The 57,671-nt window shown below is 56.1% G+C and carries 44 protein-coding genes (1 of these 44 running past the window's edge); 10 read left to right on the top strand and 34 right to left on the bottom strand.

All coding sequences use genetic code 11. The annotated features are described in order from the left end of the window. Positions 1 to 698: the 5' portion of a patatin-like phospholipase family protein gene (locus tag ABD919_RS16985; RefSeq protein ID WP_345237238.1), read on the bottom strand. Its footprint begins 598 nt before the window's first position; the window shows 698 of its 1,296 coding nt (coding positions 1–698); its start codon is at positions 696 to 698; its stop codon lies beyond the left edge, outside the window. Between the two features lie 226 nt (positions 699 to 924). Here ABD919_RS16985 and ABD919_RS16980 point away from each other — a divergent pair, with 226 nt between their 5' ends. Next, positions 925 to 3,072 (top strand): SBBP repeat-containing protein, encoded by a 2,148-nt coding sequence (locus ABD919_RS16980; RefSeq protein WP_345237237.1) that lies wholly within the window; start codon positions 925 to 927, stop codon positions 3,070 to 3,072. 30 nt (positions 3,073 to 3,102) lie between these two features. Here the strand turns inward: ABD919_RS16980 and ABD919_RS16975 are convergent, their stop codons facing one another. The 8 genes from ABD919_RS16975 to ABD919_RS16940 all read right to left on the bottom strand — a co-directional run bounded on the left by ABD919_RS16975 (position 3,103) and on the right by ABD919_RS16940 (position 23,572). Next, positions 3,103 to 5,292, bottom strand: coding sequence for a hypothetical protein (locus ABD919_RS16975; protein WP_345237236.1), 2,190 nt, complete (start codon positions 5,290 to 5,292; stop codon positions 3,103 to 3,105). A gap of 18 nt (positions 5,293 to 5,310) precedes the next feature. Further along, positions 5,311 to 10,254, bottom strand: a complete 4,944-nt coding sequence (locus tag ABD919_RS16970; RefSeq protein ID WP_345237235.1) for a hypothetical protein — start codon at positions 10,252 to 10,254, stop codon at positions 5,311 to 5,313. 37 nt (positions 10,255 to 10,291) lie between these two features. Beyond that, positions 10,292 to 13,447 carry a hypothetical protein gene (locus ABD919_RS16965; RefSeq protein WP_345237234.1) on the bottom strand — a complete coding sequence of 1,052 codons (3,156 nt, stop codon included), beginning with the start codon at positions 13,445 to 13,447 and terminating at the stop codon, positions 10,292 to 10,294. Continuing rightward, positions 13,444 to 17,049, bottom strand: a complete 3,606-nt coding sequence (locus ABD919_RS16960) for a DUF6603 domain-containing protein (protein WP_345237233.1) — start codon at positions 17,047 to 17,049, stop codon at positions 13,444 to 13,446. Before ABD919_RS16960 ends, ABD919_RS16965 begins: the two co-directional genes overlap by 4 nt. Positions 17,050 to 17,399: 350 nt before the next feature. Continuing rightward, positions 17,400 to 19,853 carry a metallophosphoesterase family protein gene (locus ABD919_RS16955; protein WP_345237232.1) on the bottom strand — a complete coding sequence of 818 codons (2,454 nt, stop codon included), beginning with the start codon at positions 19,851 to 19,853 and terminating at the stop codon, positions 17,400 to 17,402. Between the two features lie 137 nt (positions 19,854 to 19,990). After that, on the bottom strand, positions 19,991 to 21,271 hold the full coding sequence (locus ABD919_RS16950) for a patatin-like phospholipase family protein (RefSeq protein ID WP_345237231.1): 1,281 nt from the start codon (positions 21,269 to 21,271) through the stop codon (positions 19,991 to 19,993). Between the two features lie 905 nt (positions 21,272 to 22,176). Further along, on the bottom strand, positions 22,177 to 22,479 hold the full coding sequence (locus ABD919_RS16945; protein WP_345237230.1) for a hypothetical protein: 303 nt from the start codon (positions 22,477 to 22,479) through the stop codon (positions 22,177 to 22,179). Positions 22,480 to 22,591: 112 nt separating this feature from the next. Continuing rightward, a complete protein-coding gene (locus ABD919_RS16940; protein ID WP_345237229.1) occupies positions 22,592 to 23,572 on the bottom strand; it encodes a tyrosine-type recombinase/integrase in 981 nt (326 codons plus the stop codon). 141 nt (positions 23,573 to 23,713) lie between these two features. Here ABD919_RS16940 and ABD919_RS16935 point away from each other — a divergent pair, with 141 nt between their 5' ends. Beyond that, on the top strand, positions 23,714 to 24,127 hold the full coding sequence (locus tag ABD919_RS16935) for an HNH endonuclease family protein (protein ID WP_345237228.1): 414 nt from the start codon (positions 23,714 to 23,716) through the stop codon (positions 24,125 to 24,127). A gap of 191 nt (positions 24,128 to 24,318) precedes the next feature. Here ABD919_RS16935 and ABD919_RS16930 read toward each other — a convergent pair whose 3' ends face one another. After that, positions 24,319 to 25,200, bottom strand: coding sequence for a nucleotidyltransferase (locus ABD919_RS16930; protein ID WP_345237227.1), 882 nt, complete (start codon positions 25,198 to 25,200; stop codon positions 24,319 to 24,321). A gap of 199 nt (positions 25,201 to 25,399) precedes the next feature. Here ABD919_RS16930 and ABD919_RS16925 point away from each other — a divergent pair, with 199 nt between their 5' ends. Genes ABD919_RS16925 through ABD919_RS16915 form a run of 3 tightly spaced genes read left to right on the top strand, consistent with a single transcriptional unit; the run spans position 25,400 to position 27,623 of the window. After that, positions 25,400 to 26,362 (top strand): SMODS domain-containing nucleotidyltransferase, encoded by a 963-nt coding sequence (locus ABD919_RS16925; RefSeq protein ID WP_345237226.1) that lies wholly within the window; start codon positions 25,400 to 25,402, stop codon positions 26,360 to 26,362. A 25-nt stretch (positions 26,363 to 26,387) separates the two neighbouring features. Continuing rightward, on the top strand, positions 26,388 to 26,783 hold the full coding sequence (locus ABD919_RS16920) for a type II CBASS E2 protein (RefSeq protein ID WP_345237225.1): 396 nt from the start codon (positions 26,388 to 26,390) through the stop codon (positions 26,781 to 26,783). 6 nt (positions 26,784 to 26,789) lie between these two features. Further along, positions 26,790 to 27,623: a hypothetical protein gene (locus tag ABD919_RS16915; protein ID WP_345237224.1), complete on the top strand. Its 834-nt coding sequence runs from the start codon at positions 26,790 to 26,792 to the stop codon at positions 27,621 to 27,623. Between the two features lie 323 nt (positions 27,624 to 27,946). Here ABD919_RS16915 and ABD919_RS16910 read toward each other — a convergent pair whose 3' ends face one another. The 8 genes from ABD919_RS16910 to ABD919_RS16875 form a co-directional block, all read right to left on the bottom strand. Further along, positions 27,947 to 28,774 carry an ATP-binding protein gene (locus ABD919_RS16910; protein ID WP_345237223.1) on the bottom strand — a complete coding sequence of 276 codons (828 nt, stop codon included), beginning with the start codon at positions 28,772 to 28,774 and terminating at the stop codon, positions 27,947 to 27,949. A 381-nt stretch (positions 28,775 to 29,155) separates the two neighbouring features. Then, a complete protein-coding gene (locus tag ABD919_RS16905) occupies positions 29,156 to 29,566 on the bottom strand; it encodes a hypothetical protein (RefSeq protein WP_345237222.1) in 411 nt (136 codons plus the stop codon). A gap of 169 nt (positions 29,567 to 29,735) precedes the next feature. Continuing rightward, a complete protein-coding gene (locus ABD919_RS16900) occupies positions 29,736 to 30,353 on the bottom strand; it encodes a papain-like cysteine protease family protein (protein ID WP_345237221.1) in 618 nt (205 codons plus the stop codon). A 31-nt stretch (positions 30,354 to 30,384) separates the two neighbouring features. Then, positions 30,385 to 31,737, bottom strand: coding sequence for a hypothetical protein (locus tag ABD919_RS16895; protein WP_345237220.1), 1,353 nt, complete (start codon positions 31,735 to 31,737; stop codon positions 30,385 to 30,387). A gap of 667 nt (positions 31,738 to 32,404) precedes the next feature. Further along, entirely contained in the window at positions 32,405 to 32,758 is a 354-nt protein-coding gene (locus ABD919_RS16890) for a response regulator transcription factor (RefSeq protein ID WP_345237219.1), read from the bottom strand. A gap of 49 nt (positions 32,759 to 32,807) precedes the next feature. After that, positions 32,808 to 33,689 carry an IS3 family transposase gene (locus tag ABD919_RS16885; RefSeq protein WP_345237218.1) on the bottom strand — a complete coding sequence of 294 codons (882 nt, stop codon included), beginning with the start codon at positions 33,687 to 33,689 and terminating at the stop codon, positions 32,808 to 32,810. Continuing rightward, complete coding sequence (locus ABD919_RS16880) at positions 33,686 to 33,988, bottom strand: transposase (protein ID WP_345237217.1); 303 nt, start codon at positions 33,986 to 33,988, stop codon at positions 33,686 to 33,688. Before ABD919_RS16880 ends, ABD919_RS16885 begins: the two co-directional genes overlap by 4 nt. Before the next feature lie 128 nt (positions 33,989 to 34,116). Further along, positions 34,117 to 35,271 carry an MBL fold metallo-hydrolase gene (locus tag ABD919_RS16875; protein ID WP_345237216.1) on the bottom strand — a complete coding sequence of 385 codons (1,155 nt, stop codon included), beginning with the start codon at positions 35,269 to 35,271 and terminating at the stop codon, positions 34,117 to 34,119. A 154-nt stretch (positions 35,272 to 35,425) separates the two neighbouring features. On the opposite strand from ABD919_RS16875, the gene ABD919_RS16870 reads away from it, so the two are divergent. Next, on the top strand, positions 35,426 to 35,866 hold the full coding sequence (locus ABD919_RS16870) for a recombinase family protein (RefSeq protein ID WP_345237215.1): 441 nt from the start codon (positions 35,426 to 35,428) through the stop codon (positions 35,864 to 35,866). Positions 35,867 to 36,180: 314 nt separating this feature from the next. On the opposite strand, the gene ABD919_RS16865 is transcribed toward ABD919_RS16870, so the two are convergent. The 4 genes from ABD919_RS16865 to ABD919_RS16850 form a co-directional block, all read right to left on the bottom strand. Then, positions 36,181 to 38,139, bottom strand: coding sequence for a LamG domain-containing protein (locus tag ABD919_RS16865; protein WP_345237214.1), 1,959 nt, complete (start codon positions 38,137 to 38,139; stop codon positions 36,181 to 36,183). Positions 38,140 to 38,177: 38 nt separating this feature from the next. Next, positions 38,178 to 39,209, bottom strand: coding sequence for a ferredoxin reductase domain-containing protein (locus tag ABD919_RS16860; protein WP_345237213.1), 1,032 nt, complete (start codon positions 39,207 to 39,209; stop codon positions 38,178 to 38,180). 266 nt (positions 39,210 to 39,475) lie between these two features. After that, on the bottom strand, positions 39,476 to 39,850 hold the full coding sequence (locus tag ABD919_RS16855; RefSeq protein ID WP_345237212.1) for a hypothetical protein: 375 nt from the start codon (positions 39,848 to 39,850) through the stop codon (positions 39,476 to 39,478). Positions 39,851 to 39,977: 127 nt separating this feature from the next. Further along, entirely contained in the window at positions 39,978 to 40,430 is a 453-nt protein-coding gene (locus ABD919_RS16850) for a hypothetical protein (RefSeq protein WP_345237211.1), read from the bottom strand. 1,183 nt (positions 40,431 to 41,613) lie between these two features. Between ABD919_RS16850 and ABD919_RS16845 the strand changes: the two genes are divergently transcribed. Next, the gene (locus tag ABD919_RS16845; protein WP_345237210.1) at positions 41,614 to 42,543 is read left to right on the top strand and encodes a replication initiation protein; all 930 of its coding nucleotides are present in this window, start codon (positions 41,614 to 41,616) and stop codon (positions 42,541 to 42,543) included. Positions 42,544 to 42,662: 119 nt separating this feature from the next. After that, complete coding sequence (locus tag ABD919_RS16840; RefSeq protein WP_345237209.1) at positions 42,663 to 43,475, top strand: hypothetical protein; 813 nt, start codon at positions 42,663 to 42,665, stop codon at positions 43,473 to 43,475. 87 nt (positions 43,476 to 43,562) lie between these two features. Here ABD919_RS16840 and ABD919_RS24010 read toward each other — a convergent pair whose 3' ends face one another. The 8 genes from ABD919_RS24010 to ABD919_RS16800 form a co-directional block, all read right to left on the bottom strand. Beyond that, on the bottom strand, positions 43,563 to 43,718 hold the full coding sequence (locus ABD919_RS24010) for a GDCCVxC domain-containing (seleno)protein (RefSeq protein ID WP_425556418.1): 156 nt from the start codon (positions 43,716 to 43,718) through the stop codon (positions 43,563 to 43,565). Positions 43,719 to 43,840: 122 nt separating this feature from the next. Further along, positions 43,841 to 44,683: a GNAT family N-acetyltransferase gene (locus ABD919_RS16830; protein WP_345237208.1), complete on the bottom strand. Its 843-nt coding sequence runs from the start codon at positions 44,681 to 44,683 to the stop codon at positions 43,841 to 43,843. 260 nt (positions 44,684 to 44,943) lie between these two features. Then, positions 44,944 to 46,071 carry a hypothetical protein gene (locus ABD919_RS16825; RefSeq protein WP_345237207.1) on the bottom strand — a complete coding sequence of 376 codons (1,128 nt, stop codon included), beginning with the start codon at positions 46,069 to 46,071 and terminating at the stop codon, positions 44,944 to 44,946. Between the two features lie 102 nt (positions 46,072 to 46,173). Then, entirely contained in the window at positions 46,174 to 47,517 is a 1,344-nt protein-coding gene (locus ABD919_RS16820) for a Fic/DOC family protein (protein ID WP_345237206.1), read from the bottom strand. Positions 47,518 to 47,612: 95 nt separating this feature from the next. Then, on the bottom strand, positions 47,613 to 47,870 hold the full coding sequence (locus tag ABD919_RS16815; protein ID WP_345237205.1) for a hypothetical protein: 258 nt from the start codon (positions 47,868 to 47,870) through the stop codon (positions 47,613 to 47,615). A gap of 76 nt (positions 47,871 to 47,946) precedes the next feature. Next, entirely contained in the window at positions 47,947 to 50,094 is a 2,148-nt protein-coding gene (locus tag ABD919_RS16810) for a TraM recognition domain-containing protein (RefSeq protein WP_345237204.1), read from the bottom strand. Between the two features lie 34 nt (positions 50,095 to 50,128). Next, positions 50,129 to 51,160 carry a DUF5712 family protein gene (locus ABD919_RS16805; protein ID WP_345237203.1) on the bottom strand — a complete coding sequence of 344 codons (1,032 nt, stop codon included), beginning with the start codon at positions 51,158 to 51,160 and terminating at the stop codon, positions 50,129 to 50,131. Positions 51,161 to 51,176: 16 nt separating this feature from the next. Then, positions 51,177 to 51,653 (bottom strand): hypothetical protein, encoded by a 477-nt coding sequence (locus ABD919_RS16800; protein ID WP_345237202.1) that lies wholly within the window; start codon positions 51,651 to 51,653, stop codon positions 51,177 to 51,179. A gap of 703 nt (positions 51,654 to 52,356) precedes the next feature. On the opposite strand from ABD919_RS16800, the gene ABD919_RS16795 reads away from it, so the two are divergent. Next, positions 52,357 to 53,085 (top strand): ParA family protein, encoded by a 729-nt coding sequence (locus ABD919_RS16795; protein WP_345237201.1) that lies wholly within the window; start codon positions 52,357 to 52,359, stop codon positions 53,083 to 53,085. 462 nt (positions 53,086 to 53,547) lie between these two features. After that, positions 53,548 to 54,657 carry a phage exclusion protein Lit family protein gene (locus tag ABD919_RS16790; protein ID WP_345237200.1) on the top strand — a complete coding sequence of 370 codons (1,110 nt, stop codon included), beginning with the start codon at positions 53,548 to 53,550 and terminating at the stop codon, positions 54,655 to 54,657. A 6-nt stretch (positions 54,658 to 54,663) separates the two neighbouring features. Here the strand turns inward: ABD919_RS16790 and ABD919_RS16785 are convergent, their stop codons facing one another. The 4 genes from ABD919_RS16785 to ABD919_RS16770 form a co-directional block, all read right to left on the bottom strand. Continuing rightward, positions 54,664 to 54,807, bottom strand: coding sequence for a hypothetical protein (locus ABD919_RS16785; RefSeq protein WP_345237199.1), 144 nt, complete (start codon positions 54,805 to 54,807; stop codon positions 54,664 to 54,666). 139 nt (positions 54,808 to 54,946) lie between these two features. Then, positions 54,947 to 56,416: a Fic family protein gene (locus tag ABD919_RS16780; RefSeq protein WP_345237198.1), complete on the bottom strand. Its 1,470-nt coding sequence runs from the start codon at positions 56,414 to 56,416 to the stop codon at positions 54,947 to 54,949. 187 nt (positions 56,417 to 56,603) lie between these two features. Continuing rightward, the gene (locus ABD919_RS16775; RefSeq protein ID WP_345237197.1) at positions 56,604 to 57,329 is read right to left on the bottom strand and encodes a DUF6088 family protein; all 726 of its coding nucleotides are present in this window, start codon (positions 57,327 to 57,329) and stop codon (positions 56,604 to 56,606) included. Between the two features lie 69 nt (positions 57,330 to 57,398). Beyond that, positions 57,399 to 57,671 (bottom strand): hypothetical protein (locus tag ABD919_RS16770; RefSeq protein WP_345237196.1); only part of this gene is annotated, 273 nt, incomplete at its 5' end.

The following is a 57,671-nucleotide window of genomic DNA, read 5'->3' as shown; positions in this document are numbered from 1 at the left end:
TACAAGTGCGCCATCTCGGGAAACACCACCTTGGACTCCGTGGTCACATCGGCCGCAACCACAGCTACCCGCACGGGCTGTGCTGGCGCGTAGGCCGTCCCGTCGCGCAAGCGCAAGCCGTCGGCCCGTGTGAGTGTACGTATCCGGTTCAGGTCGGCCACACTGCTCACGCCGCGCTCGTCGAGCAGCCCACGCATCCACGTGTAAAACACACGCCCCGGGTTGAGCCCGAAATCCTTGGTGAAATTGTCCACCACCTGGGCGCCTTTCCAAACGTATTGGAGCAGCCGGCCATTCTCCAGCACCGTGTCCACAAAGTCGCGGGCGTCGCCGTCGCCGTCGACAAACGTGTACAAGTCCTGCGCGGAAAGCTGAGTGAGCAGCCATTCCGAGCGCTTTTGTGGCACTGGACCTGCCGCCGCCATTAGCATGGCGTTGATAGAGCCAGCCGAGGTACCGCCCAGCTGCAGGAAGCGCACGCCCAGCTCTTCTAGCACATAGACGTAGCCAACCAAGGCAATGCCCAGAACCCCGCCACCTTCCATCACCAAGTCAACGTACTGGTGACCTTTCAGGTCTACAATATCGCTAATGTGCCACCCCGAGGCATGACGGGCCACCGCATCTTCGGCTTGTTGCAGAGCAGATGCAGCAGCGGCGTAATAATCCGCCGGCAGTAAAGGTTGTGTTCTTTGCATGGGGGATGGATCTGTGTAAGCACTGCGACGAATGACAACCAGGCCCCGGTAATGAATCGGAGCAAGTATCGTGGTACGTTAGGGACCATTATAAATACTCCGATTACTTGTTCAGAAGGAGGCAACATTGTTTTCAAACGTTTGAACCCCGGATTGTTGCGTGGGCGAGGTATATTTGATAAGGCTTTCTTCCACTCCGCACTTCCCGGCCCTACCCTGACGTTTTATGAACGACAAATTTCGCCTTCGTTTCTACCTGTTTACTGCTCTGTGGTTGGTGTTGCTGGGAGCTGCTCTCATTCCCTGGGAAGCAGCAGCGCAAGCTGGCTCCAGCCCCTGGGCCCGGCACATCAGCGCCACGGGCGCCGACGTCGACGGATACCACGTGGCTACGGATCCGGCGGGCAATGTGTACGTGGCGGGCAACTTCACCACTACGCTCTCCTTGGGCTCCACCACCTTCACCGGGAACGGCCCGGATGGGTTTCTGGCCAAGTACGATGCCCAGGGCAACGTGCTCTGGGCGTACCAAGTCGGTGGGGCGGGGCAGCAGAACGTGGGGGCAGTAGCTACCGACGCCGACGGCAACGTGTTTGTCGGCGGCCAGTTCACCTCCGCCGTCTCGTTTGGGGCCCTGGCCCTGTCCGCGCCGGGCACGGTTGGCTACCTGGCCAAGTTCAACGCACAGGGGCAACCCCAATGGGCCCGGGTCATTGGCAGCGGGAGCGGCATCGCGGGGATTTCGGCCGTGCATGCCGACGCGGTCGGGGCGTTGCGCATCGTCGGCGCGTACCAGCAAACGACCACCGTGGGCCCCTTTCCCTTGACCAATGGGGGCAGCCGCTCTAACACCGAGAACACCTTCCTAGCCGGATGCTCTTCTACTGGGGCAGTGCTCTGGGCTACTTCCCTGACCAGCACCGAAAACCTGTATGCCACCGATACCGCCTTGGACGGGATGGGGAACTTGCTCCTTACCGGTACCCTGTGGGGCACGGGAACGTTTGGAACGCTCGCCGTCACCACTGTGAACCCAAGCCAAAGTGCGTACGTAGCCAAATTTAACGCCCAGGGCACCCTGCAATGGGTGCAGCAGGCGGGCGGAACGCGTACGTTCGGCAACTCCGAGGGCCGGGCCGTTGCCGCCGATGCAACGGGCAATATCTACGTAGGCGGCTTCAGCACCGGGCCGACCTCTTTCGGTACCCTAAGCCACCCTGACCCGAACATGTACGTGGCTCGGATGGATGCGCAGGGCAACTTCGTATGGGTCGTAGCCGACGCGCAGGCCCTGTACACCGATTGCCGTGACCTGGCCGTGCACCCGAACGGCACCCTTTACGCCGTGGGCTCGTTCCGCTACGGCATGAGCGCCCCGCCCCTGGCTCTGAGCAACAGCGGCAGCTCCGACGCCTTCCTGGCCCGCTACCGCACCCGCGACGGGCAGGGCTTGGCCTTGAGCGCTGGCTACAGCGGCACCGGTGCGGATTACGGCGCCCACGTAGCGGTTGACAGCTACGGCAACGCCCACTACACGGGACAGTACCGGGCGGGCACGGGCGGCACGTTCTACGTCTACAACCACACGTTACCGGGTGGCCCCTACTACCGCATGTTTCTGGCCCGGGAAGGAGCAGCCTGCCCGCCCGCGACAGCACCGGTTATTGCGGGGCCCGCGAGTGTGTGCGCCGGCGACACGCTCACGTTGACCGCCACCACAGCCGCTGCGCCGACCCTTTACCAATGGAGTGGCCCCAACGGGTTTACCTCAAGCCAGGCCACGGTGCGGATTCCCAACCCAACGGCCGGCACCTACCAGCTGACGGTGAATGCGGGTGGCTGCCCGGCCACCTCGGCCCCGTACGCAGTTTCCGTGGTGCTTGGGCCACCCCAACCCACCGTCAGCCGGCAGTCTTCCGGTGCCACGGTTACACTGACCAGCAGCAGCCTCACGGGCAACCAGTGGTACCTGAACGGTGCCCCCATTCCCGGCGCGACGGCCGTCACTTACACCGTGAGCGCAGGGCCTTCGCAAGCTGTATACACCGTGGTAGTGACCAATGCCGCAGGGTGTCGCTCCACCCCATCGGCTGCCCAGATAATTACCGCTTCCCGTTCGTCCACCGCTTTTTTGGGATTGACGGTGCACCCCAACCCGGCACCGGACGGGCGGATCCAGGTACGGTGGCAGCCAACCGCTCACCCGACGTACCTGCGCGTCGTTAACGGCGTAGGGCAACTCGTCCTCCACCGGGACGTGCCAGCTGGTGTCAAGGCTTTGTCACTGGAGTTGGCCAACCTTCCTCCGGGATTATACATCCTGCAGGTAGGCAGCACAACTGCGCTGGAAACGATGCGCTTGCTACGGCCTTAAAGGCTGGCTGGTGACTCATCACAAACTGCGCTAGAAGGCCGGCAGGGGAGTAGGACCTATCTCATCACCGGCAGAAGGAGTAGCCGGACCGCCCACTGGTTTGAGGTAATCTGTAGTCCCCACCGTCACGACCGTTAATGCCACGCCTTGGCTCCATGTAGGAGTCATGTTGCGGTAGATCACCCGTACTGCATCCTGATTACGCAACATGCCAAGCAATTGGGCACGGGTTTTCTCGATTTCGATGCCCCCAATGACTTCGCCCTCTTCGTCCAGTGGATGAAGCCGTACCCGGTCCACTTCCGCCGGGGAGGTGCCCGCTTTCATGATAACGGCGTGTAACCCGAACGCAGCCGCTTCGGTGCGCACGGTTCGTGGCAGTAATTGGTCGTACGCTAACCCGCTGCTGCCCGCGCTGCGGCCCGGTCCCAAACTCCGGCCAAACCAAAGCACGGTCTCGCCATTATACCACCGGGCCCGCCGAAACGCGCTATCTACGCGGATACCCGTCGGTGGGACAGAGTGCTCCTGCAAGACATACTCTTGCGGGGCAGGGACGAGATTGAGCAGCGTGGTACGGGGCTTGACGGTATCATCCCCCGGATTAAAGTCATCCAACCCGTCTACCCGGCGCACCATCTCTCCCTGCAGCAACTCATAAGCATCCCCGGCCGCTGGCCGCGGCACAAAGGGAATCCAATTCTCGGCTACTGGCGTGGCCAGTTGATATTCTAACTTAGCCAGCGCGGGAGGACGGGGCGTAGCAGGTACTTGGGATCGCAAATATTCGGTAAGCCGAGCGGCCGCACCGGCGCCGTCCATGCCCCGGCCCTGGCCATCGGAAATGGTTTGCTCGACACCCCACACCAGATTAGTCGATTCCTCGCGCAGGAGCAGTACTTGTTCCACCGGTTTGCCTACCTGCGGGGCTACTGCGGTCGGCGGCAATAGCAGGCGTGGCACCGACTGCCGGCGGTTGCCTTTTTGACTCAGGGCATATACCCCCCAACGGCCCCAATCCAAATCGACAGGGGTTTGGGCTTTGTCCTGTTCGCGCAACTCACTGTAGCCGGCCGGCTGAATGCGGTACCGCTGCCCAAAGACATCGGTAACGTGGACGGAGCGCACCGTACACAGACTGCCGGCCGGAACGGTATAGGGCAAACTAAACCAATCGTTTTGGTATAAGAACATGAACTCCTGCAGCAGCATGCGTCCAAAGTCCGACGAGTCGGCCGTTATCTTGCCAAAATCCACTTTCCGGTCTTCAAACTCCCACCAACGGGCATTGGGCGAGCCGCCGAATTGAATCTCGGTTGGCACAAATCGGAGTATTTCGCTAGTAGCCACGCCGGCCGTATTCTCGTACCCGGTCGCCGCTGCGTTTTCATCCACGCTATACCAGTCCAACGGGCCGCCGGTGTGCTCGCGTGCTTCCAGCGCGGCCGGCACCCCCGAGAGGGTAGGGGCCGCTGCTTCGAACTGGTATTCCAGGTCGGGCACCGACCAAGCAGCGCTTCCCCCAGCTTCGGGAAGTGTATACAAGCGGGAAAACCACTGCGTGAAGCGTTGGGCTTGTTGAGTCAAGGCGACTCCCGTCTGACTTGTGCGGGCAACTCCAGCGGTGTCAGCAGCATGGCCGCCGTCCCGGAACAGGTCACGGTACAACTCGTACCCGTCAATTGCCTTCTCCCTTAGGGCCAGCAACAATTCCGTTGTTTCTGCTCTGGTAGTGGCTAAACCGTATTCCAAGTCGTACCCACTGCTAGGTGCAGCCGCGGCACCCAGCGGGTAACCGTCGCGAAAAGCCCCAAGCGTTGTCCCCAGGGAAGTTGCACGCAAGAGCTTCTCCCAATGATGCCCCATCTGTAAGCGCATTCCCGCATCTATTTCGGGGTGCTGGGCCTGCACCAACGCATCCAACGGCCGAGGAAGCAACTCCCCATCGTATGTTACGATCCCTTGGTCTCCCAGCCGGAACTGGTTCAGACGCGAATGTTCTATTTCTACTTCCGCTACCACGGGCTGGCCGCGGTCTTCGGCCCGAAACTCTTTCAACTGCCACTGCCGGGCCAGCATCCAAGCAGCATCCCGGACTTCGGCGCGAAGACTGCGGTTGAATTCGGCGCTGCGCGGCCGGCATTCGAGGCGATTACCGGCGATGAGGGAGGATATTCCCCCAATGGTGCGGGAGGGTAATTCGGGCAGGGGCGTAGACATACAGCAGAGAAAATGGAGCTATTGAAAATCGGAGTACAGCGCCTCATCACGGAAGGACGCTGAATTATTCACCCGGCGGTAGTCCAGGGTAATCGTGGTTGCCTCCTGTGCCACCGGTGCAATCAGGGCAGGCAGAAGGATGCCTAAGTGCGTAAACGAGAGGGCATCCGGTTCAATGGCGCGTTTCTTGGCCAGATCGAGGGTTTCGCTGACAGCACCCAGCAAAGATTCCCACTTCCATTTACCGTCCTCGTTGGAGTCCGGTGAGACCACCAGCAGCAACGTCTGCGGGGCTTCAGTGTTGGGTTGGTCGTAGTGAAATGCTACCGAAGTAACCTCTTCCTTTGGTGGAATTACTTCCGTCCATTCATCGAGCAGGTATGCCTGCTGGGAAGCGGTGGCATCGTATTCGTGCGGTACAACCGGCAAGATGTTGACCAGTGAAACAGCATCCCCGGCTGGTTCGTAATCCGTGGGGAAGCTTACCCCCAGCCAATATTCTTTGGGATTCGCATCAATAGACTGGGTTGAGAGCTGTGTTGGGGTTAGGGGCAGCGGGAAGAAATCCGTGTCGTCGGCTCGCAACAAGTCGTTGATGACAATGACTTTTTCCAAGTGGTCCAGGGGCTCTCGTACCCGGGCCAGCCCTTGCAACCACTCCTGAGTTATCAGAGGGTTATCGCTATGGTTGTCCAGCAAATCAGTTAGGTGATTAGGCTGCATGGCTTGCGCGTAGACGTCACGGGAAGTGCCGAGTAGTTCAAACGGGGGGGCCAGCCGGAACGAAGTGCCCAGCAACGCTTGCGCCACCCGTGCATAATAAGCTGAAGTCGCCTCAACAGCGACGCCGGCTGCTTCCTCTAAGCGCCGTTGAATCGTCTGGAAAACCGTTGCGGCGGATCCAACCGGATCGGTGATGCCCGGCGCTGTGGCAGCACCGGCTTCCGGCAGACCGTAGCCAGCAGCCTCGTGTAGAAGACCACGCAATTCCCACAGGCGGGCCGCAAGATTGGCGGGCGTTGCCGCCTTTACCTCTGCTTGCTTCGCCTGCAATCGGCTGGCCAAGTCCGCTAAATCAGCGCGCAGGTCGTCAAATCGGGTATCGAGGATAGTGAATTTCACCCCCTCGTCGCCGACGCTGAGTTGGCCGGGTGCCTGCCGGCTCGGCCCCATCAGGTCCATTGGAACAGCCGCCCGCGCCGTGCCCAGTAGCTGACGAACCCTGTGCAGCAAAGGCATAAGCCGTCGCAATGAATCTGTGTTGGCAGCCTGGAAAGCAAACGAGACCACGCCCGTGCCGAGGGGGTCATCGACTAGATGTCGCTTTCGCACAAGATGAGCTAAGTGCACCTCCAGCAGCGAACCTGACCGCAGGGCATCGCCTTCCGTCAGAAAGAGTAAGTCAATGGGCTGCATTTGTGCTTCAGCCAGGGACAGTTCGTCTTCCCACGCATCTTCTCCCACCTGTAGGCGGTAGCCAATCAGCAAGCTTTCCGGATTACCAATCAGCGCGGCCAGCCAACGGTTCAGGCCTGGCTCCGTCGACGCGCGTGGACTGGGAGCAGTCCCCCACAAAGCCAGACTTGCCGGGGCTTCATTTGGCAGGTGCAGCAGCACCCGGTGCGTTACCGACGTGCCGCCGCGTGGGGTATGTACAATTTCGGGCGCGGCTGGGAAACGGCCCTTGGCCACGTTTTCCAACATGGCGCTGGCTTGCTCCACATTGCCCATGACAATTTGATGAACGCTCTCTCCTACGGTCAAATCTCCCAGTGCATCCAGGCTGTCGGCTAGACCTTGTATCCCCTGGCGTACCACCGCTACAAAATCTGCTTCGCTTCCGTCATCCGCTGGCAGGGTTGCCACCACTGGGTAATAATTGGTGCGTTTGGCGGCCTGCAACAGCGCCAAGCCGTCCACCACCTGGCGGGCCACCTGCTCGGTGCCAGCTGGCTGGGGGATAGCAGCTTGGCCCAGGGTAGTTTTCTCGTCGGTGAAGGGGTACGCCTCGCGTATGGTACCAATCAGGGCCGCTACCGGACGGCCATCGGTTAGCGTGGCTTCCGTTTCCCGTAAAGTCCGCTCAAAGTGCTGACCCAGCACCGAGGCCAGCGACTGGCCCGTGCGGATGCTTTCCAGAATGGCCAGTGCCCGCCGCACGCGCTCGGAAGTGAGGTTGACGGCCATGCGGTTCGCGGCAGGGTCATCGGCTGCCGTAGTAAACTGGCGCGATTTGTACCCCTGGCGCAACACGGCCGCCGTGGCGGCATGGTTGATGGTAGGGGCGTGAATGTAGCCCAAGTTATCCGGGTCTTGCCGCGTTTTGCCCACCGCCTCGGAGCGGTCTTGTGGCACGACATCTTCTAACCAGCCAAACGATCCCAAGAACGAGCCGGTAGGCCGGTCGCGGCGTAGCTCGGCCAGGCGGTATTCTACCTGGGCCGTTTTCCAGGCATCCAACCGATAAGTACCCAAATCCAAGTGCTCGGCGAGCGCCCGCTCCAAACGTGCAGTAGGAATATTGACTAGCTCGGCTAGTTGCGAGCGGAAAGCCACCAGTAATTCACCGCCTCTTCCTTCGCCGTTTTGCAGCTCTTCGTACAGCGGCATTCCCCCCGTCAAGGGGCTCTCGCGGTAAAGCCAGTCCCATCGGGCCGTGTCTTGGCTGAGGATGTTGAACAACTCCTTTTCTTCGGGCGGGATGGGCTGGCCGGCGTCTTCGTACGTTATCAGGGCGGCCTCCCAGTATTGTAATAGGACGGCGTGCCGTAGCAGCCGGTACAGCAAAGAATTCGGGACCGGAAAGCCTTCGGGCACCTCGCCCCCGTAAAGAGCCCGGAAATCCTCCAAGCGAATTTGATTGAAGTCGGCTTCTGCAAGCCAGCCAATGAAGTTAAATTCCAACTTGGGAAACCGTTGCACGGGGTCAGTTTCCGAAAACGGCATGCCATCAATCATCCCACCCGGTGCCTCGGCCCACTGCGGCCGAGGCTCATCGGCGAACGTGTGCACAACCTTGCGAAAGCTGGATTGCAACGCCAGGTCGTACACCCAGGGCCAGGTGGTATTTTTCAAGCCAAACGGACTGGCTCCATTCAAGGCAGCCGGGTCAAACAGTTCCAGAAACTCTGTGTAAAGCAGGTTCTCGGGGTTAGCCGGTGTACCAAAGCGGCCAATGTCGTTGCGGCGCCGACCCAGATTAACGGAGCTGCCATCGGGGTTTATGTTTACGATTTGGGCCCAGATGTTGATGACCGGGTTGCGGGTGGAAGCGTTGGTAGCCAACGTGTCCATAACCGTAGGCCCTACCGAATAGCGCTGGTAGGCTTCCACGGAGGATGCATCCTGCCCCAAGACCGTGAGGATATCCTGTTGCCCGGGAGGGGCCACACTAAAGGGTGTTTCGTAGCGGCGGCTTGGATAGGCTACAAATTGGCTGAGTCGTTCTGTCCATGTGACGTCCAGCCGGCGGATCACGTCCCACAAGCGGTCACCAAACCCGGGCACCGCCTCGTTGAGCGACTTGGGCACTTGCCAAGCCGAGAACTGGGTAGTTGGAAGAACACCATACGGTTCGTTGCCTACCCGAACGGCGGGCACCCCGCCCCGGCCGGAGACGTAATCGGTGAAAAATAGCCGCGTCTGCTCTATTGGGCCAGGGTTCGTGATTGGCCCAGGGTTGGTGGCGAAGAGCGGATATAAGCCCGTGTCCAGGAAATAGCCATACGTTGCCGGCCAAAGGATGCGGTTGAGCAACATGGCATCACGGACGTCTTGCCCGCCGCTGTAGCGCGTGTGGTGTAGGGTTGAGGCTTGAATACCCAGCGCCTGCGCCAGCCGCTGTCCATCGGCTTGTTCAAAACGTTGCTCGGCGGCGACTTCAGTAAACAATGGCCCTTGCAACCATTCCCGGAAGCTGGCTTCCGCATCGTAGTGATCCGCCGAGCTGTAACCCGCCCCTTGCGTCGACGTGTTGTTTGTCGGCGTTCCCTGGGGCACCAGCTCAAAGCCTTCGGTATGGGCGTGATTGCTTAGCAGGTACTCGAGCTGACGGGCGTTTTCATCACTGGCTTCGCTGTTGCGTACCCCCAGGACAATGAGCCGCTTGAAGCCATTCTTGTACTCTTCGTCGGAATACAAGGGAACGGCTATGGCCATGCCCTCCTCCAGTGCCACCTCAAAATCAGCGAGCCAAGCTATATTCCCAGTTAACCCTTTCTTCTCGTCTAATTCTTCTGGCGGGCCCCCGGGCTGTCCCGCCCGGGGGTGGGGCCCTACTGGCAGTGGCTTTTGCCGCAGGGGAATACCCTCCACGGTACGCACGACTTCCAGAAACTCCGCCGTCATTTCCGTTACGTTCAATGGGTACCCATTTCTTACTTCGGAACGGTTCATCAACAGGTCCTGGTAGAGTGTGTCCCCGATCTGGGCCGGGTCACCGGTCTTGGCCGGGTCCTGAATCTGATTGTACAGCGTAACCACAAAGCGGTCGGGCATGTTGAGGGCCCGCGCCGGCTCGCTCCACGATACCTCATTGCTTGCGACATCCCGGAACTCTGGGGCAGGCAGTTCTTTGGCGCCGCTCCGCGCCACGTCTTCCAAATGGAGAAGATTCGTGGGGGTGGACTGCTGCAGGATCCAATGCGCACGGGGAGCTCCATACTTTTCCACCAGGTTGCTCCAGGCCAGCAGCGAATGCAGCTGACCGAGCGCACGATCCGGGGCTTGCCCGGACTGTCGCCAGTACGCTTCCCCGGCCAGCCGCTCCGAATCGGTCAGCGCGTCTTCGTGATGGGTAACGCTGAATACATCCGGGAAAATGCGCACCAGCAGTTCCATAGCAGTACGCCCCGGGTGCTTTTCCAGGAATGACTTGTCGTGGCGAACAAACTTTACCTGCACCTGCACCGGCGTAAGCAGAAAGGGGTGCTGATTGGAGAAGGAAATCTCAAGATCGGGCATGATAGGGTAGCTTACGCTGGAAAAATAAAGCGAGAAATTAGGCCGGAATCATTTCCGCAGCATGGATGGCTACCATGAATGGTTGCTGGAAGAGCACATAGGCCAACTTGGCACTGTCGGTGATAGCCGTAAAGGGCGCGAGCGTTGTGCCGGCAGTAAACGGAAGCGTGATTACCTCCCCTTCATCGGCCTGAAGATGCTGCCAAGACAAGTCGTCCCAGCTACTGGGCGGGAACGAAGGATTTGCCGTGCCTACCCATTCATCCAGCCCGAAATGTGGTTCTCCCGGTCGCTCTTGTAGAATAAAAAAGTGCCCGTAAGGGCCCGACAAGGAAGAAGCTGGATTCCCTTGAACTTCCACTTCGCTGAGTGGAAACGTGAGCACAAGAATGTCCTGCCCCAGCATCATGCGGCGCGTGGGGTACACGTACGTCCCGCCAAAATTGGGTTCCAGCTCACCGGCTCCGTTCTTAATGGCGGGCAATGCCGCAATGACCGTATTGGGGTAGCGCAGCAACAAATCGGCACGGATGGCCAAGCGCACCTGATCGGCGGGACCAGTTATGGGCGCATTGGTGCCCAGTGCCCGCTGGAGCCACAGGTGTAGGGGTTGAATATCACGCAGATTTTCCTCGGCTTGGGCCAAAGTCGTTGGGCTTTGGGTATCGGAAGTAGTCGTGCTTAATAGGTCGCTCACATCCCAAAACTGCCGGAAAAAGCTGCCGCGCAATTCAATGGGAAAGCCTCGCCACAACAGCTCCGAACCCAGTGCGTGGTTTAGGCCCAGCATGTAGGCCTCGATGAACGCCCGGTTGACGCTTAGTAGTGTCAGTCCATTTGCCGGAAAGTCTTCTACCCCCGGCATGAATAGGTCCGGGTACTTGCGCCGAAGTGCTTCTCCCATGGGGTCTTTGAACACTGGGTACGCCATAACTGGTTTGAGTTCCTGCAGGGTTGGAGCAGGATTCGCCACTGGGGTTCCAATCGCCGCAGTGCCACGGGCTTGTACCCCCGCGGAGATTTGACTCACCGTCCCGGCGGTATCATACGAGCCGTAGTGCGGTACGACGCGCAAGGCCTTTTTAGCGCGAGCCAGGTACACGGGCTCGGGGCGAGTTCCCTCAATCAGAGCTTGTTTGATTTCTTCTAAATCCAGCGGCGGACGAGGTATGTCTTGGGTATTGAAACGAACGTCGCGGAACGTAGAATAGGCATTGTCAAAAGCGTTGTATTGTTCGCTTTCGTACGTGTAAATCTGGTATTTTCCATCAACCAGCACCAGCAACTCCCCCGGTGTCTCGCCCTCGCTTAAAAGCAAATCCATCTGTCCGTCATCAAACTGGTACGCCCGGATGAGCTGCGGTTTGGGCGGAGCAGCGGTAATGGTGCCCTGATTGAGCAAAGTCAGCAAGGCATCCCGCTGGGGCAGTGTGGTACGCGCTTCAAGCAGCGTTTGAGCGTCATCGGTCGGGGTCGGGTCTGTTGGACGTTGCGGACGACCCGCCAAACTCGTTTGGTAGCGCCCAAAGGGCTTGGCAATACGCCGAAACGTAGGGCTAAACGCGGCCATGGGCATGTTGCTTTGCCGGATAACTTCTTGCACGGTCGCTCCTTTCCCCGGTACTAGTACCCGGGAAAAGGCTAAGCCGGTGAGGTGCAGCCCATAATTTTCCATGCTTCCCGGCTCGGTAGCCTCATCCACACCTGGGCCGGTGATTGACTTCTCGACAGGGACTTCCTCATTAGTAGGTTCGGCCACTGTGGCGTCTGCGGGCGCTGATGTTGCTTCTGAGGAAGTCGACATCTTGGGCTGCTCTTCAATCTTGGGAGGCTCTTCACTGGTCTTTGCTTGCCGTGCGGCAACGCGCTGCCCGGCTGTGCCGCCCGTCAACGGCAGGTGCTGGGTCCGGAGCGCGCTCGTGGTCTGCAAGCCGGACTGCATGCCCCGTAAGTTCATGTTGGCTTCCAGCACGTCCCGCACTTGTTCCCAGGCGCGATTGGTGTACTCTTCCTGGTTGTCTTGAATAATTTGGTTGCCCAGGCCCGCGATGACGCGGTACCGTGGGTCCAGGTTGGTTTGGCTTAGCCAGCCGCTGGGAGGAGCGGTTCCCGGATTTGGCAGCTGCAACGGGTTGGCATAGCTCCGTCCGTAAATAGGGGGTGTAACCGCCGGTCGGCCGCTGGCAGGAGCAGCCGGGGGCGCCAGGGCGGGGGCCAATTCTTCCTGTAGCTCCTGCGCTAATTCGGCGGGGGGAGGAGGCACGGCACCGAATGGGCGGAGGACGCCTGGCAGATTGACAATCCAGTCCCCGGAGCGGGGGACTCCTTGCCCGCCCAGTGGCGTTCTGACCGTCATGGGCTGGCTGCCAAAATCAGCTAGCTGGACCGGTCGCAGCCGCCGGGCCAGGGATTCAAAATCCCCCGCTTCTCCCGTGCGAAATGACCACTGGTAATACACGGGAAACAGGGTAGGCCCCATGGTAGAATTCCAGGAGGGCTCAGTGACGCTCGCGCTTACCGGCAGCCCCAGCCCGGCTTCGCGACCCGCTTCGAACGAGGGCACCAGGAAAGCCCGGTACGCCGTATTGGCCTTCAGCCGCCGGGCACTCATCACCCGGGAAAAAGCTAGGTCCGGGTTGGTGCGCAGCGTCCCGTCAAGGAAGGCATTGGTTGTGCCTCCATCCAAGGCTTGGTTAACCTGTACGTGCGCCCACAGCCACAGCTGGGCTGCCGGGGGAAAGTTGTCGGCATTAGGCGCCTCAATAACCGGGAGTGGGCGCGTGCCTTGCTCTACTTCCCGGTATTCCGCAGAGTTTTCCTCCAGCGCAAGCAGGCAGCACCAGGGTGCAACGTGCGGTACTGGCGCTCCGGCCGGCGGCGGAGTAGAAGGGACGGGCGGACTATAGCGCCACGGCAGGTCTTCTTCGTAGAATTCCACCGCGGCCACGAGCAGCGAGGGAAACTGCTGTTCGCCAGCTGCTGGCAGCGTCTTTAGTACGGCTTCGGGGTTGATGCCCACCACGCTTCCAGGACCGTGCAAGTCCGCATTAACCGTCACCTGTTCGGAGGCCGATCCGCCATTAACGGCTACGTTCACAGTAATGGGCAGCACCAAGCGGGCGGGCGTGTGCGCCAGTCCGGCTTTAGCAGCCAGGGTATTTCTTACCCAGGGAATAAACGAGAACTGACTCATGCGAAGGCCACGTTGGAAGAAGTCACGGAAGCGGGGAGCTGATAGGAAGGAATGACCTGTAGTTCATCGGTCAGTTCGGGAGCTGCAGCCATGGCATCGGCCATGTACTGCGTAGCGGATGCCTCGTTGGGGAAAGGTGTGGCCACGTGGGGGAGTAGGTCACGAACGCTGACTACGGCATAGGTGTCTTCGTCCCAAAATACCTTGTCGGGAGCCTTACGCGATGGCCGGCGTTGCTCGTACGAGCGGGCCGTGCGCCCCACAGCACCGTTACGAGCGAGGCGGCGGGACAATTGATCCGGGAAAGTAATCCGCGGCAGGGCCGTTACTTGGGTTTCCCCAGCTCCGCCCCCAGCAGCAAATGTGGTGGTTCCCTCCTCCGTTGCCGTGCCATTGGATGAAGACGCCGACCGGCCTGCCGTGGTGGCTGGCGCGCTGTGGGCAATTCGGACTTCGTACTGCACGGTGCGCGTGACGAAGCTGCCACCGGATAATCCATCGACTAAACCGAGCCGAATACCGCTGCGCATGCTTTGAAACGAAGGCGCCGACAGCTTTTGCTGGTCGCTCATCGTCCGGAATTGACCGGGGGCAAAGTGGTCGTTGAGGTACTCCAGACTGCTGCCTTGCACCGGCAGCGGATTGGTGGCACCTACTGTTGCACTGCTGATGTTGAACTCATTGCCCGGGGTCGGACGCGTATTGCCGAAACGCTCTAAGCGGTAAGCCAATGGCACCACGCGCTGGCGTACGCTCAACGCTCCGCCGGGGTCCACCAGCAGCTTCTCCGGGTCGGTTTCGGCCCGCAACACCACCAGATTGGCCGGGCGCACAGCAGGCACCTGTACCTCCCAGCTTTTGGGGTCGCGTAATGCATCGAGAAGCAAGCGCCTTACATCGGTGTCGGGCAGGGGCTGGGGTGCTGCGCCCTGTCCGAAGGTGCGATTGACGCGGAACTTGATTTTGAAGAACAGAATCTTGAAGCTGCCTTCGCCGTCGATGTGCCACGGTGCCGGACCGGTGACGTTAAGCCGCAGGTGAATGGATAGTTTGGTGCTGTTACCTTTCTTGATGGCCACCCCAGCTGCTACTTGGACGGCAATGCGGAAGGGGTTGAACTGGAACAGCGCATCAAAGCTCAGAAATCCGGCGATGTAGTAAGACCCAGGCAAGTTCACGTACAAGTCCAAGCGGCTGCCGAACTGCACCGTGTTGGCCGTGATGGCCACGTAGCTACTTAAGGTCAAGCGGAAATCGTTCCCTTGCGCCAATGCCAGAGTTAGGCGGCGGAGCGTAGGCAAGTCGGCATTGGCCGGAGGTTGGAACGAGGGGTGAAAACCGCCCGAGGTCAGTAGGAAGACGGGATTGTTGCCTTGGTAAAGTCGGAAAGCGGCATCGCCGGTAAGGGCAAACTGTAGAACACGCGAGTCAACCAGCGACGCATCGAAGGAAACGCGCTTGGCCCCAAAGTCAACCACACCCAAAAAGTCAGCTCGAAGCCGCAGAATGGGAGCTTGCTCGTTGGGCAGAATAGCACGCAACACGCCGAGTAAAACTAGCCGTACGGGAGCGGGTAATTCTATTATAAGTCCGAGATCTAGGGTCAACAAGGCTGGGGAGCCCCACCCTATCTTAGCCATGATGCCGAAAACATACTTACCCTCTGCAACCGGAAAAGCGCTGTCAGCAGTCGCTAGTGCGGCCTGAGGGGCATCCAGGATATTAGCAGGGAATAACAAAGAATTTATTCTTCCCTCCTGAACCATTCCCCTTAGGTAGGAAATATTTACTGTTCGGTTGATACCTACAAGACCGCCGACTCCATTTAAAGTGAATCCCATACCTAATTGTATAGGAGTGAATTCCACCGTGATTAATAATAAGAACGAGTACCCATTATGTTGGTTAGGAATTCTCGTCTGTAACAACCCCAAAGCTGTAACATTTACTTTTTCTTTGATGGATAGCTGTGCTACGCCTGCGTAGCGACTCTCTAAGTAATCAAAAAATAAGTATCCGCCCCCTTTGACTGTGTCCGAATCAATTTCAATTCCGACTCCCGAAGGCGGAAGAAAACCTAACTCAAAATCACCTGGTCCTGCATTGCCACCCGATGCATTAAATGATAGCGAGGCTCTAAGACCAGTCCTTTCGATAGTCGCTCTAATAGGCCCTAATTTGACTTGAGCGCTTGTGCCAACATTCAAGTATAATCCAGATTCTGCCACTGCAAGTCCCAACGACAGTTCCTGAATTCTAATAGCGTTTTGTAAAAACCCACGGTTTATAGGTATTTTTTTATTTAGACCTCCGCTCCCTTTAAAGTGAATTCCATTGTTCTTAGTAAAACCCACTTCAAGGGTGAATTCAACGTTGATTTCATCAGAAGGCAGAACTTTTGCAATAAACCCGTCGCCATCACCAGCCTTCAAAACGAAGATAATATTTGAAAAAGTTATAATTAATCCATAGTCTATCGTATTTGTAGTTTTATTAAGGAATGAATTTACAGAAAGACCACGGATCTCCAACCTTGTGCCTGTAGTGCTGCCTATCTGAATAGCGTTGTTCTTACCAGCGGATGGTAGGTAAGTTAACCCAGCCTCAATCGCTATCGGACTGTTCGAAACATTGCCTATAATCTCTACACTTCCATTATTTTGAAACTTAAATCCTGGAATTGCAGCAGAAACACTGGAAGAAAAAAGCCAATTATTCAGGCGTTTAGAAACCTGAAGATCTCCAAATGGAACACAGTATACACCGGGCCCTCCTTGCGATGGCGGCAGTATCCCAATTGTAGCTCCTACTTGTGTTCCTAGACCTGCATTATTATCCAACCCCTTTTTTATAGTCAGCAGGCCTCTGAGTCTATCCCATGTGTTCTGATCTAACTCAGCGATTTGATTAGTTTTAACTCTAGCTGCATGTCCGACTGAAGAAGATACCCCTATATTATTTAAAAATTTCGATAAAGCTGGGAAGAAATTTGCTCCCGCGTTTATGGCATCCGCATCAGTATTGATTCCAAGGGGCCAGTATTTTTCTTCAAGAACTGATTTGGGGCTTTTAATAAACTCTCCAAGTTTACTAAGTTGAACACTTTGTGTAGAAGACCCATCGAATTTAATGAAGTCACCCTCTGTCAATAGCACATTGGTGTCTTCACTAATGACATCAATCAACTCCAAGAAGCTGAACAATGTCTTTTGATGCTTAGAAAGATAAGTTATTGCTAGATGGTTTGATACATCCTTAAATAGAAATTGAAGAGATGGATCAAGCGCATCAAGTGTGCTAGGCAAATCTTTAATAGAATTAATTATATCGCTTATATTGTCTAATAATAAAGTAAACTCTTCCAGTGTAGAGGGGGGAGCGCTCTTAACTAACTCAAAGGTATTGAATAGGGATGTAGTAAGTCCACTTAGAGTAGTTATAAAGGACTGCTTCTGCCCGGCCGTACTAGCTGCAGCGTTGACGTTCCATCCTGCATCAAGTAGAAATTGTTCCAACACAAAATCTGACTTCGATGCATTGACCAATGGCTGAAAATAAAGACCCATTTCGTTGAGCAAGGCCTCTTGAAAGTTCCGATTCATGTTATCGCTGTTTGGTCGTTTCTGATTTTATCGCCAATGAATGCCTTAGCTTATTTATTTGCTTTATATAAGCAAACGAGTAGGGTAGGTAGGCATATGAACCAAATTTTTTTATAAACGATAAGAGTATCCGCAAACGTATGCGGCTTCTGAATTAATTGAAAGTGAAGAGAAATAATGTGCAGAAATATAGTTGCACAAAGGAAAATCAAGGCCCAATACGTCTTGTTGCTGCTATTAATCTTCGATAAAGCCAAATAGCAAACACATGGTGGTACAAGCGCTATAAAGACTAAGGCTAGAAAAAAACTCGTGATTTTATCATCCTCGCTCATCGTACTAATCTGCGATTATGGCCTAGGCTCTTGTTCATTGTCAAAGGGATCTAAGGTGCAGTTATGCACCACAAAAGGTCTGAATTCTGAACTAGAGTATGGAGGTTCACCTTTCATCGTATACCATAATGCATGTGTCACATCAAGAGCGGTACCATTCATGGAAAAGGTTACTTCACCAACGCAGTCTGCGCCAACTGCTGCTGAATACGGGTTGAAAAACCCCTCCCTTCTGTGCAAATAAGCATCCCTTAGCAATGGATTTGATGGAGGAGTGTAGGGGTCAACCTGCTCAGCAGAGGTATAAACACCTCGTAGATCAGCATTTCTGTTATCGTTTATAAATGATATTCTATAGGACCACACTGGCATTAATCCTGGTGTAACTCTAATACCCTGGGTCTGCTCCTGAAACTCATAAATCTCAGGTGGCATAACTTTAGAGGGTTTAAAAAACCAATCTCCATCCTTTTCAGCTTGAATTAATTTATGCCGGAATGTCGGATTGTCTTCCAAGCCAATAGTGTAAGTATTTGCTTTATGACTCGAATTAAATTGCTCTAAATTAGCTGAGCCTAAAGTGGAGATGAGGACTGTTTTAGTGTTGCTATTCTTTGCAGCGCTACAAGTCAACTGAGCAAAAGAAGAAACATTTGTGCTTTGGCCATGCCTTCTGCTCCAATACTTGCCTTCGGCTGAGAAAGAGAAATGTATGTCTCCAGAAAGAATAACTGTTCTTTTCGCTTTATTCAAAGCTTCTAAAACTTTTTCAAAAGCGGGCGTATTGTCGTGCCATGTTTCTATATCAACAATACGCGAATCGAAAATGTGTTTGCCAAGGAATGGTTGAACAGTGCCTTCCCACATAGCATGCCCAATTATGGGGGCAGGTGTAATAACAAACACGAATGTCGTCAAAGGGCTAATACTGTTCAACCTATTAATAATTTGATTATTTAAAGCGTCTATACTTAACAGCGCTGGAGCTTGTTTAGAAGTGGGGAAGAACCGTCTAGAGCGGCTATCTACCATGATCACTTTGAAATAATCAAAATCTAAAAATACGCTAAAGTCTATAGAATCAATCAGCTCAAAACCGGGCTGATTATACATGGTTACTTGACTGGAAAGTCTAGGAACTACTTTAGCTGCAATGCTATCAAATTTTGCAGCACTTGGTCCGGAGACGCTTAAATCTTTCAGTTTTAATATAAGGCTATCAGGAGTAGATTGTGTTATACCAAATTCAGGATGCTCTGGGTCATTTCCCCATGCTTGCATTACAGCAAAAGCTGAAAGAGCATTTTGAAGAATTCTTTTACCTAGCGCGTTATTAATAACCGTACGACACCAATCTAGGTCTAAAAACACGTCATCCGTCAGTTCATGGTCATCGAACATCATGTATGTCGGCACGTTCGCCATAACCCTGCGTAATGCATATGTTGCTGAACGGAAAACATTGAGTTGCTCAATCTCGCCAGTGAAAACTTTGTGTTCTTTTTTCTCTACCGAAGGGGTTGGCCCGACTGGAGTTGGGGTTCCGGAATACTCCTCAACTGTGCTCACGCCTGGGAAAACGTCGTTCCACTCGGGCAGATTAGTACCTTGGTCTACCCATAAAACAGGAGACCAAGCAAAAACATACATCAGATAGAATTCACTTAAACGAATTAAATGACTCTTTGCAGATTCTGGCTCTTCACCTACTGACAGTTCCGCTCGATTTTTAACTACTGCTGCTCTGTGACCTGGATTTAGGTTATCACTACTTTGAATAAGAGGCAACGATTCATTCCAACCGATGATGAGGGCTTCCGCATCACGAAGCATATATAGCATTGCATCAGCCACATCATCAGCGTAGATCTGGTCGCCAGTCAAATACATCTGATGTAGGCGATTATCAGGTTGAGTGATGGATTGCATTAGCATCCAATCTAATGCTAAAGAGGCGTCAGCAGCACCTCCTTGTGCTTTTCTACAGGAGTTGTGAACAACTCTTAAATTATTGACACTTGCTGGTGGAAGAGAAAAAGAAGGGCGTGATGGCCCTCCAGCATAAATGAGGTTTACTATACCGCCTTGTGATACGTTTGGATTATTAAGAATACCGATGGAACTTAGCGTAGAGCCGGCCCATAAGTCACCAAATTCTATATCATATTCATAAGTCTGACCAGGAGTCAGCCTACTCAGTGAAGAGATCGGAACTTTAGCAGTGATAAGCCCCACAAAAAGCCTTGCCCCTAACTGGACCAGATTAGACTGTGATAATATAGGTGTTGAGAACCTAGGAATTTGGCTCCCTAGTTCATAAATGTGCAATCGTAGTGGACCAGCATTATCCCGTAAAGCCACCCAGACCGAAACGCTATGACTTTCAGTACGCCTTAGGATCGGACCAGCCAGAACGAGAGGTAAGTCATTAATGCGTGTTGCCAAGCCATGTTGAGTTATCCAAGTCATCGTCTTAGCTTTTAAAGTGGATTTGAGGGGCGTTGAAACAAGTCAGAGGTGCTGCTTGCGTTGGGGGCCGCCTATAGGAAACAGGATTTGTGGTACTTTATTGCTTAAATGGCGAAAGCATGTAGCGCATTTAGCAATTAAGTAATCGTGTCACTTGGCTTGACCGCGTCTGTCACTTGATAGGCCTTGATCAGCTGGTTCCGCACTTCCTTGTAGCCGCTCCAATCAAACCCCCGCACAAACTTGGCAGCTGCTCGCGCCCCTTCGGCAAACAGGGCCCCTTTCGTTTCCGGAGTCAACTGAAAGTCCAGCCAGTTGTATTGGTCGGTTTCGGCGCAAATGACCAGGTGCCGGAAGTCGGGGTTGCGCGTGATGAAGTCAAAATCGTGCACGTGCCGGGCCGAATCGAAAATGGCCCCTAACAGGTTAGTAAATTTGGCAATGGGATTGGGCTTGTTGCGGTCCAGGCCTAGCTTGATGCCGAACGTGGGGCAATTAGGCACCTTGTAGTGCTGGTGAAACAAATCAATGGGGAAGTTGCTCATAATGCCCCCATCGATGAAGTAGACCTCTTGAGGCACCGGTCCCTCGTAGCCCACCGCACTCTTCCACCGCTCACTGGTCGGCGTCCCGGCATTGGGCAACCCCGTCACCATATAGGGGTGAAAAAACAGCGGAATGGACATGGACGCCCGTACGAAGTCGGCGGGGTTAACCGCCAATGGGTCGGCATAGTAGAGGTCGGCCATTTCCGGGAACACCACCTTGGATTCCGTCGTCACCTCCGCTGCCAGCAGCGCCAGTCGGATGGGGCCGTCCGGGGCGTAGGGCTCCCCGGTGCGCAGGCGCAGTTGCCCGGGCGCGATGGTACGCTTTTGCTCGTAGAGGTCGCGCACCGTGAGTACACCCCACTGGGCCAGCAAGCCGCGCACCCAGTCGTGGAACACGGTGCCGGGGTTCAAGCCGAAATCCTGCGTGAAGTTGTCGACCACTTGCATGCCTTTCCAGGCGTACTTGAGCAGCTTACCGTTTTCCACCAGCACCTGCACGAAGTCGCGGGCGTCGTCGTCGCAGTCCACGAAGTCGGCCAGGTTCTGCGCGTCCAGCGCCTCCAAGATGCGCTCGGTCTTGGATTCCTCCACCCGGCCGGCGGCGGCCATGAGCAGGGCGTTGATTGAGCCGGCCGAAGCGCCGCCGAGTTGCAGAAAGCGGATGCCCAGTTCTTCCAGCACGTAGACGTAGCCAGCCAGGGCAATGCCCAGGACCCCGCCGCCTTCCATGACCAGGTCCACGTATTGGTACTGGTCGTCCACAATGTCGGAGACCTGCCAGCTGCCTTGCTTGGCTACATGCTCGGCAACGGCATCTTTAGCAGCTTTCAAGTGGGTTTCAGCGTGCGCTTTGTAGTCGTAGTTCATCGGTAGAAGTATGATACAGGAAGAGCGATACCCTCGAGGTGGTTGGCACCCATCGCCCGGCGTTGGTCAGCATAGAAGATGCAGGAACCATTGACCAACCCACAAGGGGAAATACCAGAAGCAAGGGCAACCTGCCCCAAATCCTTCACGGACTAGGCATGGCTAAAACACAACACTCAGCGCAATCAGAAATGGGGAGAGTGCAATGGGTCACCAGAAGGCCGGCGGCACCTAAAAGCACGCCAGGCCATCACGAAGCCGCTAGGACCAGAAAAACACCAACCAATCGGTATGACCGCCAGGGAGGAAGGAAAGGCGGGAAAGCAAGGAAGCGTATAGGTAACTAACGGGGCCCCTGTGGAGGGAGGGGCGCGATAATGTGGTTCAAATATAATCCGCAAGCTGAGCATTCCTAGCGCCGGCCATTTTATTTTGAGATTATTTTTTTGGTGGTTCCACTACGAGGAACAAATGCTTTCTATTAGAATTACAATTATTCAATCTTGTTATTATACAGAAAAAAAGGCGTTTAAGAGCTATTAATGTCCTGTATCCAGCGCATTAATAGCTCTCAATCGTATGCAAAGGCCATGTGCAAAGCTGTACCCCTCGCGAATGCCGCCAATTGAAGTTTTCCTGCGTAGGCGTATCCTGGGCCACGCAGCGGCTGAATTTCTACTATACCTTCACTTTCTTACACTGCGTCATTGGCAATGATTTACTTGCATCGACTGATTGTCTTGCTAGCGGTCCTGCTTTTCTTAATAGGAGGGGTATACTTGGGCTGGAGCTAACCACTCCCAGGGTTTAAGATCCACACAGGATGGCACCGACATTGGCGGCTTAAATACAAAACGCCCTGGCTTCAAATGCCAGGGCGCTTTGTGCTCAATCAAGCTTCGGTATTACTGGGTTTTCCAGTTCTCAAGAATCCAATCCTTGATATTTTTATGAATCCGCAAGTGGCCCGGGCAGGCATGAATCATCCGCTCTACTTTCTGTCCGGTAGCAACATTGGGATAAGGGGGTGAGGGGGTCCAAGTATGCCCTTCCACAAACCGGATGATAAAAGGCAGCACCTCGTAGCCCTCTCCCCGATTCAGCAGGTTACGGTCGGGAAAACCGACAATCTTGGGGTTATCTCCCTCGTCTTTCGCCTTCCATTCGTACTTGTACTGAAGGTCTTTGCTGGTAAATTGGTAAGCCATAAGCGTTGTAAAAAGGTAATTAGGCAACAAATTCTCAACTTTAACAATCGCACATCGCAATTCCGTTCCGGCACAAACAAATGGCCGTAAGCGAATTTATCAGGTTGCTCATTCATAGACCTAAGTGTTGCGCCGCGTTAAATCGCTTCACATCATCAAGTCGGGCGTAGCGCTCGATCATTGCGTCGGTTTTCTGTTTGGTTTGATTCTTAATGGCCTTGTTGGACTGCCCCGCTTCTACGGCCACCGTCACGAAGGAAGCCCGCAGGGAGTGGGCCGAGTAGGCGGGGCCCAGGTGGCGCTGCACCACGTCGTTGACGCTTTGATCCGAAAGTCGCGCTTGCCCTGGGCGCCCTGTCTCGCCGGCACAGCCGCGGTTCATGCGCGTAAATAGGGGCCCGGTAGTTCTATTGAGCACGGCCAGCCAGTCCTGTACCGCGCGTACTGGACAGTAGTCCGCCGTAGGGGAATAGAACACGGCCTTGTCCTCGGCCTCCCCATATTGATTGGTCTTGCTCCGTTGCAGGTGCACCACCAGTGCCTGCCGGGTCAGCTCCACGTCCTCCACGTTCAGGGCGACGAGCTCCGAGCGGCGGAATGCCCCGGCAAATCCCAGCAACAACAGGGCCCGGTCGCGCAGGCCCGAGGGGGTGGCCAGGTCCATTGCCCGCACGGCCTGCTTCAACTCGGCCACACTAAACGCTGGAGCCTGGCGCTGCCGCTTGCCCAGCAGCCGGCCGATGCCTTCGAGTACTACGGCCAGCGCCTCGTGGGTCGTGGGCGACGGGTGCCCGCCGAGCTGATGAAGCTTGGCGATGGCGGCCACGTGACGGCGAATGGTCGCGTACTTTTTGCCGCGGTCAGCCAGCTGCGAGGCGTATCCGGCCACCGTGCTCACGTCGGCCGGCAGGTAGTTTAGCTGGTGGTGCTGGCAGTAGTCTTCAAAACTGCGCAGGTCGGCGGCGTAACCGCGCTGGGTATTGGCCGCGCCCTGCAGGCCGGCCTCCGCGTAGCGCCCCACTGAGGCCGGCATTTCCACTAGGGCGTGCGAACGGGTGGGAATGATGACCGGTAGCGGGGATGGGGTTTCCATGTAGCGTATATATAAGGAGTAGGGCGCCGTTTGTCACCGGGTCCCCAAAGCTACAAAATCACTACCGATAAACATTAATTATCGGTAGTGATATTTTGACTTCAGGAACGCTGCTCTTTGGGTCGGTCCACTCCATATTATTTGCTAACTGGTAACCTGAACAACAAGCTGCATCTCAACAAGGCCTTTACCTCTGTTGAGCACATTCTGCTTCAAAAGCCCAGCGCACCGGCGTGGAATATCTCCGAAGAACAGCACAAAGAGTGGCTGCATCGCCTCGGCAACATTGTCCTGGTGGACATGAAGAAAAACGCCTCGCTCAGCAATTCTTCCTTTCTCGATAAACGGCACAAGTACAGCTCGTACATCGAAGGGCGCGCCAATACCAACCACGTGTTCATCACTTACCTGCAGTGGAACGTCGGAACCATTCAACAAAACCACACGCGGGTCGTGAACCTATTGAAGTCCTACTACACGGGAAATAGTCTCCAGTCTTTTAAAGAGCTTAAGAAGAAGCTGATTGTACCCACCGCCGCGCCCGTACTAGCCTAATTGCCCGTCGCTGCCCATGCTTTGCGTTAATTGCTGGAGCAAATGCCCAGAAAATAGCGTAAAAACCGGCCCAACCACTGGCACAAGCGCAGTAATGCTAGGGCCTTCGTGCCAGGCCCCGTTGGTGTTAAGCTTAAGAACAGTTGATTGCCCAGTAGACTTTCTATTAGCTTAGCCAATAGCCAGATAATTTAGAAGGCCGGAAAAGCCCCTTTGAACAAGCGCTTATACTCCACAAACGCCTTCTTTGCATCGTTTGCCTGGGCAAAGGCATGGGCTTTCTTGCTTTGCGAGGCCGCGCGCTTCACTTTTACCAAGGCCTGTTGCCGTTTTGTGGGCGTTGGGCAGGCGGCAATGAGGCCCGATATTTTCATCGGGTCCCGGAGGTCGGCTAGTTGTTTGCGCTGCAACAAGGCCAAAACCCGCGCAAAGTCAACGGGATAATTAATTGTTTTTACACCATGGGCATAGCGGGTTATGAAAAGCTCCAGGTAAAACGACGAAATACCGGCCCGTTGGCGATAATTCCATGCTTTTATGAGCCGCACCAATGGTTTAAGGCGGCGCCTGCACTGCTCATCAATGGACTTCACGTAGTAATTATGGGCCTCTGGGCTGGACAACTGCCACCCTCCGCGCCCATCGGGGATTTGGTAGACGACAAACGAACGACGACCAAACGCTTGCACCGTCAAGAACTTGGCGGGGGTAATCTCCATGGTCTCCGCGGCGTATTTGCCAAAGGGAATCTTTACCGCTGGGTTGCGCACCGCGATGCCCGCGGTTGCGCTAAAGGTGCCTTGCAACGCCTCTTTGACTTGCCGCAATGCCAATCCCGAATCGGCTTTGAGTTGCGCCCCAGGAATACGGGAAAAGTAATCGGTGTCACTAAAGTGCCGGATGCCGGTGCCATTCCCAAACGACCCTGTTTCCACCAACCCGCTGGCCCTCAGCTTTTGGTTTAAGCAGCGTCGGACCGAGTCGTAATGGCTCGTAACGAGCAGGTGCTCGGAGCTGAGGGGCTCTAATTTTGCTAAAAAGTCATGAAAACCCTGGGCTACCGTGCGTGGCATAAGTGCGAAGGAAAAGAATTCGCGCAGTAAAAAGGTGCGACAGCTGGGCGATTTTCTACCTGTCGCACACTTCTTTAAAAATGTAGAATAGGAAGGCAATTGCTCTGATGCATTGGTTGCGTTTTACGGAACTGACCAGGCGAAGCAATTGTTGAGGTATGATTTTCATACCTCAACACTACAAATACCACACTTTTTGATGACACTCCTACAATGCATTGCCCAACTGCTGGCTGATATTACCATTACCGACCGCCAAACCGATGCGGTCAGCATAACTTACAACAACCTCAAGGGGCTGCTCTTGGACGCAGACAACGGCTTGCACGGGGAACGGGTCTTTCAAAACGGGTCTTACGACCGCGACACCATCATCAAGCCCCTGGACGACGTCGATATCTTCTTGGTGCTGGACCGTACCGAGTACGAAGAAAACGGCGTGCTGAGTAACCCGCAGGGGGTGCTTACCAAAGTCAAGAAATTCCTCAACGGCACCCGCGATTACAAGGACAAGGCCGTGCAGGACCGGCCCTGCGTCACCATCAAGCTCAGCGACAAGCGTTTCGACGTGTTGCCCTGCTTTGGCAACGACTTGGATGGCTACTGGATTCCCGATTCGGATTTGTCCGGCTGGGTCTGGTCGAACCCCGTGGTTCACTCCGAAAAGCTGACCCAGGTCAACCAAGACCGCAAGCAGCTCATCGTGCCACTGGTGCGCATTCTCAAGTACTGGAACCGGGAACAAGGCAAACTCATTCCCTCGTACCACATCGAAGACACCGCAACAGACATCTTTACGCTCTTTGATGTAGCGAACCACAAGGAAGGCGTTGAGCGCTGGCTGGAATACGCCGGCTCATACCTAAACGAGAAAAAGTTTGCTTCATCAACGGCTTACGAGCAAGCCAAGACCAACATTGAGGCAGCGCGGGTGTTGATTCAGGAAGCCAGCGCGCTGTACGAGGAGGGCAAGGAAGCCGAGGCCATTCAGCGTTGGAAACAAGTATTTGGGGCTAAGTTTCCAACGGTTTCGGTGGAGGAAGCGAAGACGCTTAGTGAATCCATGCGCAGCGGCACTCTGAAGGTGGCCTCGACGGGCCTGCTGGGCGCCGCCGGCCGCAGTGTAACGCCAACGGCCTACTTCGGTGAACCGGGCCGCTAGGTTTGTCAAGCGGAAGCCGTACAACGTGGCTGCGCAGATAGTGGCCATGCGCCGGGCGTATCCGCAGTTCACGTTCGTCAAGAGTGCCAGCGACCCGCGCTACATCACCTTTGTTGGCCAGGTGCAGGCCCACCCCAACCTGCCGGTGTATACCCTCAAGGTCGCTTACCGCTACCGGCAGGCGCCCCGGGTGCAAGTCGTGTCTCCCGCCCTCGTGGAGCGTCCCCCGCATTTTTACCGCGATGTACGGGCCCTGTGTCTGTACCATCCGCGCAATTTCACCTGGACCAAGGAAACCCTGGTGGCGGATACGATTCTGCCCTGGGCCATCGGTTGGGTCTACTTTTACGAAGTGTGGCTGCAAACCGGGGAGTGGTACGGCGCCGAAGCCGCCCACGAGCCCGTTGCCGGCAAAGAATAAACGCCCATGGAACAACCCGTACGCTTTGTACCCGTCGACAAGCAATTCAAGAAAGTAGACCGCCTCAAAGGGTGGAGCTTTCGCATCCTGCTCGCGACAACGGTGCTTACTCCGCTGCTGACGCTGCTCGATAACCACGCCGCTCATCCCTGGGTGGCCCACTGGTACCCCTTCTGGAAATACGTGCTGGTGGCCGTCAACTGCTGCCTGATTGTCGGCTTCGGGGTGCTGGAGTTTGTGGCCAGCTACCAGATGTCCAACGCCGACCGGGACCGGCGCCTGGACTTCCTGGACAATGCCTTTGGCACCCGGTATTCCGGGCAAACCTCCATTGGGTACTTCACCAACGAAGCCCTTGAGCCCGGCATTTATAAGTGCTTGGTAAACTGTTTTGAAAACAGCTCCCACAGCCGTACCATTGCCGGCATGATGCTGCCCAAACAGCTACTCGTTAGCCTGGTGGTGTTGGTGGTATTCGCCTTATCGGCGGCCATGGGCCAGCGCGAGATTGTGCGGCTTTTCTTTGAGCTTCCCCTCCCTCTGGTGCTGGCCCAGGATTATATCCGCTTGCTTATCTTCTCCAAACGCTTGGACCGCAACCACGAAAACATGAAGTGGTTATTTAACGACATGCGCGGGCAGGCCTTCAACGACACCCGCGTGGCCGCGGCGATGCGAGACATTTTGGACTACGAAGCCATCATTGCTTGGGCATCGATAAAACTGGAGACAGCGCTTTTTGACAAACACTGGAACCAACTGGCAGCAAATTGGGACGAGTTGAAGCGTATGTACGATGTGCGTTCAGTGCAGGCCGTGATGCCGGAGGCTTCCACTTGATTGAACTAGCGGTTACATTGGCAATTGGCACCTAAAGGACCTTTTCATATAGTGCCCATATGACAGTACCTAGATTCAAATATCAACCACCTGCCTTTATGCCTTGGAAGTGCGCTTTATTGTGTTGCGTTTATGTATCAGCAGTAAGAATCGTGCGGACCAAGCACCTGATAATGCTGGCGGAGGCGCCAGCTGAAGTGTAGGCTGAACCCATTGTGAACCCTTATTGCTAATCCGCAAACGCCTCCAAAACCGGCTTTTCCCCTTACCAAGGCCACTTATTACGTTACGTACTGCGGGTGCAGCAAGCTGGCGTGAACCCTTTATGAACCCTTTAGCACGTACTCGGTACCCACCCCGGTAGTGCCTGATTTTTGTAAAATGCCCAACCGGTCCAACTCGTTGAGGAAGCGGGTGGCTGTGGATTTGCTTACGCCCGTCAACTGCTGCACGGCGGAGTTGGTTACGGTGCCCGCCGTTTGCACCGACAGCACGATTTTAATCAACTCGTCGCGCAGCCCCTGTTGCCGCAGTGCCGCCTCGGTGTACTTGAGAAACTCAACGGTGCATCCGCCCGCCTCAAAGGTGTAGCGCGGAACGGGCAGCGCGTGGCGGCGGCACTCGTTTATCATTTTGATAGTGCCGCGCCCCCACGATTCGATGTAGCCCGCCCGGAACAAGGTATTGGCCACGTCGGGATTAAAGGGCCGGGAGGGGTGTTTATGGGTGAGGTTTTCCACGGTCCAGTGGTCGGGCAGCTGGCCATCGTTCCAAAAAATCAACCGGTCATCGTACACGCTTATCTGCACGGGCGCGCTACTGCTGTAGTCTTTGTGGGCCAGGGCATTGAGCAGAGCTTCGCGCAGGGCTTCCGGCGGAAACATAAACACCTCGGTGCGAGAGGCACCCCCATACCGGATGTCGGCGACTAGATATTTGGTCAGCAGCAAGTCGAGACCTTTTTCAATCTGGTCCAGCAGCGGGCCGTGCACCTCGTCCTGGTAGCGCAGGTCATCGTCGGTAGCGAAGCGGCCAATTTTCAGGTAGGCCCCGGTCACGAACCGTTCCGGGGTGGAGTGAAACAATAGGATAGCGGCCCGCTTCAGGTAATCGCCTTCCACCAGGTGCAGGTTGGCGAGCAAGGCGTCCATAGCCGAAACCGTGTGACTGACCGGTATCAGCCTCTCCAGCGTTAAGTGCTACCCCACGCACCTTAAAGTATACTGGGCCACCAACACATACGGTCGCAGGGGCGCTTAAAGTAATTTTATCCCCCTGCTGCTATAAAAAGGCTATCTGCGCCCAGTCGCAGAACAATCTTGTTAACTTTAACCAAGACCCAAACCAACTCCCTGAGACTATACAGATACTGGTGCTAAACCGCCTCCAGTGATGAAGCTGAATAGCAACCGTGTCTCTGCACAAATAATGATGCTCAATTGCGTAATGCTGACGGGCTTTAACCAAGAGGTCGCGAATAGCCGACAACCTTGGGCCTCGGTTTGGCAGGGCAGGCTGCAGGGCTTGTAGGGTTAGCGCTTATTGCTGGCTGCTAATTGTTGCTGAGCCGGGTGCCGCAGGACTTCCAGAAAGCTGTTACCATCGTACAGACGCTGTGCGGTGAGGCAGGGCGGCGTGGGCTCCGTGGGCAGCAGCCAGTCGGCTGGTGTGCTGCCGTCCCAGTGCAGCCAAGCGGCGACCACCTGCAAGGCTGGTACGCGCAGCAAGCGCAACTCAGCTTGCTTTGGGGCCGACTGGGTAACCGAGTTGCTGGCCAGCGTTGCCATGTCGACCAGCAGTTGGTCGAACAGAGGACCGTGTTCGAAGCTAATAGCCTCCGACAAAAACCCGGCTTCACACTTTGGAATCTCGGCGACAGAGTAAACTTCCCGCTCACCGTCGCTGAGCAGCACGCGGGTAGCAGTGGGGTAAGCTGCCGTCAAGGACCGACCTAAGGCTACGTCGTCTAACCGCAAAAAGTACGCCGGGTGCGGCAGCGACAGTCGCACTCGGTGGCGCGTGTGGCCGCCCAACGCTGCTGCCAATTGCTCGGACTCAGCTTCGAACCGTAATTTGCGTCGGATGGCACTTGCCAGTGCGGCTGGTATAGGCTTAGGCTGTAACATCAGGGCGCGGCTGGGTGAAATAGGTATGCGTCCAGTTACCTGGGCGCCGGTAGGCAGTCGGAAAAATCGATAAGGGCAGTGTCGAGGTTCCATATCGGGAGTCTGGGTCAGCTATGTGCACGGTGCCAGTTGCCGTCACGCCGCAGAGCGTTAGGAAATGCCCCCCTCCCCCTTCCCATTCGATGCGGATGCAGACGACGTGGCCGAGCCCGTTGATTTCCCGGTCAAGTTCCTGTAGATTCAATCTCCTTTCTTCCATTTTCAATAGGTTGCCGGTACGGCCTAGGGCGTCTTCGAGTGACCAGTCGATGTTGCAAGTCGTAGCGCCCTCCGGCCCGCAACAAGCCACGTGTGTTTCTTCGGCGGCAATCAGGCATTGCGACCAGGTCGAGGCCGTATTGTAAAACTTCGAGACGGCACTACTGACAGCCGCCCAGCACCAACGGGTATAGCGTTGTGGCTGGTTGATAAACCGACGCATGGCCGAGCCAGCATTGGCTCGAACTAGCATTAGCTTGCCCCGGAGCAACGGGGCTGGTAGGGCAATGGTAGTGGCCCGGGCGAAGAAAAAATCAGGTAGCGGTTGCATAAGGTACTGGCTCACGGCTTAGTGTAGTAAAGTAAGCCTGCCCGGCTTAGGGTGCGCCTTGCAATTCTTGCAGTTTTTTCTGGCTTTCAAGCTGCTTGATGCGCTCGGCCAGCAAGGCGTTGTCGTCCTTTAACTGTTGTAGCTCGCTATTGGCATCCCGGGCCGCAGCGGCTTGGTTCAGTAGCGTTGTGGCAGCGGTGCCGGCCTCCTCAGCCAACTTGGCAGTGCTGCGCTCTTTTTCCACTTTGTAATGTGTCAGACCACCATTATCGAGGTTGAATTCGATAGTGGTGGTTTGCTTGCCGGTTTTGGAGGAGAAGACTGCTGGCGCTAAGGCCACCGCCCCTAGCTGCGGAAAGCTGGTGCGGTAAGCGATGGTAGAGATGGGGCCTGTCAGCGTCCCGACCGGCACCAACTTAACTACCACGTCGCACACGTACGGGGTACGGTAAAAAAGCCCTTTTGCCTTGCTGCCACCGACTGGTTGGTCGGCTGCTGAGGAGCCGAACTTTGTAAAGTCTTGTCCCAGCACAGTCTGAAATGGCTGAGTCTTTGCCGCATCCGTTGCGGGCACCACCCATACCTCAAGTTTGCTAAGCGGCTGCCCTGGGGCCGCTGGGGCTGGCAGGCTTAGGTCGCTGGAGTCGAAGTAAAATACTTCCGCCCCGGTCGTCGTGCGAATGGCATTTTCTTTGGCGCGTAGGTCTGAGTGCTTACGCAGCACATACTGCTTGGTGACGGTAACGACGGAGTCAGCAGGTAGAAACTGCCAGGCTGGCGGCCGGCTCTTGCCGACTCCGCCCCCAAGCGCTGGGACGCCCGCCAGTTTGGCTGCTGCCGTGACTATGCTGACTCCGATTTTTAGGGCTGTAGCGGCGTTCTGCGGGCCAGCCGGCGTTAGCGATGCGCTTACTGATTTAAGGAGGTGACTACCATCGGGGTTGTAACCGAGGTCGAGCAGGTTCAGGTCCTTGGCTTTGTCTTCATCATCAGCTGTGCTGAGCCAGAATGCTTTGGTAGGATCGGCGTCGGTGCGGAAAGCAAAGCTGACATCGTCACCGTACTTTACAGCCGTTAGCACGTCAGGTTTCGGCGCTAGTTTGTAATGGCGCTTGCTGCTCGGATAGTGGAGGAGGTATGGTTGGTCGAGCGGATATTTTCGCTCGAATGTGGCTGTGACGGTGACGACGGCTTCTATCGTTTTCTGAGGTAGGTAGTAATATCCCAGATTTTTTTTCGTTTCCGGCAGCGCACTGGAAACTATGTGAACTGACGCACAGCCACTGAGCATCCCAAAATAGATCAACATACTTAGGTATTTGTATTTCATGACTGAAAGAAAAAAATGGAAATAAGCTTCATTGGCTGCCTGAATGGAGATGAGGGCGTTATAACTCACAGAAGTGCTTAACACCGAACGGCCCGCATCACTGCGCAGACGAACGAGTAGTGATGCCGAACCGGCACTCCACCGTGGGATGAAACTCGTATATATTTGGGCGACCCCCGAGTACTGGAAAGACAATACAAATGCCCACGTCTTAACGGGGCGTTCATTTATCTACCCGGCTTCGGAATTCAATACCAAGGAAATGCTCATTGTCGCAGATGCGGCAGGCACGAGACACCAGGGGCAATACGCCACACTATTAGCAATAGCCCATAGGGGAACCGCCACCAGAACAGAGAGTCAGGAATGCACTCTTCGCTGCTTATACAGCGGCAAGCGGAACGGCTTTCTTGGTGTGGTCGCATATGTATAGACCAGCACCGAGCAGAGGTTGTCAGGATCAGAAACACTCAATCAATAAGAGCCACCTCTTTATTCGTTGACCAATTGGTTTCTTTATCAAAGTAACCTCTCAGCGGCCCCAGTTTGAAAGCGTAGATTTACCCGATTTTAAATAATGAGTATTTATACCTGCCTTGGTGCATTTTAGCTGGTCGCAGCTGAGTAACTGCACATTTTCTAGCGATGATGAAGGTCCAATAGATTCAACCTTCGGCGGAATAGCTGGCAGATTTGAAACCGGCGTAGAAGGTGACCAGCAAGCCCCTTATTTACTTTAAGAGGGACGTTTCAGCAGGTCCTTTTGGGTCGCAAAAGACACCAGCCCCACCACATTATGAGTTCCTGTTTTTTCGAATAGCTTCCGCCAGTGCCCTTCTACCGTGCGGCGGCTGATAAATAACTGCTTGGCAATGCTAGCCGCCGTGTGTCCTGCGCAAATCAGCTCCAGTATTTGCTTCTGCCGTTCGGTCATTTTCAACTGGTCAGGTAAGCTGGTGAGCACTTTGCGAGTAGGATGTTGTATCCCGTGCACCAAAGCAAGGGAAGTCTGGTCCGTAAAATGATACCCTTTCTGTAAGATGTCTTCCAGTGCTTGGATCAGTTGCTCTGCTGTTGCGTCCTTGAGCATGTATCCACGCGCTCCTATCCGCATCATCTGAGAAACTGAGGTGGTCCAGTTAAGCCGGACACAGTTGGGACGTGGTTTGGAGTTGGGTTTCGAAGTGGTTGGGTGATTGGTAGCCAAGCGCCGAGTGGCGTCGTTCGGCATTGTAATAGGCCACATGGTGGCTGATTTCGAGCTTGGCCTCGGCCAGTCCGGGAAAGCTACCGCCATCCAGCAATTCGGCTTTGAAGCGGCTCCAAAAGGATTCGGCGTGGGCATTGTCGTAGCAGTTGCCCCGCCGGCTCATGCTTTGCAGCGCGCCGTGTTTGGCAACCAAGTCTTTAAAGCGGGTGGCCGTGTACTGGCTGCCCTGGTCGGAGTGGACGATGAGCCCGGCCGGGGGCCGGCGCACGACCAGGGCGCGGCGCAGGGCTTCGCTGACCAAGTCTTCGGGCATGGTGTCGCGCACGTCCCAGCCGACGATTTTGCGCGAGCAGCGGTCCAGCCAGACGGCCAGGTAGAGCCAGCCGCCGCCCTGGCGGGGCAGGTACGTGATGTCGCCCACCCAGACCCGGTTCGGGGCCGTGGGGGCCCGCTGGCCGAGCAAGCGGTTGGGGGCGGCGCGCACGGCCGGGTCCGAGTCGGTGGTGCGGGGCACAAACGAGCGCGGCTGTTGAGCGCGCAGGCCGTGGGCTTTGAGCACGCGGCGGATGCGCCAACGGCCCACGGCGTGGCCGTCGGCTTGTACCTCGGCCCGCAGCCGGCGGGTGCCGTAGCGCTGGCTGTGATGCGCAAACGCTTCGCGCACGGCCACTTGCCAGGCGGGCTCGGCCGCTGGCACCTGCTGGCGGCGCTGCCAGGCGTAGTACGCGGCCGGGGCCACCCGCAGCACCTGGCAGAGCTGGCGTACCGGCGCTTGGCCGGCCCGCTGGGCGATGTACCGATAAGTGCTCACGGGGTCGGCTGGCCGAAGATGACCAAAGCTTTTTTTAAAATGTCGAGCTCCTGCGCCAGCCGCTTATTAGCGGCGCGCAGGGCGCGCACCTCCGGGTCGCGGGCCACTTCCACGCTGCCGACCTCGGCCACCACCTGCGCCTGTTGCCAGCGGTAGAGCAGCTTGGGGCTGATGCCCAACTGCCGGGCCGCGGCCTGGGTGCTGCGGCTCTCGCTGGCCAGGCGCAGCGCTTCGGCCTTGAACGCCTCGTCGTATTTACGCCGTTTGTCGGGCGACGTCCCGTTGGTTTTTGCTGCCATGACAGAAGAAATATACGTCCTTCTTCTGTCCGTCATTCCTAGACCACCTCAGTACAGTTGATTAACCTATGCTGACACTAGCCAACCGCTTGGTCATTACGTATTACACCAATTTGGCCTGGCCAGCTTTAATCCAAAGAGTAAAACCCTGTTTCCAGTTTTTCGGTGACATATACCGGAGTGGCTGCCACTCGATAAAGCTGACTGATTACGTGAGCTGAGGGGTGGCCGTACCTATTGGTCGTCCCGAACGAAATGATGGCTTGGGCTCCCCGATTGAACACGGTTGCGTCAAAGTTGCCAATGGCCCCGTGATGGGGCACCTGAATGCTGTATATTCTCTGCCATTTATGCTGCAGGCGAAATCTTATATCGGGTACAACACTGCCTATGCTTAAGTCAATATCCCCTAAGTACAGACAACCTTCACCCCGCGACTCCAGAAAGCAGGGATAGGGGAAGCTGTATGCTGGGCTTTGGTGGCACAGCTTTTTCCCTGGCCCAATGGCCCCAGAATAGACTACCAGCGAATTCTCGTTTAAGTCGCCCTTCAGCTTTTTATACGCTTTTATGAGTTCCGGCTTTCGGGCAATGACGTCAGCAATATTATCCAGGGAGTGCAGTGATATTCCCATGCCAGCCAGTTCCGCGACAAACGCACGTCCACGCACGCTGTTTTCGTAGTTAAAAGGTATATATTCCCAGAAAGGACGGCTCTTCGTCCTAAACCGTAGCACTGTACCGCTGGGCACACTGGCTGAAGCATCCTGTTTTGACGTCCTGAAGTCCGGCGGAATTGAGGGGCCCTCCTCTGGGGAAATGTCAATGAATGGGCCATTATCGCCCTCGGTTACCGCTCCGGCCGGGGTGTCCGCATCGCCCCCAACAGGCTCTACTAAGATAACAAGCGTGTCTTTACCGAAGTATTGACGGGGATTATCAATCAGGGTCGTGCTGAAGCCTCCATATTCCAGGTAGTTCTCTAACTTCACCAAAATACGGGCTTCGTCTGTGAGTTTGGGAAGTACCACTGCTCGAATGGTATACCGCTTCTTCAATTCATCAATGCCATTGATATGGTCGGCATGAAAGTGAGAAATGAAGAGCACATCGATAACGGTATCGGCCGGCAAGGCAGTAGCTACTTTGCGCAGAAACTGTGATTTAGGGCCCGTCAAGGAGCCGCAATCATACACAACAGTCAACGCTTGACCTTGCTCGTGGTGCTGTTCCGTGTAAAAGGCGCCCTGGCCCACAGGATGAAAAGTTCTGGTGAAAGGCATTGACTGATGTTTAAATAATCCGGGCTCCTTACCGGAACGCATCTGTTAAATTCATTCTTAATACGCGGCATCAGTCCTCCACTTGGGCGAATGCGCTAGCCATTGCTTTCTGCTCACCTCGGTTAATGCCATACGCGCTGGCCTGCGTACGCCAGTGCTGCACGGCAGACTTTACCCTACCTTCTACTTCGGCTGCCCTGTCCGGCTTCAGCCGGAAAAATGGAGCAACCTCCGGGGCCAATTCCAGGCTAAGGGAATTATCCGTCTCCATAACGTTGGCGACACGCTCTACATCTACAAGCTCGACCGCATGGGGCGCTCGCTCAAGCACCTGCTGCAGGTGGTGGGCAACTTACAACAGCTGGGCGTGAGGCTTGTTTCCCTCACCGACGCCATCAACACCACCTCGGCGCAGGGCCGGCTCGTCTTTAATCTGTTTGTGTCGCTGGTCGAGTTCGAGCGCGAACTGATTCGCGAACGTACACACGCCGGGCTGGCCGCGGCCCACGCCCGGGTGGGCGGCCGCCAGCGGGGCCTCTCGAAGCAGGCGGAGCGCACGGCCATCATCGCCGAAACGCGCTACCGCGAGCAGTAACTCGGCGTCAATGAGATTGCCCAGCGCCTGAACATCTCCAAGGTCACCCTTTACAAGTACTTACGCAACCGCAACGTCGTCATCCACGCCCACCGAATGGCGGCAGCTGCCAAGGCCCCCGATTAACTTTGGACCAACCTTTTAACCAAGGCCATTAACCTACACGGCGAATTTGACTTCTCCGACGATTCATTCAAATATGCCTTGCACGTAGACCTAGCAGCTTTACTCACCTTTAACTGGGAAACCGCGTTGAGGTAGATTAATTTTTGACCCAACTTTTAACCAAGGCCGAAGTACAGTAAATCCCGGCACTAGCTGGGGCAGTTAGCGGGGCGTTGCAGAATGACCTGTTGGACAGAGTAAATAGAATATGCAAGCTGGGCCAGGAACCAAACAGTTTTCAGACCCGCCGCTGGCGACAGCATTATCACGAAGTTAGCAGTGATAGACACGATGGCCCAGACATTCATACTATTTGTCACCGCCCCCCACGTTATTTTCAGTAAGGGCATGAGCATCGAATTTTCCCATACCGCAATAGCCAGATTGCGAATAAAAGCGGAAGAAACGCTGGGTGGCCCTGTTCCAATAATTTCCGCCAAGCGGGCAGCAATGCCGGTAGAGGCGAAACGTGCGCTCAAGAATGTGGAAAAGCGGTTAAATAAGTCTGTGAACCGAGCCGGGACCCCAAAGGCCGTAATTAGTGCTAGAACGACACTCGTGATGAGGCTTATGAACCACAGCGTGCACGGGTCAAGCGCGCCTTCGTATACCGTGGCCATGCGGCCGTTTTCCCTGACTACCAGTCGGGAATTGCCGTTAGGCAGGGTCTGAATCTGAATATCCTGCACCCCCGCGTAACGGTTAGCGGCTAAATCGGCTTCTGCCAGCTGCTGGTTATGAGTCGCCAAATTGAGGAGGTGGGCACGGGGTAGCTCATCCATTGCCAAGCTAGCCAGTAGAACCTCGAAATTATCGTGGTTATATATAGTCGGAGCAGCAGCCAGCGCCCCAGGTGCAGGAATCCCAGCCGGCTGCCAAGTGGCCAACTGAGCCCCGGCTACCAAGCCGACCGGGTTGAAAGTGCTGACATTCTGAGCCGGGAAGGTGGTCAGGTTGTAGTCAGCCACGCAACGTGGGTCGTTCTGCGGGTCCTGCGCCTGGTAGTTTTGCACGTCCTGGGCAGTAAGGGCAGCAGTCCAGACGCTGACATTCTGAATGTAGCCCTGAAAAGTGGAGATGGGCAGGGCCAAGTTGACGCTGGCAATGGCACCAAGCAGCGGTGAGCCGACCGGCTGGCTACCAGTGCCCAGCGTCATCGTAGAGAGGGAAGCCACTACCGCTCCGTTGAGGTACAGTACCCCCGTGCTGGTGCTCGCTGTCCAAGTCACGGCCAGGTAGGACCAAGTACCCGGCTGAAGGGCAGTAGGCGATGTGAGTATAGGCGATGAGCCTACCTGAAAGCACACGTTGCCTGCGGGATTCAACGCCAGGGTCATCCCGTAAGTTGACTCATCGGGGCCGTTGGTGAAAATGTATTGCAGAGTACCCAGCAGTTCCGGATTTACCCAAGCCAATACGGTGAAGTCGTTAGCTGTACCGGCTGGATTGACAATCGTGTCGTTATAGGGGTCGGCAAAGGCGTTGCCCTCGAAATAGGTGGCGGGGGCGAAGGGGTAGTATGCAACGCCGGAGGGCGATAAGGTGACCGTTACGGCATTACCCGATGAATCGACAGGCGGAGCACTGGTAAAGTCGAGCTGTGCCAGTAGGCCGGGGGTAAGTGCAGGGTAATCCGTCCACATACTGCGAGCGATATCGGTAGCCGATACGACCCGATTCCACACCCGGCAGGAGTCAACCTGCCCGTAGAAATTGCCGCCCAGTTGAAGCGGACTGCCCGTGCTGGGAGCGCCTTGGTCGCTGATGGAAATCTGAGTGACAGGTAAGCCATTGACAAACAAAGTCATGTTCACCCCATTAAAAGTAATGGCGAGGTGGAACCACGTATGAGCCTGCAACACATTAGTGCTTGTCAGCGGCTGGCCCTGGCCGGCGCGGGCCACCCATAGACCGCTGCCTTGGGTCCGAAGGACGAATTCGTTGGCGCAACTGATTAATGTCATCTGGTCAACCAGCGCATCCAGGTATACCCACAATTCGAGGGTGAAGGGATTTTGGCCCTGAAAGCTGAGTTGCGGCAGGTTACTCAGAGTAATGGTACCCGCTCCGGCCGTGAACTGCGTGAGTCCGGAAGAGAAGGGGGTCAAAGGGGTAGTGACGTGCGGCATGATAGGAGTAGCATCAGCTAGGCTTGTGAGCCGGAGTTGACGATGTAGCTATTAGAACCTATCTGGATAAGCATTTGCGTTTCTAATTCGGCTTCTTCGTGCAGTCGAAATTGGAAAGGCTGCTGCACAAGCGCCTCCAGCTCATCGAGTTCCTGGGATGGCACTTGGTAATACACAATCACAATGTCTGATGCGGGGAAAGGCTGGCTGTTGGCATTCGTCAACGTGAACGACATGGCCATCATGTTGTTAAGGCCCGAAATATTGGCAGGCACGACGATGGCAAAGCTAGCCGTATAGGTGGTTCCCGTTTGCAGTACAAATGTGCCCTGCGCTGAAAAAGGGTTCGATAGGCGACTGTCGTTGCATTGCGCCAGATACGAAACTGTCCCTAGATTCTGCCCGGTGATGGTGAAAATACAGGTCGCCGGAGCAGAGTTTTCGTTGCCAAACAGTTGGATGTTAGTGAAGGTATTACCGACGCTAGGCACGTAAGTAATATTGCGCCAAGCAACGAAAGGATTCATGCGCACCCATTGGCAAAAAGCTGCGTTACTAGGGAAACTTTGCGGCAGTGTCGCTGGGACATTGTTGTTATTCGCCACCGCAATTAGGCAGTAATGCTGGCCAGGCGGGGGCACCGGAAGGGCACTTACCAATAATGGCGCCTGTACGAGAGCAACCGTTTGAGCCGCGATGTTCGTGTTGTTTTGCCCATCGACCAGGTTTACGCTAGTACCAGGAAGCATTAATTGCGTCCACGAGGAGGGTGTCAGTAGCAGGCTGCTCAGGCTATAGTAAAGCGAAACACTAGCCGAGGCCACGCCCGCATTCAAATTTTTGGCCCGCACGTAGATATTGTTGACTTGCCCACCCACTACGTTCTGGCCCAGGTCGGGCCCGCCATACGTGTTGTTTGCTTGAGTCCAGTTCAAGTTCTGGGTGCCCAGCGGAATGATATCAGGTGAGAAGCACAAGTTTCCCGGTGCAGGGACCGTACCGTTATCTTGAAAAGTATTGCGAAGCAGAAACCCTTGATAAAGCGGCATAAGAATACTGAAAAGAAGGTTGAGAAAAGTGCGTTCAATGTCCCAGTTAGGCCTAGCGAACCACCTTGTAAAGGAACTAATGGCATGGCCTTCTTTTTAAACTTATAGGCACCTGTTTTTTAAAATCGGGTATTTATACCTGTCCTGTATAATACTCTTTGGTGCTGCTACGCCAGTTTGCGTACTGGTGTAAGCATCCGTCAGAATCGGTAGCGTAAAAATAGCCCCGCCTGAAACGGCAATGCACCTTGCTGCCTCACGCTGCTTTAAATCTTTGGGGCCGTGAGGAAATGAAGCTGAGCTTGAAAGGAGGCCAGCGCCTCGGCATCCGGTAACACAAACCACGTGGTTCTACTTGTCAGGGGAAAACGCAGCTGCTGCGCGGGTATGCCCAGGCTACCGAGCACGCGCTGCACGAGGCGGGGTTCCTCGCGCCTGAACTTGCCGTTTTTCAGGTTGACTATGTTGGTGTAGGTGAGCCGGTGCGTCTCACAAAACGGCTTCAGCTCCCCACTGCCCAGCATTTTCAGCCTGCCCTGGGCGTAAAGGAGTGCATCGGCGTAGGAAACGGTCAAACTCAGGTCTGGAAAGGGCAGCGCAGGTACTTCAGCCAAGCTGGTTACTTCTTCTTTTTCATTCATGGGTGGTAGGTATTGGTTATGGCCCTGCCCCTACTGAGTTCAGAGGCCATTGTAAAGGTGCCGAGGTAGGTTAATTGGCCCGGATGGCTTGGATGATTTTAAGGCTACTGAGTAGCACAGGGCTGCTCTACGCAGCTGGTATGGCCAGAGCCCGCCAGTTAGGTGCCGGCGCCTGCCCCTGCTGCAGCGCCTGCGTCAGGGTCGCGACATCTTCGGGGCTGAGCATGTCCCGCCGTGGGGCCAGGAAGCGGACGTCGTTGAACAAGTCCCGCTCGCCGTGGCCAAAGCGCACGGCGTACACGTTTTCGTAGCTTGACGAATAAGCGTAGCGGGTAAAGAGCGTGAGCGCTCCGGGCGTAATGTCATATTGCTGGCATACCTTGGCCGCGAGCGTGACCGGGCATTGCAGCAGGCTGCCGACAGCTCCCTGCTCCAGCTCCGTGGCCACGGCCCAGCCGTGGGCCGGGTGCACCACCAGCTCGCAGCGGGCCGGCTGGCGCTTTACATCATCGTAGAGGTGAAACGGCAGGGCATGAATGACATCGGGCAGGGTGTGCAGGGCGTTCAGGTCGACGAGCATACGGAAGAAAGGAAGCTACGCTTTGATAACAGGCCCTGGGGAATACGCAGCAAAAGCGCGTAAGGGACTAGCCTAGACTGGGGCAAAAGGGCTTTTCTGAGGCAAAGGAAACAGGTCAAACCGATGCTACCTACGGCCCAATGGTCTTTTCGGGTACGTAGGAGCCCTTTTTTAGCCCTTACCGCTACAACTGCTACTGTCAGGGCCAATCAGGTTAAATCCTCAATAAGTCCTTGCATAGCGTTCAATACCCGCCTGCTAGGTGACACTACCCGCTTTCCGGCTTATAAAACCTATTAGTTCACGAAAACGCTTAGCTCGACGGTAGACTGCTGGGCCTGCAAAAAAATAGATTTTATAAGCCTTGGGGTCCTTGTGAGCACCATTTTCCTGGTCAGGGGCTCCCTGCAGGACTGCTGCAGCTGCCGCTTAGGATGCTGGTGAAGTAAACTGGGGAGACTTATAAAATCTATTAATGAGCCCTTCGTGAGCTTTCAGCGTAGTTTTTAAGTACCTTTGGAGTTAATAAGAGTGTTCTAAATAGTAGAAAAAGGTAAAAAAATATTTAAAAAGTGCAATTGCGTTTTGTGCTTATTTAGACTCCCTTTTTTGTTGTTTTCGTTCGGCTATCGCCCTAAACCACCACTTTAAAAGCTTTTGTACTCCAGCTTCAACAAGCTTGTGAGTATTTTAAGTATTTAGGGTATTTGCAGGGGCCACAACTTTTTGTACCACAGCAACTTAAGCCGCTTCAGTAATAGGTTTTATAAGCGAGCTAATAGGTTTTATAAGCCAAGTAATAGGTCTCATAAGCGGACTAATAGGTTTTATAAGCCCAGCTAATAGCTTTCATAAGCTGATTAATAGAGCCTCCCGGCACAAGCTATTAATTCGTTGTCTAGGCCCAACTAATAGGTTTTATAAGTCGAAGCTGCTGCTGCCTCGGAAGCAGGCTGAAGCTGACGCCCCTGAATTAATAGGTTTTATAAGCCTAACTAATAGCTTTTATAAGTCTCGCAGAAAGCTCGCGCCCCGCTAACTAATAGGTTTCATAAGTCTAACTAATAGCTTTTATAAGCCGCCTCGGCCCTGCGCCAGCCTCTTGCTCATAGATTCAGGATTTGGCTCTATTAGTTTCCGATTTAAGCCGTATGTTTGCTTTGTATCACCCCAGTAGCTGCGTATGGCCGCGCCCGAATCCACCGTTCCGATTGAAATCCGGCAGCACAACGCGCTGACGACGGCCCGCTACGAGATGAGCGCCTGCGAGATGGACATCGTCTTTTCGCTCCTCTCCAAGCTCACCAAGCAGGACAAGGCCGGCACCATCTACGAAATCCGGGTCCAGGAGCTCATGGAGATGACCGGCCGCACCTGGAACTACAAGCAGCTGCTCGAATCCACCGAGAACCTCAACAGCCGCGTTTACCACATCGAGAACGGCAAGACCCTGCTGCAGGTAAGCCTGCTGGCCTCGGCGCTCTACCGCAAGGGCGAGGGCACCATTGAGCTGGAGATATCCGAGCGCATGCGGCCCTTCCTGATTGACCTGAAGAGCAACTTCACTTCCTACCGCCTGCAGGCGGCCTTCAGCCTGAGCAGCAAGTACGCCAAGCGCATCTACCAGCTGGCCTCGCAGTGGAAGGACATCGGCGAAACCAAGACCTACTCCCTGGACGAGTTCAAGGGCATGCTCAAGCTCAAGGACCCGGCCGGCAAGGAGCCCGAGCAATACTCGCAGATTTCGGCCCTGCAGAAGTACGTGCTTGATGTGGCCACCAATCAAATCAACGAGCACACCGACCTGCGCATCAAATATGAGCTCCTGAAAAAGGGCCGCTCCTACCAGAGCATCAAGTTCTACGTCAACACTCAGGTTCCCCAGCAGCTGCCCATCCCCTTCGAGCTGGAAGCCGATGACGCCAAGGTGCAGCTGGCGCGCAAGCACCTGGAGGCGCTGGGAATCCAAGAGCCCAAGCTGGTGCAGGACATTCTGCTCTCGCCCAAGCATGTGGACGCCCTATTTGCCTTCATCTACAAGCTGAAGACCGACAAAATCAAAGCGACCAAGAATCCGGGTGGTCTGTTCTTGAAAATGCAGGGCCTGCGCTAAGCAGCCTGTGGAAGGCGTTTATTTGCCAGCTTGCTGCGCCAGCCACTCGGCCGCCGCGCTTACCTTGTCACAGAAGCGCTTGCCCGAGAAGAGCACCCGCATAAAGAAAACTATAACCTGTGAGTACATCCCGAATAAAGCGGATTGAAGACTTTGAAAAATTCTACAGCCAGTCAACCCAAACTTTCAAGAGGTTTCTAAAACAGGACGAGGCCGCGCAGGAGTTTGAGCGCCTCTACATGCTAAATGTTTGCCCTGGAAGCAGGAATGGGGGAACAAACCCGCGCATCGTCGAGATTTCGTGGGGACACCGTCTTTTTGAATCCATCGCACGAGACAGAAGCTGGCAGGCGTTGACAGAGAACGGCGCAACGCTGCTCTATGAGCGCAGTGACACCGGACATGTGATTGTCTCACTATACCCGGCTTACACCAATACCAGAAAGCCAATTGAGAGCAGCATTACGCTGGCCATCTGGAAAGACCCGGCCTTTCTGAATCAGCCCCGGTATCTCCAGCGCCACTGGAATCAGTTCGTAGCGTATATGGAGTGTACCAGTTTGGACGGCAACCCGACCTGGAAGCAACGACTCGACGTGTGGTACCTGCGGCATTTCAAGCACTTAATCATTGCCGATAAATGGATGCCGGTTAAAGCGCTCGAGTACGCGAAGGATGTGTTAAAATATGTTTTAACTGTCGGCCTGAGCGGCTCCATCATATACCTGGTAACGGTGTTGACCGCCAAGCCGGCCGATAACAAAGCCGAACTGGAAATTAAACAAGTCCGTTCGGAGGTACGGGCAATCACTACCAGGATAGACAATGCTTTGCAAAGTCAGGCCCAACTCAAGGCGTATCAGGCTTCAATGCAGCGCTTAGAAGTAAAAACCGATAGGCTGCTCAAGCAAGTCGAAAAACGCAGAAGGTAACCCTTCCCTGCTGCTAACCAGGAAGGGAGAGGCCCTGCAAAGAACAGTGAATGGGACTGTCTGTTGCCGCGGCTACGCTATGCCTGGTTAACAGCAGCCGCAGGCGCCTTGACCCTGCTCCTGAATAGATGGACACGGCACCGTACCAAAGGAGCAGAATACGCAACAGTCGCCAGGCAGGGGCTTGAGCAGGGCGTAGCACCTGGTGCATTCATAGAACCATTGGCAGGCATTGACGGGCATCTGCTCTGCTTGCGCGTGCTGGCTGGCACAAGGGGCAGGTAAGTACCGACGTCAGCGTCACGGGAGACGTGGGGATACCAAGCAGTTGAGTTATCATAGTTGCTACTCTTTTTCGTGCGCGTTCACCCCATTATGACATTAACCCAGTGGTATACCGGCCGGTACCCACTGTTGACAAAAACCTTGTTGGACGTCGGATTGGAAATGTCCGACAGCAGCCCGCACACTTCGGAGCGGTGCTGAAGCAGGCCCTGGGTTACGGTCCGCAGCAGCAAGGAAGCATACCCTTTATTCCGGTGTTTCGGAAGCGTGTAGAGGCTACCAAGCAGGGGCTTATTGAACTCCTCGGTTTCTATTACCTGCAGCATACTGCAAACCTGGCCCTGGCTCTTGACCACAAATAAGCCTTTGTTCTCGATACCGTACAGGACCTGCCCAAATGCTTTGTCCTCGTCCCGACTGGGCTTGTCGGGATATTCGTCCACGTCAAAGGCCAACGTCATCTCGGTAAGGGCATGCACATCCTGCAGGCTGCCGTTCTCAACTGTGGCGTTAGGCACGTGACTTTGCCCGTGCACCGCTTCACATTGGTAAACGAGCCGCTCCTTGAATATTTGCCATTGGCTTTCGTGCTTTTGAAGCAACTCCAGAATTAAATCACGCTGGCCCAGAAACTGAAAGCTCGGCTTGCATTTGCCGACCTCTACCTGGCCAGCCAGCAAGTCCAGCATCGGCGCCGTCCAGCCAAAACTGAAGAGGTAATAGCTCCCGGTGACGTGCAGGGCTATTATTTGGTGGCCCTCTTCGTCCACAATGTTGTAGGCGTTGAAAACGCCGGCTTCCTTGCTTCGCAACCTGGGAAGCAACTTAAAGACGTGGAAATACACATAAAAGTGAGCCTCCATGTGCTCCTCGTTGTGGCGCAGAAAGTCCTGGAAGCTCGCAAATGTCAAAAGCTTAGCCATTTGTAAGGTTATCGCATTGCAAGGGTGAGTTATTCCAACACTTCCAGCTGCATCCACGTGCGCCGCGTGCCACAAGCAGTACACTCCATTAACAACTCCGTGGCGTGAGCATGCTGCTCGAGCACCTCCACGTGGGCGTGTAGGGTTTCCTGCCGGCAGGTAGCGCAGGGCAGCAGTTCCGTTGCCTCCAGTTGTTCCTGTAGGAATTGTAGTTCATCGTCCATCATTGGCGAAGCTACATATTAGGCTCAGATACATACTTAAACCACTGGCCGCTTCTTCTTGCTCTTAAAGAAAGTGCTGATGCGGCCATCGGGCTCGATGTAGAGGTTGTAGTAGTCCCCCAGATAATACACACTTTGACTTCCATAGCGTTGGTACCTTTTGCCCGGATGTTGCTCGAAGTGACGCTGGACTTCATCTTCCACCTGCATGATGACATTCTCCATTACCATCAAAACGTCCTTTTCAGCCCACTGAAAGTTGTCTTTGTGCTCGAAAGTCTTCTCTACTTTCATTTCCTTCACGTGGCGCATATACACGTGCAAATAGCCCGCAAGGTCCAGGTAGATGGGGATTTTTCCATCTACACCCAGCTTTCGGTCCTCAAAGCTTACCACGCTCATAAATAGCTTGGCTAGCTGCTCAGGGTTCTTCTTAAACAGCTTGACCATACTGCTGCCCACGTCTTGCAGGGCCTGTTCGAGCAGTGCGTAGCATTGGCTGCACTTCCCCTTCAGTAAAGCTTGGGCGCGTTCCTTCTCTTCCGCTGTGATGTCTTCTCGTTCCTCCTTCAGTCTCAGCAACTCCGCTTCAACACCTTCCTTCAGGTTGTCACCATCCCTCATTTCGGCGTCTTCCTCTGCCGTAATCGCAGCGGGCTCAAAGTAGAGCTTGGCCGCCAGGTAGAAATTCCTGTCGTGGGGAGTCAGCCCGATGCCTTGCGCTACCTGTGCTTTGACAAACCCATAAATCCAGTCATAGTCACCGCCCTTCGGCAGCTTTTGCATTTTTATCACCATCGGCTCTACCGACCGTGTGGCCTCCGAATGGAAGGTATTTTCGGATGGGCCGTTGACGTAGTAGATGGAGTTAATATCCGCTGTGTTCACTCCCGTCGTCAGCAGCTGCTGTTGCTTCTCCGCTGGTAAATCAAAGCCCAGATAGCGGACTTTCACCGTACCGGCAACGTCGGCCGCGGTGGAGCCACTGACCATAATTTCCTCCAGTGCTTCCCTCTCTGCCTGCGTGTAAACCAGTACCACGTTGAGTGTATCGCCGTATTCCTGATGGGCGTCAGAGCCAGGCACAAACTCCAACAGCCCCGCTTTATCATCGCGGCCTATCAGCTTGTAGACATTGAGTAACGAGTGCGCTATGACGTTCATAATCGTAGGGGGGTGTAAACAGGCGTGGGGGAAGGCACTAAACTTGACCTTCCCCGCTCGAAGAGTTGAACAGAAAAAAAGCTGAGGACGGTTATTTTAACTTCAACGCTCCGGCCCATTAGCTTCACGAGTTGGATCAGAAAGCGTTCCCGCTGCAAGGCGTTGCGTTTCTTGTAGTCCCCGCCCAGCCGTGCGCAGGATACCCGCATCCTCGGCCAATGCCGGAAGCTTCTCGGCTCGTGCTAGCGCCTCGGCAACGGCCTGCAGGTTGGCTCCACCCAGGTAATTTAGCTTTTCCACGGCTTTCGCCGTCCGCAACAAGGAATCAGCCGGGCCGGGGTAGCCCTGCTCTTCCAGCCCTTCGCTCAGTTGTTTGGCCGCCTGCACAAACGCGGCCGTCGCCGAGGGCTGGGACGGTTGCGTTGACCTGCCCGGCTCGGGCGCAACAGATATGGTTTGGGTCGGGGGCTGCAGGGCCACCAGCGCGGCGCCGAAACGCGCTACCTCCCGCTGCGAATCCGGGTCCTGAAAGCGCTTGTCCTGTCTTACCTCCCGCACCATCTGTTGCAGGGCGGCCGCGTGCTGCGGCAAGCTTTGCTGTGGACTCCGGTCGATGTCCAGCACCTGGGCAAGCAAAGCGTCGGCGCGCTGATTGCGGCGGTAATCAACGCCCGCTACGAGCTGCTGCATGGCCGGGGCTGCGGCCACCAGCTCGCGCAACTGCTCTATCTGGCGCACGGCGGGCGTAGGCCCCGCTGCTAGTGGACGTGCCTGACTGGGGTGGCGGGCAGCTTCGGCCTCGGGTCCGGGCAAGGGCGTCGTGTTGCGGGCAAACAACTCGCGCAACGCCTGCAAGTCCCGGTCTTTGTGTCCGGCCCCGTGCAGGCCCACGATGCCCTGGTCCCGGGCGGGGTTGAGCTTTTCATGCTCCCGGTTAAAGTCGACCTGGTAACCGGCCTGGTAGGCAATTTCGGCGAAGGTGGCCTGCAGGGTGCGGCCATTGCCCTCGCGGAAGGCGTGCACATGGTTGTAATGGTCGAAGTAATAGGCCGCCCGCTCGGCAAAGGCTTCGGGCGTGGGCAAGCCCTTGAGGTTGTTTTCCTGCTTGAGCTGCTCGCCCAGCGCGTTCAGCCGCTCGTCGATTCGCTCGAAGGGAGCAAAGTGCATGGGGCGCTCGATACCGGGCAGGTCCGCTGCCTTGATGCCCTGAAACCCGGCTTCCCGACGGGTTTGGCCGGCCCACTCAAACGTGTCCTGAAACAGGTGCTGGTGCACTGCCCGAAGCCGCTGGGCATCAAAAGTGTCGCCTTGCGGGCCGTACCCGGCGGCCAGCTCCTGCAGGCGGCGTAGCGACGCATCCTTGGTGGCCTGCTCCAACTCCTGCGCGTCGGTGATGCCGAGCTTGTTGTAGAAGACGCCGGTGTGAGGGTCCGTAAAATTATCCATCAAGGGCAAATACGAGAGCCGAGCTTCTCGCTGGAATAGGGCCAAAAAATTAGCCCAGCCGAAGCCGGGCTAATGCAAATTGAAAAGAAGGCGGATTAGGCCACGTGCGACAAGGCGTGCTCGAAGTTATGGGCCTGCACCTGGCGCAGGTGCTCGTCGTGGCGGACACCCACGGTGGCCAGGTCAATGTGTCCGGCCACGTACTGCGCGTGCAGTTCGGCCAGCCATTCGGGTTCCTGGTAGGCGCCCTGGCTGCGGGTGATGCCCAGCGACTGGTTTATGATAAACTGCCGCTGCTCGCAGGTTTGTTCGCGGGGACCAAACTGCGGGATGTGAGAAGCTTGCGTATTCATAAAGGACAGTACGTAAACGGGGAATCGAGAGTACAAATTAAACAAAAAAACCGGCATTATGGTGCCCCGGCGCCCCTTAAAGCATGGGCTCATTATCAGGTATCTGCCCTGGTTTGAGTGTGTTGGCATACTGGCCCACGATGCCAGCTACGTCCTCGCGGATAAGCTCAAAATTAGCTTGAATCACGGCTTGAAGCGCATTAGTCGGCCCTGTCAGGGGGTTACTCCCAGCCTGGCGGGCCGCACGCCGCTGGCTGAGCCAATCCTGCTCCCGCCCCTCCCCTGCCGGGGCCTCGGCCAGCACCGGGGCCAGCCCGCCCTCAAAGGTGGCCAGCGGGTGTAGCGGGTAACTCCCCGGCGCCGCCTGGCGCTCTACTTTGCCCTGAAAAAAGGGCTGTTCGGTTTCCACAGTCTGGCCAATGAACTCCCCGGTCTCCAGGGTAATGGTATCCTGCAGGCGCACGAGGTTGCGCTCCTGCCAGCTTACGCTCTGGTTCGTGCTGCTGCCCGCGCCCCGGCTTCCACCGCTCTGGCTACGGCCCAAACTGGCCGACACCATCTCCCGGTCCTCCTTGCCCACCAGCTCCGAGACAAACTTGGCTGTTTCGAGCGAGTTCACCTTGCCGAAAAACTGGTTGTTGAGGTTGCTCACCATCACCTGCATCTTTTCCCGCCCGTAGGCATCAATCATCTGGCTCAGGTCCTGGGTCATGTAAATCATGGCCACCTTGTTGCTGCGGGCCGTGGCCGGTATCACCTCCAGGTTGGGCACGTAGATGGTAGCGGCCTCGTCCAGAAACACGTAGCTCGGGTGCTTGTGCTGCTGGTTCATCAGCTTCAGCGCCACCGCCACAATGCAGCTGATGACCGGCGAGAAGGTTTCCTTCAGGGTGGGGTCGTTGCCCACCACCAAGACCTTCGGGGCCTGCGGGTCATTTAGCTCCAGCGAAAACCCCTCCCCTCTTGCCTCGTCGGGGGTGAGGACCCACGCTATTTCCGGCGAGTTGATGCGCGTGAGCACAATCTGCAGCGAGGCAATGACGCCGGCCACCTGTTTCTCGGCCCGCTGCTTGACGGCCGTGGTGATGGAGCGCACCATGTCCCCGCACTCGGGGTCGGTATCGAGCATGCTCAGCACATGGGTGAAGTCCGGGTGCAGGGCCGTGTTGACCACGTGCGGCAGGGTGCAGAAGGCAGGGAAGTTCTTCTTGTAAAACCAGATGATGGCCGTCAGAAAAGCGTTGGCGCTGGTGTCGAAGAAGTCCATTTTCTTGATGCTCTCCGGGTTCAGGTTGGCCATGATGGCGCGGGCGTACTCGTTGGCGTAGGCCACCACCGGCATCTTGTCGGCCCGCAGCGGGTTCACCCGCTCGCTGCGTTCCAGGTCTTTAAAGTTGATGATGTGCAGCTGCACTTCAGGCCGCCCCCCCTCCCCTGCCGCCCGGGCTTTGGCGTCAGCCAGCACAAAGGCCTTCTGCGCCGCTTCCGCCAGCACCGGAAACTTAAAGTCGTAGATGAGGCCGGCAAAGCCTTTCTCGGTGAACTGCTCAATCAGGGGTTCGCCAATCGAGTACGACTTGCCCGCCCCGGCTCCGCCCAGCACCAGCGTGCCCCGGAACGGGTTAGGAATGTTAATCCAGCCCCCATCCGTTGTCGCCAGGCTAAACCCGTGTTCGGATTGCTGCTGCCGGCGCTCGGTGCGCAGCCCGAATCGCTCGGTCTTGTGCAGGGCCCGCGCAATGCCGGCAGCCAGACCGGCGCCCAGCACAAACAGCGCGGCAGCCGGGTACAGCCAGGCAATCACACCGGCTGAAAACGAAGCCAGCGTCAGCAGCACCGCCCCACTGAGCAGGCCAACGCCGGCGGCCCCCAGCTGAATGCGGCGCAGCTGCAGCTGCGTGGGTTGCCAGCGCCGCTGCCCGGGCCGGGCGGGTGGCGCCTTGAGCAGCACCGCCAGTAGCCCCCCTGCTACCAGCACAGCGGCCCGCACGAGCAAGCCAAAGCGTTGATAAAAGCTTACCAGACCTGTCAGCAGACGGTTGGTAATGGAAGCTCCCAGGCCGGTACCCTGGCCTGCAGGAGCAGTCATTTCAGCCACGAATGCCGGATGCGACAGCAGGTAATACTCGCCGCCGGCCAGCAAAACCAATAAGAACCCAAAGGCCAGGTAAAGCCCGGTCAGGCGGTGGGCTGCCGGCTGCCGGGGGGCGCTCATTATGCTCATGTGAAAATGGGGTTAAGCGTACAATTCATTGGGGTTACAATTCGGCTTCCCACTGCCCGCGTCCGCGCCGGGGCTGTTCGCCGATGTCCTGGGTAGCCACGAGCTCCGGTCCACTGGTGGCCCGCAGGGTCTGCTGCAGGCTGTGGATGGCCTGGCGCACCTGATGCCCGGTGTTTGCCCGCGCCGGCTCCTCGCGGCCCGTGGCCAGCAGGTGGTAGGCGTTGTCCATGGGCTGCCCCTGCCGGGCGCGGCCCTCCAGTCGGCGCAGCCGGTCGTAGAAAATCCGGTCGTAGCCCCGCCCCTGCGCAATGCGCTGCACGCGCTCGGCATCCAGCCGCTGGCCCGGCTCCGCCTGCCGGTTTAGCTGCGCCACCCGCTCGGCAATCCGGGCATTGCGTTTAGGATTGGGCTCTGTGATGGACGGAGCTGTGCTACGGCTGGGAGTGGGTCCTTGGTACTGAAACTGGCGCTCAAAGAGCACCCGTACCTCGTCCTGCCAGTCGCGCAGGCTGAACCGGCTGACCCGCCCGCCGGGGTTTAGGGTGACGCGCTGCGCTCTGTCCCGGGCCGATACGACCACGTGGATGTGGGCCTGCAGGCCGGGCCGGGGCTGACCAGGCCGGGCCTCCCCTGCCCGCACGGCGGCATCGGTGCCGCGGTGGGTGCGCTCGTGGTGGATGATGGCGCCCCACACCAGGTCATCCTTCCCCACGGCCCCGCCGTCCTTGAGCCGGAACCCGGCCGCGTAGGTAGCCATTACCTCCCGGGTGTAGGCGCGCAGCTTCGCCTCGTCACCCCCGCCGATGTGCGCCAGCTCCTCCGGGCTCGGCGAGAGCACCAGTGAATAGAACTTGGCCTCGGTGGCCCGTAGTCCCTTCACGTTGCCGTCGATGGCAGCCAGCACGGCATCCCGGTCAAGCTGGTCCTGCTGGCGGTCGAAGAAACGAGCCTCCTGCCCATGTTGGCGGGCCTCATGGGTCAGGTAATTCAACGCCTGCGCCGCACTCCCCTGGTTGTTATAGGCTTTTTCTCCGTTTGTTTTCGGATTAACAAGCTTGGCGTGCATGGTGCTATTATCCTTGTTATTGCTTTTTAGGTAGCGCCTTTATATCCAGCGCAGCCAGCCCGGCCGCTACTGCTTCGGTGATGCGCTCCTGGTTTTTCTGCTGGATTTTATGCAATGCCTCTCCGCCTTCCGGAGCCAATAAATTCTCTACCACCCGCAGCGTTTGCTGCTGCACGGCCTGCTGCCGCAGCTGAAAGCGCAGCATTTCCAGCAGTACGCCCCGCTCCTGCTCCTGCAGGTAAGAAAACACCCGGTCGCCGAGCCGCTTTACCTCGGCCATGATGAGCTGCCCTTCCCGGGCCTGCGCTTCCACTGGATTTAAGCTGCGCTCGGCGAAGTAGCGGATGGCCGCGTCGGCGTACTCCGTGCGGGTCAGTCCCAGCCGCGCCGACTCCGCGCCCACCAGCCGGTGCGCCGGGCCGCTAACCGTGAGGTGCTTGACGGCTGAGCCCTTGGTAGGCTGAGGAGCTGTTTTCTGTTTCTGGTCCGGCATAGTGCGGTTTTAAATCTTACTTATTCTATTTCAATCCGTTACCGTATCAGGTTAAGCAATATCAACTCTGTTGATATTCAACTACCATTTAGTCAGCGCGTTAGCGCGAACAAATGGTAGTCTTCTTGCTAACTACCCTATTAGCGGCTCGCTAACTACCCTATTAGCGGCTCGTAGGACGCGTGCCCGGTGAGTCGTGAGCGATACCAAGCCTGGCTTACCCCCTCCTGTGTAAGCTGCCGGGCATATCGTAATCGGAGAAGCGTTTTTGGGTGCGGCCTTGCTGCTCTTATCGAAGACTGCTGACCAGCAAAACGCATCCCCATGCACTCAGAAGGCAATTCAGTGGGTGAGAGAACCATCATTTATTTCCTGAGAAACAAGTAAAGCAGGAAAGCTAAAAAGCTAGCATCCTGCCGACATTACGCCCCGTATGACGCTTTGTTTCTTAGTATTTCAGGAAATAAGTTTCTTGAGAACTTTTGTTTAATGTTTACTGAGAAACTTGTAAATAATATTTCTCAGAAAATTAGAAACAAGTAATTCAGGAAACTAAGCGACTTGTTTATTGATAATTTTGTAAACTTATTTTCTAGGAAACAAAAAAACAAGTTTACAAGTAAATTTGAAATTTGAGAAACAAGCTGCTTTATTTGCAAGCTGCTTGCGCCCGTCGTGGCTTTACCCGTTAGTTCCCTGCTTTATGAAAATCATCTGCGTTGCCAACCAGAAGGGCGGCATTGGTAAGAGTACCCTCATCACCGTGCTGGCCGGCGCCCTTGCCGCCGACTATAGCTACCGCGTGCTTGTAGTCGATGCCGACTCCCAGCAAACCCTGGCCGGGGTGCGCCTCACCAACGACCAGCCCAGCGTTGACCTGGAGCGTGAAGCCGGCACGCTCGCTGAGCCTGCCTTTCCCTACGCGCTGGAATCGGTGGGCATGGGCCAGGTGTACGACCGGCTCGACGAAGTCAGCGACGACTACGACGTGGTATTCATCGACGTACCCGGCCGCTCGGATGACACGGCCATGATTGACGTGCTCAGCGGCGCCAACGTGGTGCTCGTGCCCGTGGGGGCTTCGGATGCCGAGCGCCTGGCCACGATTTCCTTTATGCAGCTGCTGCAGGAGATTTCCCGGCTTTCGCGGGAGCAGGGACTGGACTTCCAGTTCTTCGGCGTGCACTCGCACCGCACCAACCTGAAAGAGGAAAAGGATATGGACGAGTTCACCGATGCGCTGGGCCTACCGCGCCTGCAGGCCTCGCTTCGCCAGCTCGGCTGCTACAAGCGCCTCTCGACCCGCTACAGCTACCTCAACCCGGCCTACCGGCGGGCGGTGGGGGCCGATGCCTCCGTGGAAGCCGAAGTGCGCGCCCTGTGCGACGAACTGATTGCCCGCGCTGGGCTCACCACTGAACTCGTATCGTAATGGCCAAGATTCAACGCCTGAAAATCTCCACGGACGAGAAGATGTCCATGCTGCGCGGGCAGCCCGGCCACATGCCGGCCGCGCCCGTAGCAGCCGAGCCTGCCACCGCAGTTGCACCTGCTCCTGAGCTCACGCCAGTACCGTCACCCGAATCAGCGCCAGTAGCTCCGCCGGTGGTAGAAACCGCGGCTCCGGTACCGGCACCTGTTACTGCAGCAGTAGCAACACCCAAGCCAGCTGCACCTGCCACACAGGCAGTAAAGCGGGGTAGGGGTCGACCGCCAAAAGCCGAATCACCAGCCGCCGAAGCGGCCCCATCCGGGCTGCAGCCGTCGCTAATACGCCTGGAGGGGGAGACGCAACGAGCCGCGCTGGCCTACATCCACGAGGAATTGATGCTGCATAGCCGCCGGGTGTACTTGAAGGAGTTGGTGGACGAAGCTGTCAACTACTATTTGCAGCATGGCCCACCTGCAAAGGGTAAGTAGGGAGGAGTTACTACGCTTACTAATTTTAGGTCGATGCCACCAGCTCACTAATTTGCTGTTGCATCATCATTTTTCGAAACACAGCTACGCGCACAGCGTGACCACAGCCCAGAAACTACACACCATGAAGAAGTCATACTATGACAGCCAAGCGCACAAACATACTCAGCCAGTAAGGGTGCTGTACCAAAATTTAAAACATTGGTTTAAAAACACATACCCCCAATTTCAGACAGAAGAACTAGATAAGGCAATAAAGAATCTCGGGTTACATGAAGAAATCAATGTAATTGACCGTGAAGACAAAGTTGCAATGCCCGCCGGGGTGGGCACTTTTAAAATTATCACTATACAAGAAACATTTCTATCGTACCTATGGTGCATATCATACTCTTTGCTATTTATTTATGACAAGCAAATTCACGAGCCAAAAATCAATCCTGATTTTGAGCTAACTGATGACCTAACAGAAAAGCTTAGCAAAGCCCATTCTCTTTTTAAGTATGGGCTTTCCCTACTCAAAAGCTACAATTATTGGGATATTGAAGACTTACCGAACCCTGAGTACTATGATGAGTTGGACGATGAATACATCGAGAAGGCCAATGGAGTTTATGTGAACGCAGTGAATTTTATTTTGCTTCATGAACTCGCTCATGTATCTCTAGGGCATATTGATAATGATATTAGTCATGAGGAAAACGGAACAAAAGCTGAAGCCCAAGAAATACTTGATGGTGAATATGAAGCCGACGCATTTGCTTTTGAAAGAATCGTCAAAGGGGCTTCGTATCTAACGAATCAATCCACCGTTGCAGCTGGTGTGGTGACTGGACTTTGCTCTTTTCTGTTTTTTACAACTACTCTAAAAGGTGGAGACCATCCAGACCCTGATGAAAGATTAAAAATTGCTCTTGACAAATTGAATTTGCAACCAGAGGATAACCTGTGGGGGGTGTCTTGTCTCGCCTTTAAACTTTGGGCAATGGCTACAGGCATAGAACTAAACTGGCCTCCTATCGTGGACACCTATCAAGACTTATTCAACCTGACTGTTCAAACATTAAATAAAAGAAAGCACTAGCATTAGTCAATTTGCTTCAAGAACTTCTCTAACCACAACTGAAAAAACTTCTTCAACATGCTCATCTAGCAGGTTTGCGACACGCAGCAACTCAGCCATGGTAAGTGTTGATGGGTCAGCCTCACGCTGCTTAATAGTACGATAGGTCATGCGAAGGTGCTCCATCAGTTCTCGCTCGGTAATCTGATAGCGGCCGTTGCGAAGAAGGTCAGTGAATCGCCGCTGCGCGGATGGTTCAACCTGCAATTGGGCAGTAGGGGAGGGGAGAAGTGAACCGGCATGCGGCCCGCTACCAGCGCAGCTGCGAGCTCACTTCGGTAAAGGCGTCCTGCGCTTCCAGTTGCCGCTTTACCTCTTCGTACGTGCCGACCCGTAGGGCGGCCACAAACTGCTGGGCGCCGCTAAGCATGCGGATGTACAGGCTCGGGTCCGATTGCCGGCTCAGGCGGCGCAGCGCGTCCAGGTAGGCTTCCCGGGCCCGGGTGGTGACGATAATCCGGCACTGCCCGGCGCTGACCAGCTCGGCGTTCATCATCAGCCGGGCCAGGCGGCCGTTGCCGTCGTCGAAGGGATGCACCTCGCTGATTAAAAACATCATGAACATGGCCCGGGCCAACGGGTCCGTCAGGCCCTGGTACAGGGCAAAGCCTTCGTGCAGGGTGCCGCTCACCAGCTCGGGCTCCACGAAGTTGGTCAGGCCGGCCTGGTTGGCGTATTCCTTCCACTGGCCGGGCCGCTTGTCGGGCCGCGCCTGCATGAGCTGGCCGTGGCGCCGCTGCAGCAGGGCCAGCAGCTCTTCCGCCGAGCGGGGCACCACGCGCATCTCCGCCGGGTTGCTGCAGAGCTGGTAGGTGCTCAGCACGTCGTGCGAATCGGCGTGCCGCCCGCCCACCGCCTGGCCCGTTTCCACCATCCGGTGCGCCTCGTCCACCTGGAAGACCGTGCCCTCGATGAAGTTGGAGAAGTACGCCTCGAAAAATGCCACCGTGTAATACGCCGGGGCCACGGGGGCCGGGTCCACGCGCTCCGGCAGGGCCGTGGTGCGCAGCGCCCCCGCGAGCGTGGTAAACAAGGCCACCCGGCCGGCATCGAAGGGCAGCCCCCGGGCCCGGGCCCGCGCGACCGGCGAGGAAAGCACCTTAATCGAGTGGGTGGTGAGCAGCGCGCCCACGATGCGCTGCAGCGCGGCCAGCTCTTCGGGCCAGTTCAGGGCCGTGGCCACGTCGCGGGCCTGGTCGCGCAGGGCATTCAACCCGGCTTCCCCCCGCACGCGCAGCACCATCTCCAGCCGCTCTTCCACGGTCTCGATGGGCAGGGCCTTGCTGACGCCCCCCTTGCGGACGCGGGCCGGCTGCAGGTTCTCCAGCAATCCCCGGGCCTCCGACGCGAAAAGGATGTCGCCCCCGCCAAAGGGGGCATCGCCGAGCTGGGGCCCGGGCCCTTCGAGCAGGTGCACCGTCAGGCCGGGCAGCTCGACGTTGCGCGTGTATTTGTATGTCAGAAACAGGTGCCCCTCGCTGGAGGGCTGGCCTTCGAGCTGGGAGCGGTGGCTGATTATAGCCCCCGGAAAAAGATGCTGGACAATGGGCAGCCAGTTCTTGCGCACCAATACGGCCGGGGGCGTGGTCAAATCCGGCGAGTAGATACGCGGCGCTACTTCGCGCAGCTCCTCCCGCTGGCGCGCCTGCCGAATCCGGCGGTTCAGCGCCGGGTCCGACGTGCCGAACACCAGTAACGGCCACTGTACATTTTTTTCCATTAAGGGGCCGTCACAGACTGATGGCGTTAATTATTTACTGTTAAAGCGACAATTTCGGCTTTTATTTTCGATTAACGGATGTTTGGCACAATAAATTGGAAGACACTTATGCAATTGGTCGAGTTCGCGTACCAGCAGCGCCATGTAGGCATTAGCCCCTGCCATGTCCGTGGATGCTGGCAGGGATTTATTGAATGTTCCATGCGGCGCAGTTGGGCAAGGCAGTGGCACTGAGGCCAAGGTGGTAAGTGGTGAGAAGGTTGAGGGTGGCCCGCAGCTGAGCGGCGCCTTTTTTATCGGCCTGCTGCTCCAGCACGGCCCCCAACACGGCGCGGGCGCGGGGCGGGGCCTGGCGGAGGGCCAATTCAACAAGGCGGCGGCGCCGGGCAGGAGAGAGGCCTTTGATAAAGCGCTGCACCCGGGCCAACACCTCGTCGGGCCGGGCATCGGGAATGCGGCGCAAATCGCGCAGCACCTCCAGCCACTGCAGCAGGGGCACGTCGCTGGCCCGCTCCGGCGCCGGGCGCACGACAAAGGCCACACGCGGGAGCCGGGTGCGCCGCAGCCTGGGGGAGGCAACCACGACTTCGGCCGGCACCTGGGTGGTCAGGCCCAGTTGGTTGTAGAGGGCCGTTCCGACCGGGTAGGCCGACACGGTGCCTTCTCCGGCAGTAAGCGTCCGCAGGACGGCCGCCTCGGACGGCTGGAGCGCGCCAAAGCGGCTGGTCTTGGGCCGGTAGTACTGGCCCCTGGCGTAGCGCTTGAGCACGCCTTCCCGGCTCAGGCGACTCAGCGCCGCCGCGACGGCCCCGAACGTAGCCGGGTCGGTGCTCAAATCCGCATACGTGAGCAGCTCGCCCGGCTCGAAGGCCTGGACTTGCTGGCGGACGCGCTGCATAATGGAACCGGTCATGGCAGGGAGATAACAAGGGCAAAAGTACGCAATAGTGTCAAGTTTTTACATGTAAAAACTTGACACTATTCACGACCTGCTGGTTCCGTCTGCCGAGCCCGCCGCGGACTGCACTTCAGCCAGCACCACGGCGATAATGTCCTGCACGGGCTCGTTGAGCAAGTCGGCCACGCGCAGCAGCTCGGCAATGGTGAGAGTGGAGGGGTCGGCCTCGCGCTGCTTGATGGTGCGGTAGGTCATGCGCAGGTGCTCCATGAGCTCGCGCTCCGTGAAGGTGTAGCGGCCGTGGCGCAGCAGGTCCGTGAAACGCCGCGGGGAAGGCGCCGCAGCATCAGGGGGCGG

It is taken from the genome of Hymenobacter saemangeumensis (assembly GCF_039541835.1).
Taxonomy (GTDB): Bacteria; Bacteroidota; Bacteroidia; order Cytophagales; family Hymenobacteraceae; genus Hymenobacter; species Hymenobacter saemangeumensis.
This window is presented reverse-complemented; position numbering and strand designations above follow the sequence as displayed.

What these genes read in the sequence shown, in the direction of transcription:
- ABD919_RS16980 (WP_345237237.1), top strand. Translation starts at nt 925, where the DNA reads ATGAACGACAAATTTCGCCTTCGTTTCTACCTGTTTACTGCTCTGTGG.
- ABD919_RS16975 (WP_345237236.1), bottom strand. Translation starts at nt 5,292, where the DNA reads ATGTCTACGCCCCTGCCCGAATTACCCTCCCGCACCATTGGGGGAATA.
- ABD919_RS16970 (WP_345237235.1), bottom strand. Translation starts at nt 10,254, where the DNA reads ATGCCCGATCTTGAGATTTCCTTCTCCAATCAGCACCCCTTTCTGCTT.
- ABD919_RS16965 (WP_345237234.1), bottom strand. Translation starts at nt 13,447, where the DNA reads ATGAGTCAGTTCTCGTTTATTCCCTGGGTAAGAAATACCCTGGCTGCT.
- ABD919_RS16960 (WP_345237233.1), bottom strand. Translation starts at nt 17,049, where the DNA reads ATGAATCGGAACTTTCAAGAGGCCTTGCTCAACGAAATGGGTCTTTAT.
- ABD919_RS16955 (WP_345237232.1), bottom strand. Translation starts at nt 19,853, where the DNA reads ATGACTTGGATAACTCAACATGGCTTGGCAACACGCATTAATGACTTA.
- ABD919_RS16950 (WP_345237231.1), bottom strand. Translation starts at nt 21,271, where the DNA reads ATGAACTACGACTACAAAGCGCACGCTGAAACCCACTTGAAAGCTGCT.
- ABD919_RS16945 (WP_345237230.1), bottom strand. Translation starts at nt 22,479, where the DNA reads ATGGCTTACCAATTTACCAGCAAAGACCTTCAGTACAAGTACGAATGG.
- ABD919_RS16940 (WP_345237229.1), bottom strand. Translation starts at nt 23,572, where the DNA reads ATGGAAACCCCATCCCCGCTACCGGTCATCATTCCCACCCGTTCGCAC.
- ABD919_RS16930 (WP_345237227.1), bottom strand. Translation starts at nt 25,200, where the DNA reads ATGCCACGCACGGTAGCCCAGGGTTTTCATGACTTTTTAGCAAAATTA.
- ABD919_RS16925 (WP_345237226.1), top strand. Translation starts at nt 25,400, where the DNA reads ATGACACTCCTACAATGCATTGCCCAACTGCTGGCTGATATTACCATT.
- ABD919_RS16915 (WP_345237224.1), top strand. Translation starts at nt 26,790, where the DNA reads ATGGAACAACCCGTACGCTTTGTACCCGTCGACAAGCAATTCAAGAAA.
- ABD919_RS16910 (WP_345237223.1), bottom strand. Translation starts at nt 28,774, where the DNA reads ATGGACGCCTTGCTCGCCAACCTGCACCTGGTGGAAGGCGATTACCTG.
- ABD919_RS16890 (WP_345237219.1), bottom strand. Translation starts at nt 32,758, where the DNA reads ATGCTCAAGGACGCAACAGCAGAGCAACTGATCCAAGCACTGGAAGAC.
- ABD919_RS16880 (WP_345237217.1), bottom strand. Translation starts at nt 33,988, where the DNA reads ATGGCAGCAAAAACCAACGGGACGTCGCCCGACAAACGGCGTAAATAC.
- ABD919_RS16875 (WP_345237216.1), bottom strand. Translation starts at nt 35,271, where the DNA reads ATGCCTTTCACCAGAACTTTTCATCCTGTGGGCCAGGGCGCCTTTTAC.
- ABD919_RS16860 (WP_345237213.1), bottom strand. Translation starts at nt 39,209, where the DNA reads ATGCCGCTTTATCAAGGGTTTCTGCTTCGCAATACTTTTCAAGATAAC.
- ABD919_RS16855 (WP_345237212.1), bottom strand. Translation starts at nt 39,850, where the DNA reads ATGAATGAAAAAGAAGAAGTAACCAGCTTGGCTGAAGTACCTGCGCTG.
- ABD919_RS16850 (WP_345237211.1), bottom strand. Translation starts at nt 40,430, where the DNA reads ATGCTCGTCGACCTGAACGCCCTGCACACCCTGCCCGATGTCATTCAT.
- ABD919_RS16845 (WP_345237210.1), top strand. Translation starts at nt 41,614, where the DNA reads ATGGCCGCGCCCGAATCCACCGTTCCGATTGAAATCCGGCAGCACAAC.
- ABD919_RS24010 (WP_425556418.1), bottom strand. Translation starts at nt 43,718, where the DNA reads ATGCCCGTCAATGCCTGCCAATGGTTCTATGAATGCACCAGGTGCTAC.
- ABD919_RS16830 (WP_345237208.1), bottom strand. Translation starts at nt 44,683, where the DNA reads ATGGCTAAGCTTTTGACATTTGCGAGCTTCCAGGACTTTCTGCGCCAC.
- ABD919_RS16825 (WP_345237207.1), bottom strand. Translation starts at nt 46,071, where the DNA reads ATGAACGTCATAGCGCACTCGTTACTCAATGTCTACAAGCTGATAGGC.
- ABD919_RS16820 (WP_345237206.1), bottom strand. Translation starts at nt 47,517, where the DNA reads ATGGATAATTTTACGGACCCTCACACCGGCGTCTTCTACAACAAGCTC.
- ABD919_RS16815 (WP_345237205.1), bottom strand. Translation starts at nt 47,870, where the DNA reads ATGAATACGCAAGCTTCTCACATCCCGCAGTTTGGTCCCCGCGAACAA.
- ABD919_RS16810 (WP_345237204.1), bottom strand. Translation starts at nt 50,094, where the DNA reads ATGAGCATAATGAGCGCCCCCCGGCAGCCGGCAGCCCACCGCCTGACC.
- ABD919_RS16805 (WP_345237203.1), bottom strand. Translation starts at nt 51,160, where the DNA reads ATGCACGCCAAGCTTGTTAATCCGAAAACAAACGGAGAAAAAGCCTAT.
- ABD919_RS16800 (WP_345237202.1), bottom strand. Translation starts at nt 51,653, where the DNA reads ATGCCGGACCAGAAACAGAAAACAGCTCCTCAGCCTACCAAGGGCTCA.
- ABD919_RS16795 (WP_345237201.1), top strand. Translation starts at nt 52,357, where the DNA reads ATGAAAATCATCTGCGTTGCCAACCAGAAGGGCGGCATTGGTAAGAGT.
- ABD919_RS16790 (WP_345237200.1), top strand. Translation starts at nt 53,548, where the DNA reads ATGGCCCACCTGCAAAGGGTAAGTAGGGAGGAGTTACTACGCTTACTA.
- ABD919_RS16785 (WP_345237199.1), bottom strand. Translation starts at nt 54,807, where the DNA reads ATGACCTATCGTACTATTAAGCAGCGTGAGGCTGACCCATCAACACTT.
- ABD919_RS16780 (WP_345237198.1), bottom strand. Translation starts at nt 56,416, where the DNA reads ATGGAAAAAAATGTACAGTGGCCGTTACTGGTGTTCGGCACGTCGGAC.
- ABD919_RS16775 (WP_345237197.1), bottom strand. Translation starts at nt 57,329, where the DNA reads ATGACCGGTTCCATTATGCAGCGCGTCCGCCAGCAAGTCCAGGCCTTC.